This window comes from Pandoraea pnomenusa (assembly GCF_040391475.1).
In the GTDB taxonomy this organism is placed as follows: domain Bacteria; phylum Pseudomonadota; class Gammaproteobacteria; order Burkholderiales; family Burkholderiaceae; genus Pandoraea; species Pandoraea pnomenusa_C.
The window spans coordinates 1-57,671 of the sequence record NZ_JBEBXS010000025.1 but is presented as its reverse complement, the minus strand read 5'-3'; the positions used below and the strand labels follow the sequence as shown (position 1 = coordinate 57,671).

The window sequence follows — 57,671 nt, the reverse complement described above, 5'->3', positions numbered from 1 at the left end:
CCGCTGATGAGAATCATCGGGAAGCAGTTCGTCGTGGCGTTGGCGAGTGCCGTCAGGCCATTCAGGAAGCCCGGCGCGGACACGGTCAGGCAGATACCCGGCTTTTGCGTCATGTAGCCGGCGATGGCGGCCGCGTGGCCGGCATGCTGTTCGTGGCGGAAGCCGATGAAGCGCATGCCTTCGGCTTGCGCAAGGCGCGCCAGATCGGTGATGGGAATCCCCACCAGACCGAAGATGGTGTCGATGTCGTTCGCTTTGAGTGCGTCGATAACCAGATGGAAACCATCGGTCGTTTCCGCCTCGGACACGATGTTCGCGTGTCGGCTGCTGTCTTTGAGCGTGTCGCCCGCGGTGTCGTTTTCCGCTTTGCCGACTGGCACGGTCATCGCAATGGACATAATTCTCTCCTCCAATTTTTCCGGTTTCAGTGTTGCGTCGTCTTGTCTGACGATTAGTGGGTGTTCCTGTACTGCTTCTCTACTTGCTCATCCGGTCGTGCAACCGGGCCCGTGAGGACACGGATTGCACGCCGGTCAAACATTTCGCTAATCCCTTCAAACAGGCTGCTTCTTCATGTCTTGCTCAGGTGGTGCTGCGGCTCAGGTCCGCGGGCTTCACCATCGTTTCGCTGACTTCGCTCCGGTAGTCGCTGGCGTAACGCTGTGCCAGACGGGCACGCATCGGCTTGAGGACGAACAGGGCGAGGAAGGCAGCGAAGGCGTTCATGGCGCAGGCGATCATGAACACGGCCTGCCAGCTACCGGTCGACGAGGTGATGATGCTCGAGAAGGGCACCAGCAAAGCGGCGGTCCCCTTCGCGGTGTAAAGCATCCCCGCGTTGGTGGCGGCGTACTTCGAGCCGTACGTATCGGCGCACGTTGCCGGGAAGAGGCTGTAGATTTCACCCCAGGCAAAGAACACCAGACCGGTCAGGATCACGAAGGCCACCGGGTTCTGGCCGAACTTCGCCAGTGCGAAAATCCCTGCGGCTTCCATCGCGAAGGCGATGAACATCGTGTTCTCTCGACCGATCTTGTCCGAGATCCAGCCGAACACCGGACGCGTCACCCCGTTGAGCACCCGGTCGATGGCCAGTGCGAAGGTGAGTGCGGGCAGCGTGAGGCCGAGAATCGAGACGGGCGACTGATCGAGACCGTAGTCCTTGGCGATCGGGCCGAGCTGTGCCGTTGCCATCAGACCGCCGGCGGCCATCAGCACGAACATCAGATACATCAGCCAGAACACCGGCGAGCGCATGACTTCGGTCGGCTTGGCGTTGTAGCGCATGGCGCCCGGGGCAAGCTTCTTGAGCGCGTCGAACGATGCCGGCGGGTTGCAAAGTGCCAGACCCAGCACGAGCACGATGATCCCCTGGCCCAGACCGAAGGTCAGGAAGGTGTTCTCGTAGCCGCTCGACTTGATCATGTTGGCGATCGGCACCACGGTCAGTGCCGAACCGGCGCCGAAACCGGCAGCGGTCAGGCCCGCAGCGAGACCGCGGCGATCCGGGAACCACTTCAGCGCGTTACCCACGCAGGTGCCATACACCGCACCGGCACCGACACCGCCCACTGCCGCTGCGAAATACAGCATCGCGAGCGACGACGCGTGGGCGTTGAGCACCCATGCCAGACCGCACAGCAAACCGCCCCCGACCACGACCGGGCGCGGGCCGAACTTGTCGACCAGATACCCTTCGATCGGCACCAGCCAGGTCTCCGTCACGACGAAAATCGTGAATGCCACCTGAATGGCCGTGCGGCCCCAGTGATACTTCTCATCGATCGGGTTGACGAACAGCGTCCACCCGTACTGCAAGTTGGCGATCATCGCCATGCAAATCACGCCGAACACGAGCTGAACCCAAGGGCTCGCGAACACGGATTGCTTACCGTGTTGATTGGTCGTCTCCACTTGTACCTCCTCCATCGGTTTCCAGTTGTTTGGCAGCTTCACAACAACAACACCTTCCGGATGGGGTCTGTGCCCCCTGGGTATGCTTTACGAGGTCTTTGCCTCGTCGACTTGTCTCTGATGCTTACGGGCCACGTTGCCTTTCCCGTAAATATACCGAACGAAATATACGATATATCAGATATAAGTCAACACTAATTTATTGCTTTCCTCGTTTTTCCCCTCGCGTGCCGAAGTCGTTTTTGTCCATTGCAGCGAAAACAACTACGGCACGCGAGGCACTGTTCAAGGTGGCGGCTAGATACAGTAACGCCACTGTAGGCCGAAGCGCCGCAACAACGCAATGCGAAAACACTAAGGAGTTAACCCGATCCGGCAAGCTTGCCCGACAAGGCGCTCAGCCCTTTTACATCGGGCTCCTTGGTAATTTTTAAAACGAGCACAAGACGATATATCTGATAATTTTCCTCACAAGACGATCCGATTTCGTCATCCCCCACTCCGCTGTAACACACCGTAATAATTCACTCATCGAGGGACTCGGGCGATTCCGACGGCTTGTTTCTTTGCCGTCAGGCTCACACATCGAGACTCCGCATTTCACGGGCCTGCGGGGAAACCATGACGGGAAATGCCGCCGGAAGGCTTGGCGCTATTCTTCTTGTGATATACGATATACAACATTTAGTATTAGAAAAATAAACGGCCAGTACCAGGCCCAGGTTTCGATTGACCTTTGGAGGGAGAGACTTCATGAAGATTTGCATCTATGGCGCTGGAGCCATCGGCGGCTATCTCGGCGTGCAACTCGCACTCGCCGGCGCCGATGTCAGTCTGGTGGCGCGAGGCCCGCATCTGGCGGCCATGCGCGAGAACGGACTCAAGCTGCTGATCGATGGCGAAGAACGCGTGGCCCGCCTGCGCTGCACGGACGACCCGCGCGAACTCGGTCCGCAAGACTACGTGATCATTGCCCTCAAGGCGCATTCGGTGCCGTCGGTCCTCGACGCGATGCAACCGTTGATCGGACCGGACACGGCTGTCGTGACCGCCGTCAACGGCATTCCCTACTGGTACTTCTACAAGCACGGCGGCGCGCTCGAAGGCACGACGCTCGAAAGCATCGATCCGGGCGGTCGCCAATGGCGCGAGCTCGGCCCCGAGCGCGCGATCGGTTGTGTCGTTTATCCGGCAACCGAAGTGGTCGCGCCCGGCGTGATCCAGCACGTATATGGCAACAAATTCCCGCTGGGCGAAGCCAGCGCCGAACGTACCGAGCGCGTGGAGAAGCTTTCGCAGTTGATGATCGCCGGCGGTCTGGACGCGCCGATCCGTGAGAACATCCGCGACGAGATCTGGCTCAAGCTCTGGGGCAACCTCTGCTTCAATCCGATCTCGGCACTCACGCACGGCACGCTGGACATCATTGCGAGCGATCCGGGCACACGTGCCATCGCGCGCGCCATGATGCTCGAGGCGAAAGCCATCGGCGACAAGTTCGGCGTGCATTTCCGCGTTGACGTGGAGCGTCGGATCAACGGTGCGGGCGCTGTGGGCGCACACAAGACGTCGATGCTTCAGGATCTGGAGCGCAGCCGTGCGATGGAAATCGACCCGCTGGTCTCCGTCGTCCAGGAGATGGGCCGCCTCGCAGACGTGCCGACGCCGACGCTCGACGTAGTACTTGCGTTGATCAAGCAACGCGAGTTCATGACCCAGCCCGACGCCGTGGCAGCCGCGCAGGAACGGCTGGCCGCCAAGTCCGCCAAAGCAGCCTGAATTCGACCGGACGCACCGAGCGTGGCCGGGCGTCCGACTCGCCACACTGTCCGGTGTTGCATCAACGTAACAGCCAGCGCGGGGCACGACGTCGTGCCTCGCCAGTTTCACGCCTATATATATAGGCAGCCTGGCCGGCGAATCTTCCGGCTGGGTTCACTAGACTGCCCTGCCCTGTGCCGCCGCCGGCTCTCCGGTCGCGGCCGATTTTTTGCCCGGCAGATGCCGGCTGGCCGCCACACCGAACAAACACGGCCAGCCTGTACGGATGTCTTTTCGCGGCAACGCAATATTGCACGTTTTGCACCAATCTGAAGGCGTCACCTAATGCAGCCGAATCAGCACGCGCCGGTCGCGTCCCGAATTCAGCACAAACGCAAGCCAGACGGACATCCGAGGAGGTTCCCTGCCATCATCGACTGACTGATCACTATCGGAAAAAGAGACAAACTTGGACAGTAGACGAGGTGTGTGACCGAAAAAACGTCCCGAAAAACGATGAATTTTGATATTCGGTATGTGGTATATCTTGAGACTTGTTGCGGCGCGACATACAATGCAAAGCAAGTTCTCCCCCACCGTAATCATCGTTCAACGTCTATAAGGAGTTTCATCATGTTGGTCACTGCCCTTACCCTGCTCGCCCTGGCTTCCGCCCTTGCTGCTGGTGTCGCGATGGTTCATCTGTTCGTCGCACTGCCGGCTTCGTTGCTCGAAAAGGCCGAAACCAATGGTCGTTTCGCGTATCTGGCGGAAACCACGCAGGCAAACGAATCGGGTAAACTCGTCACGAAGCCGGCAACCATCGTGGGGCAGCAAGCATTGCGCACCTGAAGGGGGCCGTAATACCTAGGAGACTATTGCATGTCCCTGATCACCCCAACTCCGACACGAGTGACTCCGCTCGTGTTGGAGCCGATCGACACGACCACGAGTTTTCGCAATCAGGCGTATGCGCTGCTGAAAAAAGCCATCGCCGATGCCGATATCTATAACCAGAAGGAAGAAATTCGCCTGGACGAGCGTCAGCTCATCCAGGTGCTCGGCGTTTCGCGCACTCCGATTCGCGAGGCCATGACGCTGCTGGAGCAGGAAGGCTTCCTGCGTACCGTGCCGCGCCGGGGCATTTTCATCATCCGCAAGACCAAGCGGGAAATCGTCGAAATGATTCAGATGTGGGCGGCCCTCGAAGGGATGTCCGCGCGCCTGGCCACGCTGCATGCGAGCGACGAAGAGATTGCCAAGCTGCGCCATCTGTTCGACGAGTTCGTCAATGCGCCGCCGACGGATCACATCGAAGAGTATTCCGACGCGAACATCGACTTCCATCAGGCGCTGATCAATCTCGGCGGATCGCAGGCCATCGCCAATACGATCAGGAATCTGTTCATTCACGTGCGCGCCATCCGGAAGGTGACGATTGCACAGAATGACCGGGCCGCACGCTCGATCGTCGACCACCTGAAGATCATCACCGCGCTGGAGAAGCGCGACACGGAACTCGCCGAGAAGCTCGCGCGCGACCACACGCTGGGTCTGGCCGCGTTCGTCGAAGAGCACTGCGACTTCCTGGAGTAATACCGCTCGCGCGCGCCGCCGTTCATTCGGCGGCTTGCCACAGCGAAAAGCCAGCGACATTAACGTGTCGCTGGCTTTTTTGTTTGCTCGCCGCCGGACTCTCACGCCCCACCACGCTCGGCGCCGGAATCACACGAGCGCCCCCTCGAATCGAGCCGGGCGCCGTGCGATGCCGTGCAGCTCGCGTCCATGCCGTTGCCGCTCGCGCCCCGCCCAGCCCACATATGCAAGCCACCACCAAATTGGGGTAAACGAGCCTGCAAAACCGGGGCTCAAGCTATTGCACGTATACCGTATATCATATATCGTGTTTCACATACTGACGCTTCGGCACCGGTACTTAGAGTTGACGAAGTAAGCAACGGGCGAGAGACCGAGCCCGTGCGGCATATGGTGGGGGCTATGTGTCGCACGCTCTTTCGGCGCCGCGCTGATCGCTAGACCCGAGCAGCGTCGCCGACTGTGACCGATGGGTCTCTCGCCCCTGGGGCAGGACAAAAACAGATAACCCATACCCTCAGGCGCACCGTTCCCCGCGGCGTGCCAAACCGGAGACAACAGCCATGCGCGAGGCTTTTTCCATCGCGACGGTGCAAGCGATTCTGGACGCCCATGCAGCTCAGGAAGGCCCCCTTCTGCCGATCCTCCATGACGTTCAGGAAGCTTTCGGCTTCGTTCCCCCCGATGCCGTGCCCGTCATTGCCACTGCCCTCAACCTGTCTCGCGCCGAAGTGCATGGCGTGATCACCTTCTATCACCACTTCCGCACCACACCGCCGCCGCGTCACGTCGTGCAGATCTGCCGCGCCGAGGCCTGCCAGAGCATGGGCGCCGACGCCCTGGTCGCGCACGCCGAACGCGTGCTGGGCTGCGCGATGCACAGCCATAGCGGCGATGTCGCGCTCGAGCCGGTGTTCTGCCTGGGCCAGTGCGCCACCTCGCCGGCCATCACGATCGACGACAAGCTGCATGCGCGCGTCACTCCCGAGAAATTCGACCGTCTGGTCGCCCGCGCCAAGGACACGGTATGAGCCAAACCACGACGCCCACCACGACGCCCAAGGCGCCGGTGCGCCTCTATCTGCCGCGTGACTCCGCCGCGCTGGCGCTCGGGGCCGACGAGGTCGCCGACGCCATTCGCGCACAGGCGGCCCAACGCGGCATCGAGATCGAACTCGTACGCAACGGCACGCGCGGCATGCTCTGGCTCGAACCGCTGCTCGAAGTCGCGACCCCGGCGGGTCGCGTGGCCTACGGCCCGGTCGACGTCGACGACGTCGCCAGCCTGTTCGACGCCAATGTCACCGCCGGAGGCGACCACGCGCTCGCCCTCGGCCTGACCGAAGAGATTCCGTATTTCAAGAAGCAGGAACGCCTGACGTTCGCCCGCGTGGGCATTACCGATCCGGTCTCGGTCGACGACTACGTCGCGCACGATGGCTATCGCGGCCTGCGCAACGCGCTCGCCATGGACGGTGCCGCCATCGTCACGCAGGTGACCGATTCGGGCCTGCGTGGCCGGGGCGGCGCGGCGTTCCCGACCGGTATCAAATGGAAGACGGTGTTGAACACGCCGGCGGCGCAGAAGTACATCGTGTGCAATGCCGACGAAGGCGACTCGGGCACGTTTGCCGACCGCATGCTGATGGAAGGCGATCCGCTCGTGCTCGTCGAAGGCATGACGATCGCCGGCATCGCCGTGGGTGCCACGCGCGGTTACATCTACGTGCGAAGCGAGTATCCGCACTCCATCGACGTGCTCAACGAAGCCATTGCAAACGCAGTGCGTGCCGGCTATCTCGGCGAGAGCATCCTCGGCTCGGACAAGACCTTCCACCTCGAAGTCCGCAAGGCGGCAGGCGCTTACGTGTGCGGCGAAGAAACCGCGCTGCTCGAAAGCCTCGAAGGCAAGCGCGGCGTCGTGCGCGCCAAGCCGCCGCTGCCCGCCATCGAAGGCCTGTTCGGGCTGCCGACGGTCATCAACAACGTGATCTCTCTGGCGTCGGTGCCGATCATCATGGACCGTGGCGCCGAGTTCTATAAGAACTTCGGCATGGGACGCTCGCGCGGCACTCTGCCGATCCAGCTCGCAGGCAACATCAAGTACGGCGGTCTCATCGAGAAGGCCTTCGGCGTGACGCTGCGCGAAATCCTGTACGACTACGGCGGCGGCGCCATCACCGGCCGGCCATTGCGCGCCGTGCAGGTCGGTGGCCCGCTCGGCTCCTACTTGCCCGAATCGCAATGGGATACGCCGCTCGACTACGAAGCGTTTGCCGCCCTGTGGGCCGTGCTGGGTCACGGCGGCATCGTGGCGCACGACGACACGGTCGATCTGGCCAAGCTCGCGCGCTATGCGATGGAGTTCTGCACCATCGAGTCGTGCGGCAAGTGCACGCCGTGCCGCATCGGTTCGACGCGCGGCGTCGAAGTGATGGACCGGATCATCGACGGACGCGATCGTCCGAAGCAAATCAAGCTGCTGCGCGACCTGTGCGACACCATGCTCGCCGGCTCGCTGTGCGCGATGGGCGGCATGACGCCCTACCCCGTGCTCTCAGCGCTGAACCATTTCCCCGAAGACTTCGGCGCGGCCGAACCGTCGAACCTGCCGACCAAGGCCGCCTAGGAGACCGCCCATCATGATGGACCCGATGTTTGAGAAGGATTACGGCACCCCGCGTCGCGAATCGACGAAGGAAGTCACGCTGGAGATCGACGGCGAACAGGTCACCGTGCCCGCCGGCACCTCGATCATGCGTGCCGCCTCCGAAGGCGGCGTGAACGTGCCCAAGCTGTGCGCCACCGATTCGCTCGAGCCCTTCGGCTCGTGCCGTCTGTGCCTCGTCGAGATCGAAGGCCGACGCGGCTTTCCGGCGTCGTGCACCACGCCCGTCGAACCGGGCATGAAAGTGCGCACGCAATCGCCCAAGCTCCAGGAACTGCGCAAGGGCGTGATGGAGCTCTACATCTCCGATCACCCGCTCGACTGCCTGACCTGCGCGGCCAACGGCGACTGCGAACTCCAGGACATGGCCGGTGTGACGGGCCTGCGCGAAGTACGTTACGGCTTTGACGGCGCAAATCACTTCGACAGCGAAAAAGACGAGTCGAACCCGTACTTCACCTACGACGCCTCGAAGTGCATCGTCTGTAACCGTTGCGTGCGCGCCTGCGAGGAAACGCAAGGCACGTTCGCGCTGACGATTTCCGGCCGCGGCTTCGAAGCCCGCGTCTCGCCGGGGCAGGATCAGCCGTTCATGGATTCGGAATGCGTGTCGTGCGGCGCCTGCGTGGCCGCGTGCCCGACCGCAACGCTGCAAGAGAAGTCCGTGATCCATCTCGGCCAGGCCGAGCACGCCAAGATCACCACCTGCGCGTACTGCGGCGTGGGCTGCTCGTTCAAGGCGGAGATGAAGGGTAACGAAGTCGTGCGCATGGTGCCGCACAAGGACGGTCAGGCCAACGAAGGCCACGCCTGCGTGAAGGGCCGCTTCGCCTGGGGCTACGCCACGCACAAGGACCGTATCCTCACGCCGAAGATCCGCAAGAAGATCACCGATCCGTGGCAGGAAGTGTCTTGGGACGAGGCGCTCGATTACGCCGCGTCAGAGTTCAAGCGCATTCAGGCCAAGTACGGCCGCGACTCGATCGGCGGCCTGGTGTCGTCGCGCTGCACGAACGAGGAAGACTACCTCGTGCAGAAGCTGGTGCGCGCTGCGTTCGGCAACAACAACGTCGATACCTGCGCCCGTGTGTGCCACTCGCCGACCGGCTACGGCCTGAAGGCGACGCTCGGCGAATCGGCCGGCACGCAGACCTTCAAGTCGGTCGAGCATTCGGACGTGATTCTCGTGATGGGCGCCAACCCGACCGACGGGCACCCGGTGTTCGGTTCGCGCATGAAGAAGCGTCTGCGCCAAGGCGCGAAGCTGATCGTCATCGACCCGCGCCGTATCGACCTGGTGCAAAGCGCGCACATCAAGGCGGACTTCCACCTGCAACTGCGCCCGGGCACGAACGTGGCCATGATCAATGCGCTGGCGCACGTGATCGTCACCGAAGGGCTGATGGCCGACGAATTCATCGCCGAACGCTGCGAAGACCGTGCCTTCGGCCAGTGGCGCGACTTCATCGCCCGTGCGGAAAACTCGCCGGAAGCGACCGAAGTGCACACCGGCGTGCCCGCGCATCTCGTGCGCGGTGCCGCGCGCCTGTACGCCAAGGGCGGCAACGCCGCGATCTACTACGGCCTGGGCGTGACCGAGCATGCGCAAGGGTCCACGACCGTGATCGGTATCGCCAACCTCGCCATGGCGACCGGCAACATCGGCCGTGAAGGCGTGGGCGTGAACCCGCTGCGCGGCCAGAACAACGTGCAGGGTTCGTGCGACATGGGGGCGTTCCCGCACGAACTGCCGGGTTACCGTCACGTATCGGATTCGAGCGCCCGCGCACTGTTCGAAGCCGAATGGGGCGTCGAGCTGCAATCCGAGCCGGGTCTGCGTATTCCGAACATGTTCGACGCTGCGCTCGCAGGCACCTTCATGGGCCTGTACTGCCAGGGCGAAGACATCGTGCAGTCCGACCCGAACACGCAGCACGTGACCCACGCGCTGGAGCAAATGGAATGCATCGTCGTACAGGACATCTTCCTGAACGAGACGGCGAAGTATGCGCACGTGTTGCTGCCGGGTTCGTCGTTCCTCGAGAAGGACGGCACCTTCACCAACGCCGAGCGTCGTATCTCGCGGGTGCGTCAGGTCATGCCGCCGCGCGCCGGTTACGCCGACTGGGAAGTGACGATTCAGCTGGCCAAGCGCCTGGGCTACGAGATGAACTACTCGCACCCGTCGGAAATCATGGACGAGATCGCGCGCCTCACGCCGACGTTCACCGGCGTGAGCTACGAGAAGCTCGACCGCTTGGGCAGCGTGCAGTGGCCGTGTAACGAAGACGCGCCGGAAGGCACGCCCGTCATGCACATCGACGAATTCGTGCGCGGCAAGGGCAAGTTCCTCATCACGCAGTACGTGGCGACGGACGAAAAGGTCACGAAGCGCTTCCCGCTGATCCTCACGACCGGACGGATTCTGTCGCAGTACAACGTGGGCGCGCAGACCCGTCGTACGGACAACAACTACTGGCACGCCGAGGATCGGCTCGAGGTGCATCCGCACGACGCCGAAGAACGTGGCATCAAGGACGGCGACTGGGTCGGCATCCAGAGCCGCGCTGGTGAGACGGTGTTGCGCGCCGTGGTGAGCGATCGCATGCAGCCGGGTGTGGTGTACACGACGTTCCACTTCCCGGAGTCGGGCGCAAACGTGATCACCACCGACAACTCCGACTGGGCGACGAACTGCCCCGAGTACAAGGTCACGGCGGTGCAGGTCACGCCGGTAGCGCAGCCGTCGGAATGGCAGCGTCAGTACTCGGACTTCAATCGCCAGCAGGAGGCCTTCCTCGGTCACGCCCACGGCGAGGCAGAGGCAAGTGCGAGCTGAACCGCATAAATAACAAATTCAGGGGACGACACCCATCATGGACACCGACAACCTGGTCAAGATGGCCAATCAGATCGGCGATTTCTTCGAGACGATGCCGGATCGCGGCGAAGCGCTCGAGAGCATTGCCGGTCACCTGCGGCGCTTCTGGGCACCGCGCATGCGCATGACGATTCTCGAGCATCTGGAATCCACCGACGGCCACGGCATGCGCGAAATCGTCGTGGCGGCCATCAACGCGCATCGCGCCGAACTCTGGCCACGCGGTTAGCCCCGGGCGTTGTCACATTCGCGCAGGGCGAGCGGAGATTCCTTCGCTCGCCCTTTCTTCATTTCCCTCGTCTTGTCTCGCGTGGACGCTCAGGCACCGAGCTTGATGAGTATCGCGCCACCGACCACGAGGCTGCACGCCACAAGACGGCGCGCGTTGAGCTTTTCGCGCAGGAACAGCCACCCGAGCAGCACCGCAAAGATCGCGCTCGATTCGCGCAGCGCCGACACCACGCCCATCGGCAGGTATTGCAGGGCGAAGACCACCATGCCGTACGCGCACTGGGCAACGATCCCGGCACCCAGCGCTTCGGTCACGCGACGTCGCGGTGCGAGGAACATGCCGCGCCATCCGCCGCGTAATTTCCATACGGCACCGACGAGCGGCACGCTCGCGAACAGATACGCCCAGGCGATGTAGCCGAAGCCGTTGCCGTTCGACAGCCGCACGCCGAAGCCGTCGATGATCGTATAGGTCGCGATGAACACGCCCGTGAGCAACGCGGCCGGCACGCTGTCCCCCGACAGACAGCGTCCGCGCAGGGCCAGTGTGAGAATGCCCGTGCAGATGCATGCGATACCGGCCACAGCCATCCACGTCGGCCATTCCCCCGCGAGTAACAGCGCCGCCCCCGAAATCAGCAGTGGCGAGATGCCGCGCGCGATCGGATAAATCTGTCCGAACTCGCCGACCCGATATGCGCGAATCAGCGCCGCCGTGTAAGCCACCTGCGCACACGCCGAGAGCACGATGAGCGGCCAGACCTGCATCGGTGGCATCGGCAACCACCAGATGCCGACGATTGCCGCGAGCAACTGCGGCACCGCCATCATGCCGACTTGCCAGAGGCGATCGGGACTTGCGTGGAGAAAGGCGTTCCAGGTGGCGTGCATCAGTGCCGAGATCAGCACCAACAGCACGATGGGTGTAGTGGTCATGTCGATCGAAGTCGTGGCGGCCATCGGAAAAGGACTGACAAGGTCCGCTTCCGGCGCGGGGCAAAGGCGCTATTGTGGCAGGCGAGCCCGCCGCAATGTAGAGCCAGTGCCACCGATTCCCACAGAGCCAGACGATCTTGCACCGAGGCTTTCCGGCTACGCGGTCGATGCTTGATGTCCACGCATCGCATCGACGGTATCGCTGGCGAAACGAGCGGCGTACGTCTCGGGCAACGAAAGGCCGGCAAACCCCTCGATTTCCCGGATGTCAGCGGCGCTCGCGAAAGTTGTCCACAGCCTTTGTGGATAACCCACTGGATAACCCGCAACCGCCATCTCGAACGCCCCGTGAACAGGGGCTGTCAAGAGCCTTGCTCAAAAAACGGTCAGCCCCGGAACAAATATTCGGCTTGACGGTCTGCCCCCTCCCTGCTCCAGCCCCCGCCCCCTCGATTGCCGACGCATCGGCCTCCTGCTCAACCCGGCTTGCCGGTTTTTCCCTCGCTTGCGGGCGACTGCGGCGTAGTGCGCAGCGCCGCCACGACCTGACTCTGTCCGAGCACGGCGTCCGGTGCCTGCTGCATCGCCAGACGATAGCGCTCGCCGAATTCCGCGTCGGCGTTGCGGAACAGCTTGGCGGCTTCGTCCGCCAGTGCGATTCCAGCATCGGCCAACGGGGGCGTCTGCTCCTGCCACTCGTCGAGTGCGACGATCAAACGCGAGAGCGGATCGAGCCAGCGGAACCACGGGTCTTCGGTCAGCAACTGGACAAAGCGTCCCGTCGGCACCGGGCCGAAAACTGCTTCGTATTGCTGACGATCGTTCGCGATCAGCACTTTGTGCTGTGCGAGCAGCGCAGTGCGCAGCGTCTTCATGGCGGCGATCTGGTCGCTGCCTGCGGGGGTGGTGTCAGTCGGTTCGGTCATCTCTTGCCCCTGGAGCGTCAGAAAGGTTAGGAAACGGAATTAGAAAGCGTCTTACACGCGGTTTAGGACTTAGCCCATAGCCAACAGGCCTGGGGATCACGATACTACACGGGTCTCGCAAACACCTCGCGAGATCAGGCTTTCACTTCCCCGTGGGAGGCCTGCTTCCTCACCCGCCCACCCGGCGGGTTTTTTTTGGGCGCTCGATTCGTTTATCATCGGCGGCACCCCTGCCCGGCCATCGGGCGACACGCCGAAAACCTCTCGAGATGACCACTTCCCTGCGTCCCAAAACCGTTGGTGTCATGGGTTCCGGCAAACAGCCGTGGACCGAACTTGCGGCCCCGCTAGGCCGCGCCATCGCGACAGCCGGCTACCATTTGCTGACCGGCGGCGGTCAAGGTGTGATGACGAGTGTCAGCGAGGCCTTCTGTGCCGTACCGCAACGCGCAGGCCGCAGCATCGGTGTCGTGCCCACGGAAGCGACTGGCGACGACGCCACGTTCCGTCCCCTGCCCGGCTATCCGAACCGGTTCGTGGAAATCCCCATCGTGAGCCCGTTGCCGCGCCATTTGCCTGACGCGCCGCCGGGCACGCTGTCGCGCAATCACATCAACGTGCTTTCGAGTGATGTGATCGTGGCACTGCCCGGCAATCACGGTACGCGCGACGAAGTCGGGCTCGCCGTGCGTTACGGCAAGCCCGTGATTCTGTTCGGGGAGAGCGAGCACTTCGTGCAAATGCCCGAGACGCTGGTGCGCACGGTATCGCTCGACGCCGTGATGGATTTCGTCAGAACGGCACGGTGAGCTTCGCGTCGATCGACTGGAAGCGATAGGACCAGCCCGGCGTGCTGCCTGTCGAGGGCATCCAGGGCGCGTTCAGGCGTTGCATGACCGACAGGTCCAGCTTCGACGTGCCCAGATAGTGCGTGTGACTGAGCCCCACCTCGGCATAACTGTCGTAGGTGTGCAGCGCATTGGGGTCTTCGGTACGGCTGCGGTTGTAGCGCAGCTCCACGCCCGTGGTGCCATTGGACGTCACGTCGAACGCCCGTCGCACGCGCCACTGCAAGGTCTGCGTCTGGGTGGTGCCTGTTGCGATCTGATCGGTGGCGGCATTGGTCGTGCCCATGACACCGACAGTCCAGTCGGCGTCGATCGGAACCGAGTAATTGGCTGCCAGATTGCGGTTCATGGCGTCGCGCCGTGCATTCTGCAGGTCCTGGCTCACGGTCGTGTTGAACTTGCCGTACATCCCGAGCGGGTTGTTCATCAGCAGATTGGCCGTGCCCTGCATCTTGCCCGTGGTCATCATGCCGCTGTTGTTCATGCCCAGGTTGAACTGATACGGCTGCTCGTTGAGCACCTGGAACCCCACGGCGCCCTCGCCGGTGGTACGGCTGCGCGTCGCCACGAGCGGCAGTTGGTCGTCGCGCACCGCGAGTCCGTGACGCATGAGCATGCGGATATTGCGATCGGCAAGACTCTCTCGGCGCGGCAGTCCGCGCAAGCACGATGCGCGTGCGAGAAAGGCGTTGGGCGGTGCCACATCGACGGCCGGTGGCGGCGCGACTGCAGCCGTGGCCGCCGACGCCGCCGCGTCGATATCGACGGCGGAGATCGCCGTGCCGTCGGCACTGAGTTCGGGTGCGACGGCGAAATCGGCAGCCGGTAGCGGGGGGGACGGTGGCGCAGGGGGCGGCGCGTCTGCCGTTGGAGCCCCTTGTGCATCGACGGCTGGCGCTGCTGCATCGACATTCGCGGCCTGTGCGTCGGATGCCGCCTGAGGCGCCTGAGCTGCGGCCGCCGCGGCAGCACGCTCCGCCGACTCGCGTTCCAGTGTTGCCGCGACCGCGTCCGGATCGGCCCCCGCGAACAGGGCGATCGGATCAGCGGCACTGCCGGGGTCCTGCGCGACCGGCGACTCCGCGGGCGCGGGGGGCGGTGGAGGCGGAACGAAATATTGAGGCGAGAGCCCGCGGTCCCACAATCCGTAGGACACGGCATTCTGCTCCGTGAAACACGGCGGATTGGGATCCGAGAACAAGGCTTGTGCGTGCGCGCCTGCCGACATTCCGGCACTGAGACACGCGGCGAGCGGGAGAAGACCCCGCACGACCGGCTTTACCGACATTCGACACCTGAAATTCCCACCCCACGCGGCCATCTGGCGGCGTCGTGCACCGCTTCCGGCATGAGGGGGTGACGTAGCGACAAGGCTGTATTTTACTGCGGGCGGTACGGTCACTGCCAGTCAGAACGTCCCCAAAATAGCGGGAACTCTTTCGCACGCTTGCCACTCCTACCGCGTGACTTCCCCTGTAGTGATTTTTGCCCGCCTCGCGCGGGCATTTTTATTTCACATGACAAAAAAAGCCCGGGAAGTGGATTCCCGGGCAATGGTCGATCGCCATGTAGGAAGCGATCGAGGGGGGGCCAACCGGTGCCGCTGCGCCGCGAGGGTCGCCGCAGCACCGAAATCGTCGGGACGTCGCCCGGCAGCACTTATTTCTTCTTGCCGCCCTTGCTGCCGCCAGCGAGATAGCGCTCGTTGTACTCGTCCATGAGCTTGCGTACCGTCGCACCGATCTGGATGTAGTCCGGCTCGTTCAGGTTCGCGAGCGACACGCGCCCCGACGGGTGCAGCGTGCCGAAGCCACGGCCCGGCAGCAGCACCACGCCGCTTTCCTTGGCCAGACGGAACAGCACCTCCGTCGGATCGACCGTCTTCATGAACCAGTCCACGAAACCCTTTCCGTAGATCTTGGTGCCCAATACCTCGAGATCGAGAATATTGTAGTAATCGACGGCCGTCGGTCCGGTCTCCTCGGTAATCCCTGCCGCGCGATACATCACGGCCTTGCGGCGGCGGATGATGCGCTTGACCGCATGCTTGTACGCGTCCGGCTCGTCCATCAGGCAGAACAGCGAGAAGAGTGCCATCTGCACCTGCTGCGGCGTGGACAGGCCCGCCGTGTGGTTCAACGCCACCGCGCGGCTATCCGCCACCAGGCGATCGATGAACTTGAGCTTCTCCGGTTCCGTCGTGATCGACGAATAGCGTGCGTTGAGCCCTTCGCGCTGCGCCTTGGGCAGCTTCGCGAGCTTGTCGTCGAAAAGGTTCTTCTCGTGCGTGGCAATCGCCCCGAGGCGCCAGCCCGTCGCACCGAAGTACTTCGAATACGAATAGACGAGGATGGTGTTGTACGGCGCGATGGCAAACAGCGAACGGAAGTCGTCGGCAAACGTGCCGTACACGTCGTCGGTCAGGATGATCAGGTCCGGACGCTTCTTGACGATCTCGGCCAGATGCTCGAGCGACGCGTCGTCGAGCTTCACCGACGGCGGATTGCTCGGGTTCACGAGGAAGAACGCCTTGATCTTCGGGTCGAGCAGTTTGTCGAGTTCCTTCTTCGAATACTGCCAGCCGAGCGCCGGATCGGCATTCAGGTTGACCTCGTGCAACTGATAATCGGCCAGCTCCGGAATCTCGATGTACGGCGTGAAGATCGGCATGCCCAGTGCGATGGAATCTCCCGCCTGCAGCAGATGGTTCGTCTTGAGCGTGTTGAAGAGGTACGTCATGGCCGCCGTGCCGCCTTCGACTGCGAACACGTCGAAATTGCCAACGAACGGATGCTTGCCGACCATTTCGCGACGCAGATACTTCGCCACGATCTTCTCGGTGTTGCGCAGCACGCGATCCGGCACCGGATAATTACAGCCCAGAATGCCGTGCACCATCTCCGTGAGGAAGTCCTCGACGACCAACCCCATCTGATCGCGAACATACGAGATCGATTTCTCGAGGAACTTCACCCCGGGCGCGTGCTGGTTCTCACGCGCGAAATCCTGCCACCGCGCTTCAACACCCTTGCCCGGCGGAATGCCGCCGACACCTTCCGGCATGTACGTGAACTGCCGCTCCGCTTCCGAGAGCGCGAACAGCCCCAACTGGAAGAAGCCGTGACGCGGCTCCAGCGCGAGAAAGTTCGGATTCCCGCGCCCGGCGTTGAGCATCGAGCGCTGCGCGCCGTTTTCCTGTGCAAGTTCGATCAGCGTGTCCTTGAATTCGAACGGGCTGAGTTTGGCGAGTGCGTCGAGTTCCTTCGATTTCATAACGATTTCTCCATGAACAACCAGTAACGATGCCGTCGTGCGGGGGCAATGACGGTCAATCGGGTCAATGCATCGATCGCGCGCCTAGGTCAGCGACACGACCAGCGGTCCGAGCAGCGTGAGCAACACGTTGGCGATGGCGTAGGTGATGGCGAACGGCACCGTCGGCACATTGCTCTCGGCCTTGTCGAGAATTTCGCCGAACGCCGGGTTTGCACTGCGCGAGCCCGAGAGCGCCCCGGCCAGAATGGCCACGTTGTCGTAGCGAAGCACGTAGCGGCCGAACAGGTACGTGAGCAACAGCGGCACGATCGTGACGATCACGCCCGCCACGAAGATCGAGATGCCGCTTTGTTGCAGCGTCTGCCACGCCTGTGCGCCGGCCGACAGACCCACACAGGTCACGAAGGTGGCGAGCCCCAATTCCTTGAGCAGAGAACTGGCCGCCAGCGGCATGGCGCCGAACGTCGGATGCTTGCCGCGCAGCCAGCCGAAGACCAGACCGGCGAGCAGCGCGCCGCCGCCGCTGCCCAGCGTGAGCGGAATGCCACCGACCTTGACCACGATGTAGCCGATGAGCAGGCCGACGACGATGCCGATGCCCATGTACACGTAGTCGGTCTTCACCGAATAGGCGACCGGATAGCCGGCTTCCTTGGCGGCGCGTTGCACGTCGCTGTCGGCGCCATACAGCGTGACGACGTCGCCGTGGTAGACGACCGTGTCGTCGAGCACCGGCACCGGCTGCCCCATACGCGTGATCTTCGCGATGTACACGCCGTGCTTCACATCGCGCTCCACACCGGCCTTCAACTCGCCGAGCGTCTTGCCGTTGCCGCCCTTGCGCGCGAACACGACTTCCTGCATGCGCAGCGCAATGTCGAGGTCCGCCGACGGACGTTGCTCATCGCCCAGCAGACGCCATGCGTCGGTTGCCGCCTCGCGGCGACCGATCAGCATCACGTCGTCGCCCGCTTCGAGCACCAGGTCGTCCGTGGCGATGATGATCTTGCCCTTGCGGCGCAGGCGCTCGATGGTCACGCCGTCGGTCAGTTGCTTCTCGACCTCGATCACACGCTTGCCCGCACCGGTCGTCACGCGATAGACACGCCCGACGAGTGCCGGCAGCGAATCGACCTGATCGGCCGACAACACGGTGTGCCCGCCGGCCATGGCGAGTTCGGCTTTTTTCGCATCGTCCTTGAGCGTGCGGCCCATGAGCTTCGGCACCAGCGACGCGCACACGATGATCGCGCCCAGGCTACCGAAGATGTACGTCACCGCGTAGCCGATGGCCACTTCCGATTGCAGGCGCTTGACCTCGTCGGCAGGCAATCCGAGCCGCGAGATCGCATCGCCGGCCGTGCCGATGATCGCCGACTGCGTGAGCCCCCCACCGGCGACACCGGCCGCCAGCCCCTTGTCGAAGCCGAAGATCTTCGCGCAGATCAGCACGGTAACCAGTCCGGACGCCGCGAGAAACAGCGCCATGCCGATTTCGCGCAGTGTCTTGCGCGAGAGCGAGCTGAAGAACTGCGGACCGCTTTCGTAGCCCACGGCATAGATGAACAGCGCGAACATGATGCTCTTCACGCCGGCGTCGACCGAGATTCCGATCTGGGAGACGACCACGGCCACCAGCAATGAACCGCCAACGCCGCCCAGCTGGAACGATCCGAACTTGATCGCTCCGATGGCGTACCCGATCGCCAGCGACAGAAAGATCGCGACCTCCGGTACATGGTTGAGAATCGTACGTACTAGTTCCACGGCAGAACCTCCATCAAGATTGGCGAGCAAAGCGCGGGGGCCGGGACCGCACCCCGACAGGGTCGGATGCGCCCCGGTGCGCTACGCCTTCGCAAACATGCAACGTCAACGTGAAAACTGATGGGCGACGAACACCACCGCCGGCCCCATGAGCGGCAGCAGCACGTTGGACAGGGCGTAGGTCACCGTGTACCCCACGACCGGCAACGCGCTGTCTGCCGTTTGCACCACCGCACTGATCGCAGGGGTGCTTGCCTGCTGCCCGGCGATGGCGCCGATCAGAATCGGTCCGTCGATGCGCAGCAACTTATGTCCGACCCAGAGCGACACCAGCGCCGGAATGAACGACACGCAGATCCCCACGACCGGCAACGCCAGTCCGTGCTCACGCAGCAGCACGGCTGCCTGCGGCCCCGCCGAGAGGCCAACGCAAACGACGAATACCGCCAGCCCGAGATCCTTGAGCAACTCGTACGCGGCCGGCGGGAACGTGCCCCAGGTGGGACGCCGCGACAGCAGCCAGCCGCTGGCCAGACCGGCGAGCAGCGCGCCACCGCCCGAGCCGAGCGTCATCGGCACCCCGCCAATGCGCGCCGACAGGTGACCGATACACAGCCCCACGATCAGTGCCAGGCCGACGAACACCAGGCTCGTCTTGTTGCCATGGGGCACTGCCGTGCCGAGCACGGCACCCGCGCGATCGACGTCGGCTTGCAAGCCCTGCAACGTCACTACGTCACCCCGTTGCAGCGGAATCTTGTTCAGCGACGGCAATTGCATGCCCATGCGCTTGACGGACTTGACGAACACGCCGTGACGCAAATCGATGGGCGCCTCGCGGCGCAGATCGGCCACCGTGCGCCCCTCCGCTTCCTTGTTCGTCATGACGAAGTCGCGCTCCACGAGCACGATCTCGCTCGTTTCGGTACCCGCCACTTCGGGACCGACGAGCGCATGCGCGTCGAGCATCGCGTCGCGACGCCCGACCAGGAGTAACTCGTCGTTGACATCCAGCGTGAGCGTCTGGGCGACAGCCACCGACGCCGAGGCGCGCCGCACGCGCTCGACCGCTACGCGTCCGTCGAGCGCCGCTTCCAATGCGGCCACGTTCAGTCCCGGATGCGCCACGCGATAGCTGCGTCCGACCAGATCGGGGGCCGCCGGCGCGCCGAGCGCGTCGCCGTTTTCTTCTTCCATTTCGCGCGCCAGACGTGCGCTGTCCTGCTTGAGGTCAATGCCGAGCAGCTTCGGGGCGAGCAGATTGGTGAACAGCACGATGGTGATGAGACCGAACACGTAGGTCAGCGTGTAAGCGGTAACCACATTGGCCTGCAAGGCCTTGAATTCTTCCGGGGAGAAGCCAAGCCGGTTGAGTGCTTCGATGGCCGTGCCCACCATCGCGGATTCGGTCGCCGCACCTGCGGCCAACCCGCCTGCGGTGCCGGGATCGAGACCCAGCAGCTTCACCGCGATCATCACGATGGCGAACACGAAAACCACTTCGATGATGGAGAGCACGCCGAAGCGCAGCCCGCGCAGGTTCAGGTTCTCGACGAACTGCGGTCCGGCGGAGAACCCCATGGCGAAGATGAACAGTGCGAACGCGAAGTCCTTGAGCGAGCCTTCGACCATGCAGCCGGTTTGTCCGACCAGCAGCGCCACGAGCAACGCACCGCACACGCCGCCGAGCTGAATCGGGCCGAGCCTGATGCGCCCGAGCAACTGGCCCAGCACGACGCACACGAACACGGTGATCAAAGGCACAGCATCGAACAACGGAATCGAACACTGCATACAGGCTCCTGCCTAATTTCGCACGATCGGTCACACGACAGGACCACGGACACCACGCGTCAGGGTGTCGGTCCGGCTAACGAGACTTCAGGAAACGGCAGATCGCATACCGCGTGGCACGCGATTCGGATATTCGAATGGACAGCGGACCGGCCGCGAGGCAGGTCGGGCCTTACGTGAAGCACCTCGGCGTGAGTCCGCCAGGCGTTTGAGTGGGAACGAAGCGATGCTGGGTAAGGAGCGGTGCCCCCGGAGGGACACTCTGGCCAAAGCGCACGGTGTTCATAGCGGATCCCAAAACGATGAGACAACCCGATAATCAATTACGCCCGCCTCCTCCCAGAAGCCTCAGGCGATACACCATAAGTCGCATGCCAACGTATTTCGGACCTGCGCAACGCGCGCGATCCTCGCGCATCGGAACACACAAGTAATTTAAATTACGTTATCTGCGACCGTTCCGCGCTTCGTGGTGACGCGGTGTGGGCATAGTGTTGTTCAACGTTCCGGACGTGTCAACATGTTTCGCGCAACACGCGCGCCCTGCGTGCGTCAAGTGCGAAAATTTTCCATTTACATTGGATTGCTGACTAATTATTCGACGTGTGACACGATGTCGCAACGTAGTGCCGTGCGCAAATGCGCGCGACTTCGGCGCACCATCTGAGCACACGTCCACGGCACATTACTTCGGTGCGCGAATTTCGTGGATCGTCCCAGGTCCCCAGCCACTGCGATCCCATTTGCCGTCACGCAGCGTCCATTGGTGATTGCCGGTCTCTTCCCAATGCGGCGCGGTGTAGCGCATGCCGGCGCGCTTGGGCGCCATGTGGCCGTCCACCCAGTCGTAGCGGCCCTCCTTCCATTGCCAGTAGCCGGGCACCCAGAACTGCCCTTGCGGCGCGGCCGGCGGATCTTCGAAGCGCGGCGGCGGCGGCCCGCGCTGCAACGTCACATCGGCAACCACCGGCAGGCTGAACAGACACAGCGCGGCGGCAAGCGCGTGCCGTCGGCGAGCGCGAAGCTGCGCGACGAGCATGGCAAGCGGCGATGGGTTCGACGGTGACGAAGACGAGGGCGATGAAGACGATGGACGGGACGACATACGCGGACGTTCACGGGCGGTGGGAGGTAGGGGTGCATTGTACCGTCCGCTACCTGCACACGCCGACCGGCATCCCATTCACCGGGTCAATCTGGTCAATCTGGTCAATCTGGTCAGCCGGGTAATCGGCGCGGCCAGACTTTATAATCGGCGCACTCCTAACCTGCCGCCACGCGCGGATTCCGACGGGGCCGCCATGAACGGTCACCGCACCGACAACCCATGAACCCTGCCCCTGCGGCCGCCGGTCACCGGCAACTGCTTCGCCTGGCGGTGCCTATCGTGCTCGCCAATCTCACCCAGCCCATGCTGTCGGCCGTCGATACGGCCGTGGCCGGCCATCTGCCGGGCCCTGCGTATCTCGGCGGTGTGGCGCTCGGCGGCCTGCTGCTGAACCTCATTTTCTGGGGCTTCTCGTTCCTTCGCATGGGCACCACCGGTCTCGCCGCACAGGCGTTCGGTGCGCGCAATGCCGAACAACTGCGCGACACGCTGGCTCGCGCGCTCGCCCTGGCATTCGCCATCGGCGCCGTGCTCCTGCTCTTTCGCCACCCGCTCGTCTCGCTCGGCGTGTCGTGGCTGGGCGGCAGCGAACAGGTGCAATCGCTCGGACGCCAGTACGCCAGCATCCGCATCCTCGCCGCCCCGCTGGCACTCGGCAACTACGTGGTGCTTGGGTATTTGCTGGCCTGTCAGCGCGTGCGTCAGGGGCTGGCCGTGCAGGTGTTCATCAACGTGGTGAACATCGTGGCGGTACTCGTCTTCGTGCGCGGTTTCGACTGGGGCGTCGAGGGCATCGCGGCCGCGACGGCACTGGCCGATAGCCTCGGCTTTGCCCTCGGCGCCTGGCTTCTGTGGCTGGCACGCACACCGGGCCTGCCGTCGCTGCGACTGACCACGCTCGTGGAACGCAGTGCCTTGTGGCGGTTGCTGCGGCTCAATCTCGACATCTTCCTGCGCACGCTATTCCTGCAACTCGCCTTCGCGTGGTTCGCGCGTGTGGGCGCCCGGTTGGGCGACACAACGCTGGCAGCCAATGCCCTGTTGCTGAATTTCCAGACGTTCATGGCGTACGGACTCGACGGCTTCGCTCACGCGGCCGAAGCGTTGGTCGGGGCGTATGTGGGCGCCCGTCAGCGGCAGGCGCTACTGCATGCGATACGCCTCTCGCTTGGCTGGGCACTGGCCTGCGCCGTGGGGTTCGCGCTCGTCTATGCGGTCGCGGGCGGCGCGATCATCGATGCCCTCACCGATCAACCGGTGCTGCGCGAGACCGCGCGCGAGTTCCTGCCGTGGGCCGTGCTCTCGCCGATCGTCGCGGTGTGGTGTTTCCAGTTGGACGGGGTGTTCATCGGCGCGACGCGCACGCGTGAGCTGCTCACGTCGTCGTTGATCGGCCTGCTGGTGTTTGCGGCCGTCATGCCCTTCACGCTGGAGGCGTGGGGCAATCACGGTCTGTGGGTCGCATTGATGGCGTTTCTTGCCACGCGCGGCGTGGTGCTGGGGGTGTTGCTGCCGCGCATCTGGCGCGGCATGCCGCGCCAGAATGCCTGAACGCGCCGGACCGCGCCGGACCGCGCCTGGCGCGATGCGCTCGGCGAGCGCGCCGTTCAGTCGCCGCGAATGCAGGCCAGCGCCGCAGCGTGAAGCTCGGCGTTGGCGGCCGCCAGCACGCGTCCCTGCGAGGTCAGCGTGAGCGGCCGGCCTTCCCAGTCGGTAATCACGCCGCCCGCCGCTTCGATAACCGGCGCCACGGCCAGATAATCATACGTCTGCAAGCCGGCTTCCATCACCAGTTCGATATGCCCGCTCGCCAGCAGGCCGTAGGCATAGCAATCGCCACCGAAACGGCGACGGCTCACGGCCTTCGTCAACCGCTCGAATTGCGCATACTCGGCAGCGTCGAAGATATCGGGTGACGTGGCATAGACGGTTGCCTCGGCCAGCGCGGTGACCGGGCTGGTGGCACAGACTTCCCCGCCGAAGCGGGCCTCGCGCACACCGCCTGCAAGGTCGTTCACGCCAACCCAGCGCTCACCCGTTGCCGGAATGTCGATCACACCGACGACCGGCTTGCCGTGGTGCAGCAGCGCCAGCAGCGTACCCCAAAGCGGATGACCGGTAATGAAGCTGCGGGTGCCGTCGATCGGATCGACGGACCAGACGTACTCGGCGTCCACCCCCACCTTGCCGAATTCCTCCCCCCAGATGCCGTGCGACGGATAGCGCGCGGCGATTCGCTCGCGCAGGGCGGTCTCGACCTCGCGGTCGGCAATCGTCACCGGGCTTTCATCGGCCTTGTCGTCAACCGCCAAACGACGGCGGAACCAACCCAGCGACAGCGGCCGGACGGCGTCGGCCAGGGCGCCGGCGAAAGCCGCATATTCAGCGATGGCAGGCGTGGCGGGAACAGACGACATGCACAAATCTCCAGCAGGGAAGCCACACACGGGCGGCAGTTGGGGGAAAACGCTCGACGCACGGCGATCATACGCGTTCCCGCGCGTCGGGAGACATTCTGCGTGGCCTCTGTGACAAACGCCCGAATCTGGTGCAAATTTGCTATGCTCGCGGCCTGATTTCGGGGCTTCTGGCCCCAGTACCCTTGGCATCACCTCACAGGACACCCATGCTTTCCGGTCGCGGCGTTACCCTCTCCGTCTCGGCGTCGGTCATGTTTTCCATCATGCCCGCGCTCGTTGCGCAGTTGGCGCCGCTGTCCGGTCTGGACGTCTTCGCGTGGCGCATCCTGCTCACGTTGCCCGGCACGCTGGTGATCGTTGCAGGACTGCGGCGCTGGAACGTGCTCGGCAGCACCTTCTCCCACGTGCTGCACCGCCCCGCGCTGCTCGGCGCGGTGCTGCTCTGCGCCGCCATGCTGAGTATCCAGTTGTGGCTGTTCGTCTGGGCCCCCTTGCAGCAACGCATGCTCGACGCGTCGCTCGGCTACTTCCTGTTGCCCCTCACGATGGTGCTGGCCGGGCGCACCGTGTACAAGGAACGCCTCTCCCCGTTGCAGACCGCCGCCGTCATCGCCGCCGCGCTGGGCGTGGCGCACGAGCTGTGGGCGACGCGCGCGTTGTCGTGGGTCACGGCGGTCATCATGTTCGGCTACCCGCCTTACTTCATGTTGCGCCGCCGCTTGCGGCTCGACGCCCTGAGCGCCTTCATCATGGAACTGCTGGCGATGACGCCGGTAGCCGCCATCGTGCTGTGGCAGGCCTGGCCGGAAAACGCGCCGATCGTGGCCGAGCCCCGCTACTGGTTCTGGCTGCCAGCGCTCGGGCTGCTCAGCGCCAGTGCGCTGGCCAGCACGCTGGCGGCCGCGCGTATTTTGCCGATCGGCGTGTACGGCATTCTCAGCTACGTGGAGCCGGTGCTGCTGTTTGCCGTCTCCGTGTTCCTGCTCGGCGAGCCGTTCACTGCCAATGGCCTGTGGACCTATGTGCCGATCTGGATCGGCGTCGCGCTGATCGTTTTCGACAGCGTGCGCACGCTGCGCCGGCAGCGGCTGGCGGGCGAGTTGCCCGCGGCCTGACGGGGGTGCCACAGGGGTGGGACACCCGGCGTGCACGGTCACTGCGCCGCGCTATACTCGCGGGAGCTAGTAAGACGACCATTATGAAAAATCTCGCCAAGATCGCCATTCTGCTGTCCTCGGGGCTTCTCACTGTCACGCTGTCCGCCTGCGGGTCGTCCGCCCCGCTGTTCACCTCGGACGGACGTCCCACCCAACAGATCCAGTGCTCGGCCACCATTGCGGGCGACTGCGATCAGCGCGCGCGCACCCAGTGCCAGCAAAAGGGCTACGAAGTGCTCACGCGCGACGTGAGCGGCGGCGTCGCCAACATCGTGATCGCCTGCCAGGCGAACTGAAGGCCGGCGCCCTGCACCTTTGTCGTGCACGCGAGCGCGGTTGGCATTACGATGCGTTATTGCGTGCGGTCAATGTCCCGTCGACGCACGGGATGACTTTGCCCCGTCGCAATGCGAGAATGAAAATATCCTGACCGCGCCTGACGACCCGCTGCGGCCTTTGCCCCCAAGGCCGGCGCCTCGTCAGACAGGCATTTGACGCATTCCCAGCCCATAGAGGACACCATCATGTACGAACGCATTCTGGTTTCGATCGACGGCAGCACCCCCTCGAACCGCGCCATCGACGAAGCCGTCAAGCTCGTCGCGCTCAGCCAGGGCAAGATTCGCCTGGTGTCGGTCGTCCCCTCGCTCGCCAACGCGTACGCCGCCGGCGCCTACAGTGGTTTCGTGCCGCTGGAGAGCCAGGAGTCGTTCGAGAAGGAAACCAGCGAGATTCTCGCCACGGCACAGGGCGATCTGAAGAAGCGCGGCGTGGATGCCGAGACGAAGATGATCACGCTCGACGCCGGCACCGACGAAATCGCCGACGCCGTGCTGCGCGAAGCGCAGGAGTGGAACGCCGACGTGATCGTGCTCGGCACTCACGGCCGTCGCGGCCTGAACCGCCTGCTGCTGGGCAGCGTTGCCGAAACGCTGCTGCGCATCACCACCATCCCGGTGTTGCTCGTGAAGGCGGCGGACAAATAACTTTGCAGCACCGGCCCCCGCCGCAACGCCGGCAGGACAGGCAAACGCGGTATCGGCCGGTACGTCCGGCGCAAATGACAACGGCACGCTTCCAGGCGTGCCGTTGTCGTTTCGGACGGCCCGGCGTCACCTTCGCCACCTTTGCCGCCTTTGCCACCTGCACCGCCAAATCCGTCAGCGAATCCCTGCGCGCATGAACGACTGCACGAACTGGCGCTGGAACAGCAGAAACGCGACGAACAGCGGCGCGGCGGTCATCAGCGTGGCCGCCGTAATCAGCGACCAGTCAATCCCCTGATCGGTGGACGAAAACACCTGCAGGCCAACGGTCAGCGGCCGCGTCTCCACTGAGTTCGTCACGATCAGCGGCCACAGGAAGTTGTTCCAGTGATGGCTGATCGACACCAACGCATACGCCACATACACCGGACGCGCGAGCGGCACATACACGCGCCACAGCACCTGCCATGCATTCGCGCCTTCCACGCGCGCGGCGTCGTCAAGCTCGCGCGGCACGGTCTTGAACGCCTGACGCAGCAGGAAAATGCCGAACGCCGACGCGAAGTACGGCAACGCAATGCCGAAGATCGTGTCGCGCAACCCCATCCACGCAATGGTGCGATAGTTCTCGACGATGAGCACATCGGGCATCACCATCAGTTGCAGCAGCACGATCATGAACGCGACTTCACTGCCTCGGAACGTGAAGCGCGCGAACGCGTAAGCCGCCAGCGTCGCCAGCACGAGCTGCGCGACGAGAATCACTGTCACGAGCACGAACGTGTTCACGAGATAGCGCCCGAACGGCGCGGCCTGCCACGCATGCACGAAGTTCTCGAGCGTAAGCGGTGCATTCAGCGAGAACCGCGTCGCGTAGGCTGACGGATGAAAGGCGCTCCACAACGCATAGAGCAGCGGCAGCAGCCAGAGCAGGCCGAGCAGCCAGGCCCCGGCCACGTCGAGCGCGCTGGTGTGACCGGTCGCGGAGAATGCGGGCAGCGCGGCACGCGTCTTGCCGGTCGAGTCCGAGGTCTGCGTCGTGCGCGAGGCCGGTGTCGGATTGGCAGAGGTCGTCATTGGTAGTGCGTGCGTGAGTCGAGCAGACGGAATTTCACGAAGGCGACGATGGCGAGCAGCGCAAGCAACACCACCGTCAGCGCCGCCGCATAGGACGTATCCCAAAAACTGAACGCCACCTGATAGATGTAGTACAGCAGCAGTTGCGTGGCGTTATCCGGCCCGCCGCGCGTCATCACCACAATGTGGTCGACGAGGCGGAATGCGTTGATGAGCGCATTGATCACGACGAACACGGTCGTCGGCATGAGCAGCGGCCACTGCACGCGACGAAAGAACTGCCAGCGCGACGCCCCTTCGAGCGCGGCGGCCTCGGCTAACGTCGGCGAGATCTGTTGCAGCGCGGCCAGGTAGAAGATCATGAAGAACCCGGCTTCCTTCCAGATCGTCACGATCATGAGCGCGGGCAGCGCGGTACCCGGCTGGCCGAGCCAGTTGTGATCCCCCCAGCCGAACGCCTGCGAAATCTGTGCGATCAGCCCGTACTGCGGCGTATAGAAAAAGAGCCAGATGTTCGCCACGGCGATCATCGGCAGGATGGCGGGCGTGAAGTACGCCAGCCGCAGCAACGCGCGCCCCGGCACCTGACGATGCACCCACAGCGCCATGACGATCGCCAGCGCAATCGCGACAGGCACGGTCACGAGGGCGAACAGCGTGTTGTTGCGCAACGCCTGCCAGAAGACGGGATCGTCGATCAGCAGTTGATAGTTCTCGGCGCCCACATAGACGGCCGGCGCACCGGCACGGGCCGTCGAGAAAAAGCTGTGCCACAGCGTGGCCACGGCCGGGTAATGCGTGAAGGCGACGAGCAGCGCCAGCGCCGGCAACAGCAGCAGCCAGGGCACCCACGACGGGGAAACGGTAGTGGAACGGTTCATCGAGCGTATTCGATGCGGTACGGATGATGGATTGGCGCCCCCATCGAATCATCGATCGATGGATGTTGCGGGACCACAGTGCTCACGGTGCGCAGCAAGTGCCGCGAGCCACCGGGCCCCGCCTTTCAACAAGGCAATCGCCGACGATCAGCGCGCGTAGGCGCGCAGAATGCGATCGGCTTCACGTTGTGCGTCGTCGAGTGCCTGCTTCGGCGACTTGGTGCCCGTGAGCGCGGCTTGCAGCGCATCGTTGAGCGCCTTGGTCACGCGCTGGTTGTCGTGCGTCGAGAACTCGGCGACGCTGCTGCCGAGTTGATCGCGCGCCACGGCAGCGGCTGGCACCTTCTGCACGTACTGCTTCATCACCGGGGTTTCCCACGCGGCCGGCGTCACGGCGACATAGCCCGTGTCGATGCCGAATTGCGCAGCACGTTCCGGCGTGGTGGCCCACTTGATGAACGTCATCGCAGCCTGCTTCTCTTCCGGCGTGCTCTTCTTGAAGACGTAGAAGTTGCCGCCGCCGGTCGGGCTGCCGCCGCGCACCTTGGCCGGCATCTTGCCCACGCCGAACGGGAACGTCGCGTTGGTGCGAATGTTCGTCAGGTTACCCGTGGTCGTGTAGATGATGGCCGCCTTCTTCTCGAGGAAGTCCTTCGGCGTGGTGCCCCATTCGATCGAGCCCGTCGGCATGGCCTTGTCCTTGGCGGCGAGGTCGACCCAGAACTGCAGCGATTCGACCGCCTGCGGGGCATTGAGGAACGTCTTGTTGCCCGACGGGTTCATCAGCTCGATGCCGGCCGGGGTGGTGAACGCCTGGAACAGCCAGTAGCCGAAGCCGGTCGACGGGACCTTGATGCCCCATTGCGTCACGTTGCCCGAGGCGTCGCGCTTGGTGAGCTTCTGCGCGTAGCTCGCGAGCTCTGTCCAGTTCGCGGGTGCACGCTCCGGGTCGAGACCGGCTTCGCGGAACAGGTCCTTGTTCCAGTACATCACGATGGTCGAGCGCTGGAACGGCACCCCCCAAGTGTGACCGTTGATACGCGAGTTCATCATCAGCGCCGGATAGAAGCCGTCGAGCCACTGCTTGTCGGCGGGTGTATTGGCGATGCTGTCGATGGGAACCACGGCGTCTTCGTCGATCAGCGTGAAGACGTCGGCGGCGGCAAGCACGGCCACCTGCGGCGGCGTACCGGCCTTCGCGGCGGTCAGCGCTTTCACGACCGAATCCTGATAGGTACCGGCGTACACCGGCTTGACCTTGATCGTGGGGTGATCCTTCTCGAAGTCGGCCACCAGATCGTTGATGATCTTCGTGACCGGGCCGCCGACGGCAACCGGGTAGTAGAACGTGAGCTCGACAGGCTTCTGTTGCGCCATGGCCGAGCCCGTCAGGCCGCCCAATGCCAGCGTGGCCACGCCGGCTGCAAACGTTTTCAGAATCGTGCGTCGCATATCGCTTGGTTCCCCATGTAAGCGTTTTGGTGGTGTAACTGAAAATCGATGCGGGAGCCTTCGCGCCCCGCGGTGCCGCGCTCAGGCGTGTTGTTGTGAGGTGAGTGCGGGTGTCGCCTGAACTGCTTTCGTTGCCGTCGACGGCAAGCCTTCGGCGTTGCCCGCGTTGTCCGCGTTCTCGGTCTTGTCGCTTGCGTTCGCCGCTCCGGCGCCCCGGGATGTCTCATCGCCAGACGTCGTGCGCCACGCCGCCCCGCCGATGCGATCGCCCGTCACGGCATCGAACAGATGCTGATCGGCCGCCTCCCATTGCAGGCCGATGGCGTCGCCCGGCAAGAACGGCCGGTGTCCCGGCACACGTGTCGCCACCTCGCCTGCTGCACCCAACGTGCAGGACACGAGTGTGTCCGCGCCCAGGTATTCGACCGCGCTCACCGTCGCCAGCACGGCGCCCACGGTGGTCGGCGCCACCGCGCGCACATGTTCCGGACGCAGACCTAGCAACACGGCGTCTTGCGTCCCCGACAGCACGTTGGCCGACGCCAGCGCCGGGCCGGTCTGTCCCGCAGGAACGAGCACATCGCCATGACGCACGAGCGAGAGCAGTTGCATCGGCGGCGTGCCGATGAAGCTCGCGGCAAAACGGGTCGCAGGCGTGGCGTACAACGTATGCGGCGCACCGCACTGCTCGATGCGCCCGTCGCGAAGCAGCACGACCTGATCGGCCATGCTCATCGCTTCGGTCTGATCGTGCGTGACGTAGACGAGCGTCATGCCGAGTTGTTGTTGCAGCGCGCGGATCTCGCGGCGCATTTCCTGACGCAGTTGCGCGTCGAGGTTCGAGAGCGGTTCGTCCATCAGGCACACGGACGTCTCGGCAATCACTGCACGCCCAAGGGCTACACGCTGTTGCTGCCCGCCCGAGAGTTGCGACGGCTTGCGATCGAGATAAGGGGCAAGCCCCAGCAGAGACGCCACTCGCGCGAGACGTTGCGGATAGTCGCTCGCCGGCTCGCCACGTACGCGAAGACCGAACAGCAGGTTCTCGCGCACCGACAGATGCGGAAACAGCGCGTAAGACTGGAAGACCATCGAGAGCTTGCGGCGCGCCGGCGGCAGGACGGTCACGTCGTTGCCCCCCAGCAGGATGCGTCCGGCGCTCGGCGTCTCAAGCCCGGCGATCATGCGCAGCAGTGTCGATTTTCCGCAGCCCGACGGGCCGAGCAAAACGACCAGCGAGCCGGCATCGGCGGCAAAACTCACGTCCTGAAGCGCGTGTGTATTGCCCCACTGCTTGCTGACGGATTCGATGACGAGCGATGACATGGGCGAGTGTGCACAGCCGCCCGGAGACGGCAGGATCGGAAAACCCAGACCTTAACCGGCCATCGATGGCAGTTTGATGACATCACGTATTCCTAACATTGGCGCGGGTTACGGACGTACCGATGTCAGGTAGCCGATCAGGAGACCGGACGCCCCGGAGGTGTCGCAGCAGGTGAGAAACCGACGAACTGCCGATAGGAAGTGGACACACCGACGCAGCGGAACCGGCACGCGACGCGCGCCGCAAAAGCGTGCGCGCGTCGTTCGCGATTCGCTGGAAGTGTCAGGCGGCGGCCTGACGACGTTTGGCGCGCAGCAGCGCCTTGGAGATGATTCGCGTCTCGGAGTTGGCAGCCCCGGTGCGACGTGCCACGGCCTCGCGGAAGAACCGGCGCGTCTCGTCAGCCACCGTTTCGCGCTCGTTGTCCATCGTCAAAATGTGATAGCTCTCGCCGAGCAGGCACTTCTGCTTCACTTCGGACGACACGCCTTCGAAAACGATCCGAGCGTTATGCGGGCTGGCAGTGTCGTCATCCACCGCGTGAATCACGAGGCAATCGGCATTCACGCGGTTGAGTCGCTCCCGCACATGGGCAGCGAGACGTCGCGCGTTGTACAAGTGGGCGAGCGGCAGAGACGCGGCCCCGATTTCGGAGGCGTCGTTGAGCGACATCGACTTGGCCACCCGAGCGCGCATGGCTTCGTTCTTCAGGCCGTACGGGGCCTTTTCCTGATAACGATAGCGATTGCGTAACGGCGTGTGGAAGACGAGATCGATGAGCGGGTAGTACCAGGGAATCGTCCAGCCGTCGTACACGAGCGTGGTCGCCAGCAGCGAGAGGGCCGCCACTTCCGGCTCCTCCTCGGCGACGGCCAGACTCAGCGTCGCGCCCATGCTCAGCCCGCAGATCGACACCGTCTCATGCGTGTCGCGCAGTTCGCGGAACTTCGCCCGCGCGGCGGCGACCCAGGCGCGCCAGTCGGAGCACGGCGCCCCCAGGCCGTAGCCTTCGATGTGAGGCACCGAGACGGTGTAACCGTCGCGATGCAATGCCTTGGCGACCGGACGCATTTCGAGCGGTGTGCTCGACAGGCCCGGCAGCAGCAGCACCGCATGCTCTCCGCCTTTGTAAAAGATATCTTCCTGGAACATCGTCAAACCCCACCCGAGACGACCGGCGCCTCGGTGACATCACGCGCATTGGCCGCCGGCGTGAGCGTGTGCAGCGGCGTGACCGGACGCACCGCCGGCCCCGCATGCAGACGCAGAATCACGTAAGTCCCGACATGTGCGCGGAAATACTGCAACTCGCAATGAAACATTTCGAAACCGCCCTCGCGCGTGCGCATGCGCAGATTGTGCGCACCGTACTGCGGGCGTTCACCGTCGACCGAGAACAGTCCGGCCATTCGTGCCACATCTTCCGGATGCAGCATCGCTCGCAAACCGTCGCGTTTGGCGACGTCCGGCGCGACGCCGGTCGCACGGCGAAAATGCTCGTCGATGAATTCGTAGTGCGTCGCCGGATTGGCCAGATAGAAGATCGTGTCGAGGTGCTTGGTGAGATACGTCATCAACGCATTGCCCAACTGCACGGAGTCCGACAACACCATGCGCTCGTTTTCGGCGCGCAGCAGCATTTCATAGCGTGTCTGCGAGACTTCGGCAATCAGCTCGGCACGATACTGGGCGCGGCGCAGGCGCTCGATCAGCACGACGGCGAGCGGCGTGATCAGCAGGAAGCCCGTGACGATCATCACGTCGCGACGATCGAGCTGCGCCACGTCGCGAAACGGCGGCACGAAGAAGAAATCGAAAATGGGAATGCTGATGATCATCGCCATGATCGCGGGCCCCAGGCCCCAGATGAACTCCACGATGATGACCGCACACACAAAGAAGATGCCCGGCATCGAGTGATCGAGTACCGGATGCAGCAGGCTGCGAACAAGAAACGCAGCAAGTACCACCATTAACGCACCGACGTATCGCTTTGCGCCGGGCTCCGCCCAACGACGGGCGTTTCTGATATCCATGATTCCTCGCCAAGACAATCCGGCGTTCAACAATCCAACAATTGGCACCTATTGTATGGCGCACCTGTTACAAAATATTACGGATTATCGCATGTGCTCCCGCGCGGCCCGGGGTGGCGAACCCTAATTCAGTGGCGGTTGAACAACACGGGGCGGCTGATTCAGTCGTGGCGCGGCTGCGCACCGAACGCCGAATCGGTTGACAGGGAATACGACGGTCGCCGGGGACCGAAATTCCGACAGAAACCCTACAAATCAAAAGGTTACTGGCGCGGGACCGCGCATGCCGCGCGCGATCAGCGCAGCATGAACGACATGGCCGAGAGGCAGTTGAGCATTCGCACGGCCGCCTCGACGCTCGGTGCGGTGAATTGCATCGTCACCCCGTCAACGCGCTCGAGCGTCGGCCACTGGCAGAACAGATCGGCCAGCGCCGTCGTTTGCGCTTGCAAGCGCACTTCGACCGGCGTCTCCACGCGATAGGCATGCCACTTGCGCGGGTCGGCCAGCGCTTCCTTCGCCGCTTCGCGGATCAGGTCGCACGACTGGCTCGGACTGAGCGTCATGCCGCTGCCCTGCCCCCACGCGGCCTTCGTCTGCACGAAACGGGCGTGCGGGAAGATCAGTTGCGTCTCCTCGCAGAAGACGTCGTCGCCGCTAGCCATGACCATCGGCACGCCACGCTCACCCGCGAGCGCGCCGTACAACATGGCCTCGCTCGCCTCCACGCCGGCCAGCCAGACGCGCGCGAACGCGAAGCTGTTGATGGTGTGCGCCAGAATCCCGGCGCTCTGCGCCTTGCCGTGGTAGCCGATCATGAACAAGGCGTCGCACCCTGCCTCCACGCCGCCCACCATGCCGAGATAGCGCGGCTTGCCCAGCACGACGCGCGCCCGCGGGTCGAGTTCGTCGGGCAGCAGATTCCGGAAGCCGCCATGCGAGTCGTTCACCATGACTTCGGTGGCCCCGCCCGCGAATGCGCCTTCGACGGCGGCGTTTGCTTCGCGCGTCATCCAGCGACGTGCACGTTCGTACTCGCCGTTTCCGGCGCGCGTTTGCTCGACGTGGAACACGCCCGCAACGCCTTCGATGTCGGTAGAGATCAGAATTCGCATGATGTCAGCAATGTCGTGAGGGGCTCACAGCGTTGCCCAGTCGGGCAACACGTCGGCCAGCGCGCGACGCACGTGACCGTCGCGCCCCAGTACCGACTCGGCGGCAAAGAGCGCGTGCAGGATCGCCTGCTCGGTGGCGTCGGCCGTGGCCTGGAAAATCGGATCGAGGAGTGCGTCGGGGACGAGCGCCGCCGGCGCGACGCGGCCCGTCGCGTCATGGGGCATGGTGTAGCCAGTGGTGAAAGCGAGCGCCACGTCGCCGCTGCCGTGGCCGTACACCGAGCCCGTGCGGGCGAGTCCGGCGCCGGTGCGCGTTGCAACGCGGCGCAACTGCCGGGCGTCGAGCGGTGCGTCGGTCGCCACCAGCATGATGATGGAGCCACGCTCGGGCGCTGCACTTTGCTCGGGCTGTGCGAGACGCTCGTCGAGCACCGGACCGACATGCCGCCCGGCAATCGTCAATTGCGAGGCACGACCGAAGTTGGACAGGACGAGTACCCCTACCGTGAACGTCGCCCCCGCGGTCTCAACAACGCGCGACGCGGAACCGATGCCGCCCTTCAGGCCGAAGCTCGACATTCCGCGCCCCGCCCCGACGGCACCCTGCGCGAACTCGACGCGCGCGTCGGCCATCGCCTGCGCGTAGTGCGCTTCGCTCACGACAAACGCCTGCATGTCGTTGAGATAGCCGTCGTTGCACTCGAGCACGGTCGGGTTGAGCGACGGGCCGCCGCGCCCGATGGACGGATTGGCGGCAACGGCGGCACGCAACTGGCCGAGCACCACATGGCTTACGGAGAACGTATTCGTCAGCGCGACGGGCGCTTCGATGACGCCCAGTTCGTCGATCTGCATCAGGCCGACGCTCTTGCCGAAGCCGTTGATCACGGCGGCTGCGGCGGGAATCTTGGCGCGGAACGGGTCCCAACCGGCGTCGGGCGCGAGCTTCGGCTGCGAAGCGTTCACGCGCTCGGCAGGCGTCGGGCAAACCACCGTGACGCCGGTCTGCACCGGGCCGTCGGCCAGCGTGGCATGACCGACGAAGACACCCGGGACATCCGAAATCGCGTGGTGCGGCCCGGCGGGCAAAAGCCCCACGTAGGGCGCACCGTACAAGGCTTCGCGAGTGTCGGACATCGGTGGCATGCCGGGCTCCTGAAAATACGTCAGTGCCGGTCGAGTTTCGGATCGAGCGCGTCGCGCAGGCCGTCGCCCAGCAGGTTGAAAGCGAGCACCGTCAGGAAGATGGCGAGGCTCGGGAAAATGGCGATGTGCGGTGCGTTGACCATGTCGGCGCGTGCTTCGTTGAGCATGGCCCCCCATTCCGGCGTAGGCGGCTGCGCTCCCAGACCGAGGAACGACAGACTCGCGGCCGTGATGATCGACGTGCCGATACGCATGGAGAAGTACACCACAATCGACGACACCGTGCCCGGCAGGATGTGCCGCATGATGATCGTCCAGTCCGAGGCGCCGATGGAGCGGGCCGCCTCGATGTACGTCAGGTGCTTGAGCACCAGCGTATTGCCGCGGACGAGCCGCGCGAATGCGGGGATCGAGAAGATCGCCACCGCAACGATCACGTTGATCATGCCGTTACCCAGCACGGCCACCACGCCGATCGCCAGCAAGATGCCCGGGAACGCGAACAGCACGTCGGAGATGCGCATCACGATACGGTCCCACCAGCCTTCGTAATAGCCGGCGAGCAGGCCGAGTACCGTGCCGATCACCGCACCAAGGGCCACCGAGCCGAAGCCGGCGGCCAGCGAAATGCGCGTGCCCGCGAGAACGCGGCTGAAGATATCCCGGCCCAGCGAGTCGACGCCGAACCAGTGCTTCGCCGACGGGCCGGCATTCAGGGCGTCGTAGTCGAAGAAGTTCTCCGGATCGAACGGCACCAGATGCGGCGCGAGGATCGCGATGATGACCAGCAGCAGCACGAACGCACCGGCCACCAGCGCGATGTGCTGCTTCTTGAATTTGCGCCAGAATTCGCGCCACGGCGTGCGCACGCGGCCTTCCTTGGCGGTTGCCGCCGTATTGGCGGTAGTCGTTTGACCCGCGTTCATGATGCGTGCCTCACTTGTAGCGAATGGTCGGGTTGATGACGGCATAAAGCACGTCGACCACGAGGTTGATCAGAATGAACTCGAGCGAGAACAGCAGCACCAGCGCCTGAATCACGGGGTAGTCGCGCATCTCGACCGAGTCGATCAGCAATCGCCCCAGACCGGGCCAGTTGAACACCACCTCGACGACGATCGAGCCGCCGAGCAGAAAACCGAACTGCAACCCCATCATCGTGACGACCGGGATCATGGCGTTGCGCAGCGCGTGCTTGAACACCACGCGCATTTCGTTGAGCCCCTTCGCACGCGCCGTGCGCACGAAGTCTTCGTGCAGCACCTCGACGAAGGCCGAGCGCGTGAAGCGCGCCATCACGGCGGCCACGGCCGCGCCGAGCGTGATCGACGGCAGGATGTAGCTCTTCCAGGAATCGGCGCCCATCGTGGGCAGCCAGCCGAGCTGCACCGAGAACACCTGCATGAGCAGCATGCCCAGCGCGAAGGCCGGGAACGAAATCCCCGAGACGGCAAACGTCATGCCGAGTCGGTCGGGCCAGCGATTGCGCCACACGGCCGACGCGACGCCCAGCGCCATACCGATGACCACCGACCAGATCATGCTCACCAGCGTGAGCCAGAGGGTCGGGAAGAAACGGCTGCCGATTTCGGTCGAGACCGGTTGCTTGCTGCGCATCGACAGGCCGAAGTCAAAACGCACGGCGTGCGTGATGAAGTTCGTGAATTGGGTAAGCAGCGGCTTGTCGAGGCCCAGGTCCTGACGCACCAGCGCCACGGTCGACTCGTCCGCTTGCGGACCGGCAGCCAGACGCGCCGGATCGCCCGGCAGCATGTGCACGAAGGCGAACACCAGCACCGCCACGATCAACAGCGTGGGGATCAGGCCGAGCAGGCGTTTGAGAAAGTAGTTGAGCATCGCAGTCTTGCCGAACGTCTTGCCAATCTATGTCTTGCGGTTGGCCGCGCCGCCGGGTGAGCGGCGGCGCGGGCACTTCAGGTCAGCGCGAGGCGCTTACTTCATCGAGATGTCGGTGAAGTTGAACGAACCGTCAGGCATCGTGTACACGCCCGTCAGGTTCTTGTTGCGCGCGTACAGCAGCTTTTCCGTCACGAGGAACGCCCACGGCGCATCGTTCCAGATCTTCTGTTGAGCGTCGGTGTAGAGCTTGGTCTTCTCGGCGCGGTCGGTGGTGAGCAGCGCCTTGTTGAAGTCCGCGTCGACCGCTTCGTTCTTGTAGTACGCCGTGTTGAAGAGCTTCGGCGGGAACGATTCGGACGACAGCAGCGGGCGCAGCGCCCAGTCGGCTTCGCCCGTCGACGACGACCAGCCCACGTAGTACATGCGCACCGGCGCCTTCTCCGGATCCGGTGCAGACTCCACCAGCTCGACACGCTGACCGGCTTCGAGCGCGCGTACCTGCGCCTTGATGCCGACCTGCGCCAATTGCTGCTGCACGAACTGGATCACCTTCTGCGCGGTCGTGTACGTGTACGCCGACCACAGCGTGGTCTCGAAACCGTTCGGATACCCAGCTTCCTTGAGCAGTTCCTTGGCCTTGGCCGGGTTGTACGGCCACGGGCCGGTCTTGGCCGCGTAGTCGACACCCTTCGGCACCACGCCGTCGGCCGGCATGGCGTAGCCCGCGAAGGCCACCTTCACCAGCGCGTCCTTGTTGATGGCGTAGTTGATGGCCTGACGCACGCGCACGTCATCGAACGGCTTTTGCTTCGTGTTGAAGCTGATGTAGCGCTGGATGATCGAGGGACCGGCGATCACGTCGACCTTGCCGCTCGACTTCAGGCCTTCGGCCTGTTCATACGGCACCGGGAATGCGAAGCCCGCTTCGCCGGTCTGCATGACGGCGGCACGCGTGTTGTTGTCCACCACCGGCTTGAAGGTGATCGTGTCGACCTTCGGGTAGCCCTTCTTCCAGTAGCCGTCGAACTTCTTCACCTTCACGTAATCGGTGCGGTTCCATTCGACGAACTCGAACGGACCGGTGCCGACCGGGTGCGACGCGATGTCCTTGCCATACTTCTTGAGCGCTTCGGGCGAGATGATGACGGCCGACGGGTGTGCCAGCGTGTTGATGAACGGCGAGAACGGCTCCTTGAGCGTGAACTTCACCGTGTGCGGATCGACCACTTCCGTCTTGGCGATTTCCTTGTACAGGTTGTAACGCTTGAGCTTGTTGTCCGGGTTCGTCACACGGTCGAAGTTCGCCTTGACGGCGGCGGCGTCGAACGTCGTGCCGTCCTGGAACTTCACGCCCGACTTGAGCTTGATCGTGTAGACGAGGCCGTCCGGCGACACCGTGTAGCTGTCGGCCAACACGTTGATGAGCTTCATGTCCTTGTCGAAGCCGAACATGCCCTCGTAGAACGACTTGGCGACGGCTTGCGACAGCGTATCGTTCGCGTCGTACGGATCCATCGTCGTGAACGTGGACTGCACGGCCATCACGACATCCTTGGCGGCGAACGCCGGGGCGGCGCCGAGCACGGCGGATGCCACGGCCACGGACGCGAGCGCGGTTTTCCAGCGAGCGCCCAACAAAGCGTTTTTCGACATCTGTCTTTCTCCTTCTGGTCTGACGGGGTCGCCGCGAGCGAGTCTCATGACTGCGCACCTTGGCGGGCATTGTGACTACAACGAAAACTGCAACCAGGGACTGCCTGAACTACCGGAGCTACGCACGCCCGGAAACCTCGTGTCCGGGCAACACTTCAAACCGGCACCGGCGCATGCGCCGGACACTTCATCGAACCTTACGAACCCTCCGAACCCTCAATACGCACCGGCCACACGATGACGCGCCACGAAGTGTCCGGCCCCGACCTCCACGAGCGGCTGCACCTGCGGCTCGTCGCCGATCGCGCGGATCGGGCTCGGAATCTCTTCGGTCAACAACTCGCGCTTGGCGTGGCGACGCGCCGGATCGGCAATCGGCACCGCCGACATCAGCTTCTTCGTGTACGGGTGCTGCGGGTTTTCAAAGATGGCGCGACGCGGGCCGATCTCGACGATCTGCCCCAGGTACATCACGGCCACCCGATGGCTGATGCGCTCGACCACGGCCATGTCGTGCGAGATGAACAGGAACGCAATGCCGAATTCCTTCTGCAGGTCCAGCATCAGGTTGATGATCTGCGCCTGCACCGAAACGTCGAGCGCCGAGACGGATTCGTCCGCGATCACGACCTTCGGCTTGAGGGCGAGCGCCCGCGCGATGGCAATGCGCTGACGCTGGCCGCCGGAAAACTCGTGGGGATAGCGTTGCGCGTAGTCGGTGGGCAACCCCACGCGTTCGAGCAGGTCGGCAACGCGCTTCTCGGCTTCGGCACCGCTCGCCACACCGTGCACGAGCAGCGGCTCCATGATCGAGAACCCCACGGTGAGGCGCGGATCGAGCGAGGCGAACGGATCCTGGAAGATGAACTGAATGTCGCGGCGCAGCGTTTGCAGCGCACGTCCGGCGAGATCGTGAATCGGCTTGCCGGCGAATTCGATCGAACCGCCCTGGCTCGCCACCAGTCGCAACAAGGCGCGGCCGGTGGTGGACTTGCCGCAGCCGGACTCGCCCACGAGGCCGAGCGTCTCGCCCGGGTACAGATCGAAGCTCACACGCTCCACGGCATGCACGCGCTGCTTCACACGACCGAAAAAGCCCGACGGCACGTCGAAGCGCGCCACGAGATCCTTCACGCGCAGAATCGGACCGGCGTCGGTACGCACCGTCGGTTGCGGGGTTTCAGCGGCAGGTTTGGCGTCTGCCGGGGCGTCGTAGCGCAGCAACGGGAAACGCGCCGGGAGATCGGTCCCCTGCATCGAACCCAGCCGCGGCACGGCAGACAGCAACGCTTGCGTATAGCGCTCACGCGGCGCGGCGAAGATTTCGTCCGACGGCCCCGCTTCCACCTTGTCGCCACGATGCATCACCAGCACACGGTCGGCGACTTCGGCCACCACCCCCATGTCGTGCGTGATGAACACCACGCCCATGTGCATCTCGTCCTGCAGCGCGCGAATCAGTTGCAGGATCTGCGCCTGAATGGTCACGTCCAGCGCGGTCGTCGGCTCATCGGCGATCAACAGGCCCGGCTTGCACGAGAGCGCCATCGCGATCATGACGCGCTGGCGCATCCCACCCGAGAGCTGATGCGGGAAGCGGCCCAGCACGCGGCGCGCTTCGGGAATGCGCACGAGTTCGAGCATGCGCAGCGCTTCGGCACGCGCGGCGGCGGCGTCCTTGCCCTGGTGCAGACGGATCGACTCCGCGATCTGCTCACCGACCGGAAACACCGGGTTGAGCGAGGTCATCGGCTCCTGGAAGATCATCGCCATGTCGGCGCCACGAATGCCGCGCATCGTGTGACCGCTCGCACGCGTGAGGTCGACGAGCTTGCCGTTGCGACGGCGCATGATCATCGTGCCTTGCGTAATGCGGCCGCCACCGTTTTCCACGAGCCGCATGGCGGCCAGCGACGTCACCGATTTGCCCGACCCCGATTCGCCGACGATCGCGAGTGTCTCGCCACGGTCGACGTGAAAGGACAGGTCGCGCACGGCAGTGACCACGCGCTCGGACGTCGCGAACTGCACGGTGAGTCCGCTCACGTCGAGCACGCGCTCGTCGGGCAACGAAATCGTAGGGGTTGTCTTGCGCTCTGCCACGCCTGTCCTCGCTAATCTACGCTGGGTGAATCTACTGCTCGGGGGGCCCCGGTGCTTACTCGTGGATCGCCGTCACGGGCGTCTCGCCCACGCGTGCCACGCCGCGATACATCCCTTCGGTGTTGAACGGGAGTGCCACATTGCCTTGTGCGTCCACGGCGATCAGGCCGCCACGACCCTGTACGCGCGGCAGGCGCTCGCGAATCACCCGTTCGGCGGCATCGGCCAGCGACAGGCTCGCGTAGGCCATCAGCGCACCCACTTCGTAACAGGCGACGGCGCGAATGAAAGCCTCGCCAGTCCCCGTCGCCGAGACGGCTGCGGTGGCGTCGTTCGCGTAGCAGCCTGCACCGATGAGCGGCGAGTCGCCGACGCGACCCACCGCTTTGTTCGTCATGCCGCCGGTAGAGGTAGCGGCGGCCACGTGCCCGTGGGCGTCGCAGGCCACGGCGCCCACGGTGCCGAACTTGGTGTCCGGATCGATGGGTTCGTGCTTGAGGGGGAAATCGTGGTCGAGCGCGATGGCCGCGTCGGCCAATGCGCGCTGCCATTGCGCGTAACGGGCTTCGGTGTAGAAGTAGCCGGACTCGACGAGTTCGGCGCCGTTGGCCGCCGCGAAGGCTTCGGCGCCCTCGCCCACGAGCAGCACGTGCGGGCTGTGTTCGAGTACCGAACGCGCGGCAAGAATCGGATTGCGCAGACGGTGCACGCAGGCGATGGCGCCTGCGTCGAGCGTTGCGCCGTCCATGATGGCGGCGTCGAGCTCGTGCGTGCCTTCGTGCGTGAAGACCGCGCCACGCCCGGCGTTGAAACGCGGGCAATCCTCCAGGTGACGCACGGCTTCCGTCACGGCGTCGAGCGCGGAGCCGCCAGCGGCGAGCACGGCCTGACCGGCGCGCAGCACGTCGGCCAGTGCCTCGTGATAGGCCTTGAGTTCTTCCGGCGACGTATCGCGGCTAATGGTGCCGGCGCCGCCGTGAATGGCGATGACCGCGCGTTGGGCGTGACTCATGATGCTTTGTCCTTTCTTTCCTGCACTGCGGGTGCAGGCCGGGGCGTGGTCGGTTCGGTCGGTTCGGTCGGTTCGGCCGGTTTAGCCGTCTTGGCCGGTCTGGCCGACATTGACGGATTGACCACCGAAGTCGGTGCGCCTTGCGTGACCACACCGGGCAAGGCGGCAGTGTTCATCGATGCCGTGGCAGCCACATTGGCGGCAGCGGCCCGTTGCGGAGTGACGACCCGCCTCACGCTCGCCATCGTCGGCGCGCTGGCCGCGTTGGCCGGTGCGTTGGCCGGTGCGTTAGCTGGGGCATTCGCTGGAGAATTGGCCGAACCGACGCCGGGCACGCCGTTGGGCAGCGACGCCGAGTCGAGCCACGGCAACAGGAAATCGGTCAGTTCGGTCGCGCGATCGACGGCGTGTTTGGCACGCTGGGCAACGGCATCGCACAGCGCATCGATCATCGCCAGCACGCTCGCCTCGGAGTTGCTCGACAGACGCGGCTTGCTACGCACGAAGATCACGATGTCGCCCAACGGCGCGAGCGGCGATGTCGGGCTGTCGGTGAGCACCATCACGGGCACGCCGCGGCCGCGCAGGCGCCGGCACAGGGTGATGGTGTCCGACACGTATCGCGGGAATGCCAGCGCGATCACGAGGTCGCCCTCGCGCAATTTGAAGAGCTGCCGCGCCGCGTGCGTCGAGCCACCAACGCCGACCACGGCCTGCACGTTCTCGCAATACGGGTCGAGGCCGTGATGCAGCAGGCCGGCGAGGTAGCCGCTGGCGCCAAGACCCAACACGTAGATGCGCCGCGCCTGAAGAATCGATTCGACCGCACGCTCGCACGTGGCCGCGTCGAGCGCCCGGCGCGTCCAGTCGAGATTCTCGATGGCCTGCGCCAACGATGCCGCCATGACGTCGGCACTCGCGCTTGCCTGCGCCTTGCTCGTGCGCAGACTTTCGATCGGCGCGAGCGTTGCCTCGAATCCGCGCACCATCGCGGCGCGGCATTGCGGATAGCCGTCGAAGCCCAGCGCGCGCGCGAAGCGATTCACCGTGGCCAGCGATACGCCAACGGCATCGGCAAATTCGTCGATACGCATGGTTGCCGCACGAAACGTGTTGTCGAGCACGAACGCCGCCATGCGCTGTTGCGCTGGCGTCAAATCGGGCATGGCGCGCACGATCCGCTCGGTGAGCGGCAGATCGGCGGGCAACGAATCGGCGTCAATCATGAGTGAAGGCATTCCATCGGAGTGAAGGAAAGTATATTTTCATCGGACCCCCGTCAAAAGAAAAAAAATAGATCAAATGGATGTCGAATGTCGGCGCATCGCCCCGAAAGCCTTGCAAACCCTGTCAAAACAAGGGGGCCACATGACTTCTATACGTAAAATGCGGGCATACTAGGGGAAACCCGAATGCACGAACTTGCCGGACGCTTTTCGATCCGATATCTCACGTCACTTGAAGTACGCATCACGCCGAAACGGCGTCAGACGATGCGTCGCACATCTCGCTGTGGGTTCTTCATGAACTGACCGTGCGGTCCTGGTGACACGCTGGGCAGCACATCACAGGACAGTCGCAGGACCGCCTGGGGAGGCTTGGTCGGAGGCGATTCGTAACGTGCAGTAAACATTGCGTAGCCGTGGGCTTACATCTGCCCGGTACGCTGACGAGAATTCGCCTCAAGGAGTATGACCATGCTGAGTCCGCATGAAATCGCCACACTGTTGCTGGCGGCTGCATCCCTTGGCCCCATCGATGCCGATGCACTCGAACCGCCCGATCTCGCCGCGCTTGAACAGGCGCGTCTCGTGCATGTGGCGGTGGATGAGGGACAAGCGAAAGTGATCGTGACCGAGGACGGTCATCGTGTATTGCGTCGCCTGGGGCTGGAACGTTCGGTGGCCGAACGCGCGGACGCGCCACGGATGGTCATGGCCAACGCGGCGCGTGCAAGCCAATCGACTGAGACTCGCGACGCGAGCCAGATGAATGGCAGGTCCGCATCGGTGGCACCGATTGCGGTGGCACCGGCGTCTGGCGACGCGGTGCCATCGTCCCCGGGCGTACCACAGCCGAATGCGTTGAGCGCGACGGCCGAGAGGGGAACTGCGAGTGAGTCGCAGCAGGCAGCCGCGCTGCCTGCCGAAGCCTCAGAGGGTCGCGAAGAACAGGCTTAACCGCGCCAGCACGATCAGCAGAATCTGCATCAGCAGGAAGAGTCCGAGCGGCGACAGGTCGAAACCGCCCATCATCGGAATGACGCGGCGGATCGGACGCAGCAGCGGGTCGAGCAGATGCTGGAGAATCGGCATTGCGGCCGCGCGCGGATTGACCCAGGACAGCACGGCCATCAGCAGCGTCAGCCACATCACGAGGTTGGCGCCCCACTTCGCCACCAGCACCACCGCCACGAGCAAGCCTCGCGGGAACACCGACACCGGCGACACCCCCACGACCGCCGTAATCAGCACCAGATAGGCAATGGCGCACAGCCAGGCGCCGACCACGCACGCCCAGTCAATGCCGCCGATGCCGGGCAATACACGCCGCAGCGGCAGCACGATCCAGTTCGTGAACTGGAACACTCCTTGCGAGAGCGGGTTGCGCGGCGGCAGACGGGAAGCCTGCATCCACACGCGCAACAGCAGCAAAGCGCCGAATAGCGAGAAAACTAGGTCTAGTAACAGACGGGCGATTTCGACGAGCATCTGGACTCCAACGGATTGTGCGGTCTTCCGCAAAACCGGCATTGTCGCACGCGTTTGCCCGACTTCAATCGTCTCCCAACGCTTTGAGTGGATGCGCCCCGTCCGGCCAGGGGGAGACGAAGAATGCCTCGACCACCGACGCCGGCACATCGGCCAACGTGGCATAGCGCCAGCGCGGTTGCTTGTCCTTGTCGATCAACAGCGCGCGTACCCCTTCGACAAAGTCCCCGGTAGCAAACGCGTGGTAGCCCAGCACCAGTTCCATACGGAACGCGTCCGCGAGATCGAGGCGACGACCCTTCTGCAATTGCCGGTCGGTCACGCACAGACTCAATGGCGAGCGTTGCGCGAGCATCGCCAGTGTCTCGACGGACCACGGTGTCTGCGGGTCTGCTTCGAGCGACGCCACGATACCCGGCACGTCGAGCGCGCTGAAGTGCCGGTCCAGCGTTGAGCGGACTTGCGCGAGCGGCGCGGCGTCGGCCCAGGTGCGACCGATCGACACGATCGCCGAGCGCACCTGCTGCAAGTCGGCGCTCGCATCCGCAGACCAGTCGAAGTCCGGCAGCATGTCCCGCAACCGTTGCGGGGCGTCGCCTTCGAGCCAGACGTCGGCCAGCCCGCAATAGAGCGCGTCGGCCGCCGTGATGGTCACCCCCGAGAGGCCGAGATATCGGGCCAGCGTCGGTGCCAGATGGCCCAGGAACCAACTGGCCCCGACATCGGGAAACAGGCCGATGCCCGTCTCCGGCATCGCCAGCCTCGTGCGGTCGGTCACGACGCGCAATGCGGCCCCTTGCGCCACCCCCATGCCCCCACCCATGACGATGCCGTCGAGCAAGGCGATATAGGGCTTCGGATAACGGTGGATCAGATAGTCGAGACGATATTCGTCAACGAAGAATGCCTGATGCGCGTCGCCATGATTCACCCGGCTGTCGTATAGCGCGCGAACGTCGCCCCCCGCGCAAAAGGCCTTCTCGCCCATGCCCTCGATCAACACCGCCCGTACCGCCGGGTCATGGGCCCACGCGTTGAGTTGCGTCCACATGGCACGCACCATGCCGTGCGTAATCGCGTTCAGCGCACGCGGCCGGTTCAGCGTCACGATGCCGAACCCGTTGATCACGCTGAACACGACTTCGTCTTTTGCCTCGACGGCGCCGTCATGCAAATTCACTCGCCCTCCTCACGGTCGTTTCCCGTAGCAAGTCCGCGCCCTTGCGGGAAGCGGCCACCTCGCCGTAGCGTTCGTTACCCAAGCCGAAAGCGCTCAGCCCAAGGCCCGAGCGATGACCTGACGCTGGATTTCGCTGGTGCCCTCATAGATCTGCGTGATGCGCGCATCGCGATAGTGGCGCTCCACCGGATAGTCCTCGAGGTAGCCGTACCCACCGTGAATCTGAATGGCGTGCGAGCACACCCACTCGGCCAGCTCGGAGGCGTAGAGCTTTGCCTGCGACGCCTCGGACAGACACGGGAGCCCCTGCGTGCGAAGCGCGGCAGCGTGGAGAATCAGGAAGCGCGCAGCATTGATGCGCGTCGTCATGTCGGCCAGCATGTTGGCGATGCTCTGGTGTTCCCTGATCGGTTTGCCGAACTGCTGACGCTCGTTCGCGTATTGCAGCGCCGCCTCGAACGCCGCGCGCGCCACACCCAGCGCGAGTGCCGCAATGCCGATGCGGCCGCCTTCGAGATTGGACAACGCGATTTTCAGCCCCTGCCCCGGCTCGCCGAGCATTGCCTCGTCGCCGACCTCACAGTCGATCAAGGTGATCGGGCACGTGTCGGACGCGCGAATCCCAAGCTTGTGCTCGGGATGCCCCACCTCGAAGCCCGGCGTATCCGTCGGCACGATGAATGCCGAGATGCCACGCTTGCCGGCCGCAGGATCGGTCACCGCGAATACGATGGCAACGGCTGCGCGCTTGCCGTTCGTCACGAACTGCTTGTTGCCGTTGAGCACCCATTTGTCGCCACGCCGCTCGGCACGCGTTCGCAGGTTGTTGGCCTCGGAACCGGCTTGCGGCTCGGTCAGGCAGAACGCGCCGATCTTGCGACCCGCCGCCAGATCGGGCAGCCATCGTTCACGTTGGGCGTTGGCACCGAACTTCAGGATCGGGGCGCAACCCACGGAGTTATGCACCGACATCATCGTCGCCGTGGACGCGCAACCGGCGGCAATCTCTTCCATCGCCAGCGCATAGGCCGTGTAGTCCGTGTATGACCCGCCGTACTCTTCCGGCACCATCATGCCCAGCAGGCCGAGTTCGCCCATTTGCGCCACCATCGCGTCGGGCAGCGCGCATTCGCGATCCCATTGGGCGGCGTTCGGCGCGAGTTGTTCGCTGGCGAACGCGCGCGCCATATCGCGAATCATGCGTTGGTCTTCGGTATAGAAATCCATCTTCTGTCTCCTGCACCCTGACGTTGTCCGAATGGATCGCCGGCGCTTTTTCCATGTCGATAGATCCAGTGTAGGGATCCCGCCGTCTTGGCACCATAGCCAAAAACGGCAAATTGCATGAGCGGAATTGCCATCGGAATTGCCCGATACCGGCCTCGGACAAACCCTTACCGCAAGCGGCTCGACCGTCCCGCAAGGCTCGCCGGCGGGCCGCGCCCATGGCCTAAACCCTGTTTGCGGAGTGGATAAATCCCTCACCAACTCTGACCCGTTTGGACATTGCCTGCCGCGTACGCCCCGCATTACGATGAATTTCGACATTGCCCAGTGAGCGTCGCGCCCCCACCAAGACGGCGCCACGGGGGCCAGTGGCATGCGCCCGGTCTTCCCGATGACAGGCGCGCGGCCGCCGGCCGGCATCCGACTACAGGAGACAACCCATGATTGCGGATTACGCCGACGCCTACCAGGCGTTCGATCTCGACGCGACGGTACGCGCCACCCTTGCCGGCAACCTCGATGCCATGAACGCCTGCGTCGAGTGTTGCGACCGGCACGCCCTGCCCGGTCGCATCGCCTTGTTCTGGGAAGGCAAGGACGGCACGAGCCAGACATGGACGTTCCGGCAATTGCAAACCCTGTCCGCACGCTTCGCCAACTTCCTGCGCGAACAAGGCGTACAGCCGGGTGACCGCGTGAGCGGCCTGCTGCCGCGCACCCCAGAATTGCTCGTGACGATTCTCGGTACCTGGCGCGCGGGCGCGGTGTATCAGCCGCTTTTCACCGCATTCGGCCCGAAAGCCATCGAGCATCGGTTGAGCAGTGCGCAAAGCAAGCTCGTGATCACCGACGGCGCGAACCGGACCAAGCTCGACGAAGTCGCCAACTGTCCGTCAGTGGTCACCGTGGGCGGGCCGCGCGGTCAGGGCATCCGGCGCGGCGACTTCAGCTTCTGGCACGAAGTCGAACAGCACTCGCAGGACTTCGAGCCGGTGCTGCGCCGCGGCGACGATCCGTTCCTCATGATGTTCACGTCCGGCACGACGGGCGCGGCCAAGCCGGTCATGGTGCCGTTGCGCGCGATCATGGCGTTTGCCGGTTATATGCGTGACGCGGTCGACCTGCGTCCGACCGACACGTTCTGGAACATCGCCGATCCGGGCTGGGCGTATGGCCTGTATTACGCGGTGACCGGCCCGCTGGCACTGGGCATCCCCACCACGTTTTACGACGGCCCTTTCACGGTCGAAAGCACTTACCGGATCATCAACAAGCTGGGGATTACCAATCTGGCGGGCTCGCCAACGGCGTTCCGATTGTTGATCGCGGGCGGCGACAAAGCCGCTGCGCCGCTCAAAGGTCGACTCCGGGCGGTATCGAGTGCGGGCGAACCGTTAAACCCGGAGGTCATCCGCTGGTTTGCACAGCACCTCGGGGTAACCATTCACGACCACTACGGACAGACGGAACTCGGCATGGTGGTGTGCAATCACCATGCGCTGACGCATCCGGTGCAGGCGGGTGCGGCCGGGTTTGCCTCACCGGGGCATCGCGTGGTCGTACTCGACGACGACGGCCGCGAGTGTCCGGTGGGACAACCGGGGGTACTCGCGCTCGATCGCAAGCAATCGCCACTGATGTGGTTCAGCGGCTATTGGGAGCGTGAGACGCCCGCCTTCGTCGGCGATTACTACCTCTCGGGCGATACCGTCGAGCGCAACGACGATGGCAGCATCAGCTTTGTCGGACGCAACGACGACGTGATCACCTCGGCCGGCTACCGGATCGGGCCGTTCGATGTGGAAAGCGCATTGATCGAACACCCGGCCGTGGTCGAGACGGCCGTGGTGGGCAAGCCGGATCCCGAGCGCACCGAACTGGTCAAGGCATTCGTGGTACTGCACCCGCAATTCGCACCGACCGAGGCCCTCGCCAGCGAGTTGCAGGCGCATGTCAGGCACCGGCTGTCCACACACGCCTATCCGCGCGAAGTCGAATTCGTCTCCGAGCTCCCCAAGACGCCTAGCGGCAAGCTCCAGCGCTTCATTCTGCGCAATCAGGAAATCGCCAAGGCCGCGCAAGCGTCGGCCAATGGGGCCTGAGCGCCCTACTCACAGGAATCGCAGCTCATGCAAATCAAGGATCGTGTTTTTCTCGTTACCGGGGCCTCGTCGGGGCTGGGCGCCGCCACGGCGCGCATGTTCGTCGACGCCGGCGCGAAAGTCGTGCTCGGTGACATCAATGCGCAAGCCGGTGCAAAGCAAGCCGACGCCCTGGGCGATGCGGCCCGCTTCGTCGCCACCGACATCACGCGCGAAGACGACGTGCAGCGACTGGTCGATACGGCGAAGTCGGCCTTTGGCCACCTGAACGGTGTGGTCAACTGCGCCGGGCTTGTCACCGGCGAGCGGATTCTGGGCAAGCAAGGGCCGCATCGGCTGGAGAGCTTCGCGCGGATCATCAATGTGAACCTGATCGGCACCTTCAACGTACTGCGTATCGCCGCGGCGGCAATGGCCGATGGCGAAGCCGATGCGGAAGGCGAGCGCGGCGTGGTCGTCAACACGGCATCGGTGGCGGCGTTCGACGGACAGATCGGCCAGGCCGCGTACGCAGCGTCGAAAGGTGGCGTGGCAGCGCTCACCTTGCCGGCGGCACGCGAACTCGCGCGCTCGGGGATCCGTGTCGTGACCATTGCGCCGGGCATTTTCGAAACGCCGATGATGGCGGGCATGACACCGGAAGTTCAGGCCGCGCTGGGGGCGTCAGTCCCCTTCCCGCCGCGACTCGGCCGTCCGTCGGAGTATGCGGCGCTGGTACGTCACATCGTCGAGAACACCATGATCAACGGCGAGGTCATCCGCCTGGACGGCGCGTTGCGCATGGCACCGAAGTAAGCCGCATCGCGCCTGAGCTTCCCGCGTCGTTTGTGATCCGCGTCAAGAAACAGGGGAAATAGGACGGTGCCGATCCCGCTTTCGGACGGCACCGGATTCGTCAGCGGGAGCCGCACTGCTAGAATCCTTGCGTCCCCCTGCTACGGCATCCCGTTTCGCGACGCATGGAAAAAGGCAGCATCTCGGTACATTTCGTCATCAACGCGTTGGCCCACGTCGAGCGTCTTGGCGGCGACCCCGCAGCGTTACTACGCGCCGCTGACATCGCGCCGTCGCTGCTCGCGCATCCTCAGGGACGCGTTTCGGCGGACCGCTACGCACACCTGTGGCGGTTGATCAGTCTCGCCCTCGACGACGAATTCTTCGGACAGGACGCACGTCGCATGAAGGTCGGCAGTTTCGCGATGCTCTGCTACAGCGTGGTGACCTGCCATACGTTGGAGCAGGCATTGCAGCGCGCGTCGCGCTTCATGGGACTGCTGCTCGACGATTTCGAAATGCATCTCGTGCGGGACGGCTCGCTCGCAAGGCTAGAAGTGCACGAAAGGCAGGATGCGCAGGCACCCCGCGTCTTTGGGCACGAAACGCTGCTGATCCTGTTCTATGCGCTGACGTGCTGGTTGATTTCGCGTCGTGTGCCGTTGAGCACGGCGTATTTTGCCTATCCCGAGACCGCCTACAGCGATGAATACCGGACGATGTATTCGCCGCGTCTGGTGTTCCATGCGCCGCATACGGCCATCGAATTCGATGCCGCTTGCCTGGCATTGCCTGTCACTCAGAACGAAGTGACCGTGAAGGATTTCCTGCGGGCGGCGCCGGGCAACATCATTCTCAAATACAAGAACACCAAGGGCATGGTGGCACGCGTGCGGCGGCGTCTGAAGACCATGCCGACCGACAGTTGGCCCGCGTTCGAAGCGCTGGCGGGGGAATTCCACACCACGCCGTCGACGCTGCGCAGGCGCCTGGAAGAAGAAGGCCAGTCCTACCAGTCGATCAAGGACCAGTTACGGCGCGATCTGGCGATTCACGCGTTATGTCACACGTCGAAGCCGATGCTTGAGATTGCGCTGTCGCTGGGCTTTGCCGATCCGAGCGCTTTTTTTCGTGCGTTCCGGAAGTGGACCGGGGCCCGTCCTGGCGATTACCGGCGTCAGGCCGTGGAGGCCTGACGCGGCATTGACGGCGAGAGTTCGTCTGACGACGGTCCGACACCCAGCGATGGCTCGTGTATCGAACGTCCGGCGACGGTGGTGCGTTCCGGATTCAGACGGTACGCGCCTTGGCAGTAGACGGCGAGTCTTCTTCGTCGTCATCCAGTTCGATGCGCTTCACCTCGCCGAGCAACAGCAGGTAGCACAGCACCCCGGCGATGGCGAACAGACTGATCAGCCCGAGCGCCCAGCCGAACGAACCGGTCGCCTTGACGATGAAGCCAATCGCGATCGGCGTGACAATACCCGACAGGTTCCCGGCGAAGTTCACCGCCCCCCCCGTGATGCCGACCATGCCCTTGGGCGCGATGTCTGCCACGAGCGACCACGACGCCGACGCCACGCCTTGTGCAAAGAACGCGAACGACATGATCGCGATCACCAGCCAGTTGGCGTCCGTGAGAACCGCGAGCGACATCGTTGGCACCAGCAGCAGACCGGTCACGATCGGCGTCTTGCGCGCCGTGCCAACCGCCACACCCCGGCGCAGCAGCCAGTCTGAAAGCAAACCGCCGCAGACCACACCGATCGACGCCGCGACGAACGGCACCGACGTCACACCTCCTGCCTTGAGCACCGTCATGTGGCGCTCGGTAATCAGGTACGTCGGGAACCACGTCAGGAAGAAATACAGTGACGAGAGCGACGCGAACTTGCCGACGCAAATCGCAATGATCTGACGATTACGGAAGAGCGCGAGCAACTTTCGCCACGGGAATTTCTGCGGCGTGGCACGCTCAGTGGACTTCGCCTCGACCAATGCCCCGCCGTTGCGGATATGTGCGAGTTCGGCGGCATTCACCCACGAGCACTTGTCCGGATCGCGATAGCCGACAAACCAGACGCCCGCCCAGACAATCCCCAGCAGACCGGTTGCATAGAAAATCTCGCGCCAGCCCCACGTATGGGCGATCCAGAACAGCAACGGCGTAAGCGCTGCCATGCCAATGTACTGACCCACAAGGTAAACGCTCGTGGCCACGCCGCGTTCGCGCTGCGCGAACCAGATCGAGACCACACGATTGTTCACCGGGAACGTCGGGGCTTCCGCGATGCCCACGCCGAGACGCATGCCGAACAGCGTGGCGAAGCGCGACGTGAAGCCTTGCATGAACGTCAGAATCGACCAGCTAAGAATCGCGACCCCGTAGATCGCGCGCGTGCCGAAGCGATCGATGACCCAGCCGCCGGGAATGTTTGCGATCACATACGTCCAGGCGTACGCCGAGAAGATGAAGCCCAGCTCGACCGGACCCAGCCCGAACTCCTGCTTGAGCATTGGCGCGGCGACCGACAGATTGGCCCGGTCGACATAATTGATGACCGTGCCGACAAAGACCAGAAACAGCATCCAGTAGCGCACACGCGAGGGGCGCTGACCGGACGAAGGGGACAGAGAAACTGACATGGTGCGTCTCGTTGACTCTCATAGTGCGCGGCAGGTGCAAAGACCTGCCGCCGGGATTTCTGTCGCCACCGGATCGGGCACCTGACAGCTCGCACCGGCCCGATGGCGTCGCGACTTAGAAGCTGTGATACATGCCCAGACGCAGCAGCACCTGATCGTGATTGCTCGAAGCCCCGATCGGATACGACGCTGCGTTGTTCTTGCCATTCGCGGCGATATACGTCACCTGCGCCTGCAACTGCGTACGCTTCGAGAACGAATACAGGTTGCCCGCTTCAATCTGGTTGTAATGCGTGTGATTGAACGACGAATACGAATAGCCCAGCGTGAGCGCGTTTGCATCCGTCACGCGGTATTCCGTGCCCACGTCATAGTTGAACATGTTGCCCGAGCCGCCCGGCGCGCGGACCTCGCTACGCGTGTAAAGCGCATGCACATTCCAGCGTGACGAGATTCGATAGGAGGCGCCGATGCCGGTATTGTTCACGGCATCCGACTTGAAGAGATTCGTCGACGACAGGCCCGACTGACCGAAGATCGACGAGATGCCCAGACGCGAATAGAAGTCGAACGTGCGCTTGTTGATACTCACGTACGTTGCCGCGACCGACAGTGGGCCGTTGTCGTACTTCAGGTAGCCGCCCATCGTGCGGCCGAGCGCGTTGCCGCCTGCGAAGCCGTACATCAGACCACCGGTCAGCCCGTGAAAGCTCGCGCTGTTCCACTTCACTGCATTGTCGACCTGCGACGAGTTCGCCAGATTGTCGAGGTTGCCCGGGTGATAGGCATACAGGTTGTGCTGCCAGAAGCCGTTTGAGTAGCGGATCGAGACGTCTTGCATGAAGTCCGTCTGATGGCCGATCGACACCGTGCCGAAGCGATCGCTGGCCAAACCTACCCAGGCCTGGCGATTCCACTGCACACCGCTGTTGATCAGCGCGCCGGTGCTGGTGTTGAAGCCCTGCTCCAGTTGGAATACAGCGGCAAGGCCACCGCCGAGATCCTCGCGCCCTTTCAGGCCGAAGCGATCGGGTTGTCCGATACCGGCGTCCATCTTGAACAAACGACCGCCGCCTTGATTGCTCACGTAAGTGAGACCGTCGTCGATCGTCCCGTAAATCTGCAACGAGCTACTTGCGGCGTGTGCCGCGCCAGCGCATGCCAAAAGGCAGGCCACGCCGATACTGCGTCTCTTCACCATCCACTCCTGTTTTGCTTCCTGATGCTCCGGGGCTGTTCAACGCCCAGTGCCGACAGGCAAATGTCGTGAAAGACATCCTGATCGGCGCATCGTTGTTGTCTTACCTATGAAACATTGATTAATAGGTGAGACAATTATGGCGAAGTGGGTACAGCGAGACAAGCAGAAATTGACTCAACGCTTATTGATGTTGCGCAAATGCTAATGACAAAGCCCTCGCTCGTCTGCGAGAAAAAATTCGAGGAGGCGTGGGTACGCGCTAAGGAAACGGGGCAAATGATGGGCGTCAATACCCGGTCCCCCGACGTAGCGACTTAACCGGCATTGGAGCGGAGTCGGGGGATCGGGTGTTGGCGCTGCCCGGATGCGGGAAAGCGAGCCGAGGCGAACGAACCGATGGGTAAACAGGGCAAATGATGGGCGCTACTACCCGGTCCCCCGACGTAGCGACTTAACCGGCATTGGAGCGGAGTCGGGGGATCGGGTAGTAGCGCTGCCCGGACGCGAGAAAGCAAGCCGAGGCAAACGAACCGAGCGGAGCAAAAACGCGCGAACTATCGCTCCGCGACCGGCACGGCGGCCCCGCGTTCGGCACGGTAATTGAGTTTGTGTGAGAGTTCATCAGCTGCCGAGACCACTTTCTCGACGATGCCGCTCTCGAGCAGATCGGCTTCGACGCGAGCTTGGGGAATCGTCACGCTGATGACGGCGGCGATTTGTCCGCGATGATTGCGCACGGGCGCCGCAATGGTCGAAATGTTCTGCTCGAAGAAGGCCTGGCTCATGCTGTACCCACGGGTGATGTCTTCCTGCACCACGCGGAACAGTGCGTCCACCGTCGTTGGCGTATGCGCCGTATAGGCTTCGAGCTTGCGCTCCGGATAGAGCTGTTTGAGCGATGGCAGCGAATAATCGCCAAGGAGGATATGTCCGACCGCCGTAGCGTGCGCGGGCAGACGCGTACCGACGCGCACCGTGCCGAAAACCAGCTCGCGGCTCGCGGCCTTCGCGACAAACACGGCATCGCGCTGATCCAGAATCAGAATGTGACTCGAGAACCCTGTCGCATCGCGCAGCTTCTCGATCACCGGCGTTCCCAGATCCGTCAGTTCGAGCGAATTCAGATACTCGAAGCCCAGACGCAGCACCGCGACGCCCAGCCGGTAATGACGATCGTCACCCGCCTTCTCGATGAAGCCCTCGGCTTCCAGCGTCTGCAAAAGGCGGAACACCGTCGAGCGCGGGATATCCAGACGGCGCGCCAGATCCGCCCCGGCCAGCACCGGCTCACGCGCGGAAAACGTCATCAAGATGCGCAGACCGCGTTCGAGGCCCGGGACGGAGTATTTGTTATCGCTGTCGTTGCTCATGCCGTGTACGCACTGGCGCCGACCGGATTGCGGGCGAGTCCGCAGCCGATAGACGATATTTATAGGAGGCGCACATTATAGGCCACCGTTTCCTCGCCCGGCCATGACGGAAGGCCGCGTGATAACCAAGCCACCATTCTCACCAGGCGATAACCGGTTGCGCCTGCCGTGCGCCGGGTTGCGCCCATTCTCGCGACACCGTGCCCAATCGGGGCGCAGGCCGGCACCCATCTTGGGCGATTTGCCGTCCGGCGGGGACATGCACCGCAATGGGGGTAATTCCGAAGCGCGTCGACTCCCGCTTTTTGTCATCATTGCGGCTGCAAGCTTGACAAGCTGGCGCAAGTGGAGCGAGACATCATGGCCGGAGCCGAGAACAACAAACGATCCGGGCTGGCCAAACCGCCGTATCCCTTTTCTCCTGACGCTTTTGCGATTGCCTATCCCAATTGCCACTCAGGAGCTGCGCCCACCTGCCAAGTGGGCGTTTTTTTGCTGGTCAAACGCTCCCTTCGCAGTGTGGTTCGACCCGCCCTCGGTGTTCTTCACGAGAGAACCCGACGCCCTGGCATGCTTGTTGCTTGTATTTCCAGCATCGGGGAACGACGCCGCCTTGGCCGAGGTTTCATAGATAAGCACGCACCAGACTGCACCGGTGCCGCAAGATCGTGAAGCCCGGACTCGCCCCCTGCGGCGCCTCCGTTTGTTTTGGGTCGAGGTGTTATGTTTACTGAACTGAGCGACGTTGAATGGCACGCCCTGCGTGATCTGATTTGCGACCGACCGGTCCGTACGGAACGACGCGGGCGCCCTCAAGTCGAGCAGCGCACGCTGACCAATGCTGTCTTGTGGGTGCTGTTCACCGGCGAAAGCTGGTCCAAACTGCCGATGCAGTATCCCTCCGTGCCGACTTGCCGCCGCAAGCTCAACGAATGGCGCGAATCGGGCATGCTCGATACGATTCTGAAACGCTTGCAGCAATCGGGCCGCGATATCAGCGCCTGTGCAGGCCAAATCAGCAAACCGGCACGCAGCACGCCGTGTGGCGACACCGATCGCCTGCGCGGTGTGTTCTGGACGAACCCGGCTTCCTGGAAGCCCCCGGTCGCCGTACGCTGAGCGGCGCGTGAGGTTGCGGCTTCGCCAACGAAGCCGGCAGCACGCACCGTCACACGATCACCCGACGTCAGTCATGCACAGGCATGCCGCGCCATGTTCGCGGCACCGTGCTTCGGGAATCACGGGGTTAGCCAGATAGCAAGTCCATGCGCGGAGCGCGAGCGGGCAACCCTGTCCGCCGCCTCCCGCGCCAAAGTGCGGTCACAGCGGCGTCAGAGTGCCGCGCGCACCGCTTCGGCAATCGCCAGCGACGCCGTCAGGCCCGGCGACTCGATACCGAACAAGTTCACGAGTCCCGCTACCCCATGCACTGCAGGTCCGTCGATACGGAAGTCCGCCGCCGGTTGCCCCGGTCCGCTGATCTTCGGTCGAATGCCGGCATAGCCCGGCTGCAGTACGCCGTCGGCCAACGCCGGCCAGTAGCGACGCACCGCCGCATAGAACCCGTCGCCATCGGCCGGATTGACCGAGTAGTCGATCTCGTCGGCCCATTCCACGTTCGGCCCGAAACGCGCTTGCCCGCCGAGATCGAGCGTGAGGTGCACGCCCAGCCCGCCCGGTTCCGGCACCGGATAAATCAGATGCGTGAACGGCGCGCGTTGTGCGCAGGAGAAGTAACTCCCCTTCGCGTAGTAGCGCTGCGGAATATGGTCAGGCGACAGTCCGTCGAACGTGCGTGCGATATCGACCGCATACAGCCCTGCACTGTTGATGACCGTGGCAGCCAGTAACGTGGACGTCTCACCTTCGGTCTGCACATCGAGTTCGATGCCCTGGGCCCCGCCAACTCGCGCGCCGACCACCCGCGCATCGAACGCCAGCATCGCCCCTGCATTCTCCGCATCGCCCTGCAAGGCGAGCATCAGACCGTGACTGTCGACGATGCCCGTCGACGGTGACAACAACGCACCATACGTGTGCAAGGCCGGCTCTCGTTGCGCAACCTCCGCGGCACTCAGCCACTGCAGATCGTCGACGCCACTGGCGCGCGCGTTCGCGGCGATCGCCTCGAGTTCGTCGACCTGATGGTCCGTGGTCGCCACGATCAGCTTGCCGCAGCGGCGATGCTCCACCCCATGCGACGCACAAAACTCATACAGTCGATGCTTCCCGTCGACGCACAGCTTCGCCTTGAGCGAGCCCGGCGGATAGTAAATGCCGCCGTGGATTACCTCGCTGTTCCGCGAACTCGTGCCTGTGCCGATGGCGCGTTCGGCTTCGAGGATGACGACCTCGCGGCCCGCCGTGGCCATCGCCCGCGCGACGGCCAATCCCACTACGCCCGCGCCGATCACGACGCAATCGACCTTGTCCATTGCTGTTCCTTGATTACTTCCCGAGACTTCTCATGCGTGCGATTCGCATGAAGACGCCCCGCCATCGCTGGCCTGCCTCCGCATGCGGATCGGC

General features: G+C 63.8%; 48 protein-coding genes (1 of these 48 running past the window's edge). 17 read left to right on the top strand and 31 right to left on the bottom strand.

The window, feature by feature from the left end; genetic code table 11:
• Both oxc and oxlT read right to left on the bottom strand, forming a co-directional pair.
• A protein-coding gene (gene oxc, locus ABWO90_RS21010; RefSeq protein WP_353193171.1) for an oxalyl-CoA decarboxylase crosses the window boundary here: on the bottom strand, positions 1–398 show its 5' end (the start). It extends 1,393 nt beyond the left edge of the window; the window shows 398 of its 1,791 coding nt (coding positions 1–398); the start codon lies at positions 396–398; its stop codon lies beyond the left edge, outside the window.
• Positions 399–582: 184 nt separating this feature from the next.
• A complete protein-coding gene (oxlT, locus tag ABWO90_RS21005; protein WP_353193170.1) occupies positions 583–1,929 on the bottom strand; it encodes an oxalate/formate MFS antiporter in 1,347 nt (448 codons plus the stop codon).
• 738 nt (positions 1,930–2,667) lie between these two features.
• On the opposite strand from oxlT, the gene ABWO90_RS21000 reads away from it, so the two are divergent.
• From ABWO90_RS21000 to ABWO90_RS20970, 7 genes are all read left to right on the top strand, one after another.
• Positions 2,668–3,693 carry a 2-dehydropantoate 2-reductase gene (locus ABWO90_RS21000; RefSeq protein WP_353193169.1) on the top strand — a complete coding sequence of 342 codons (1,026 nt, stop codon included), beginning with the start codon at positions 2,668–2,670 and terminating at the stop codon, positions 3,691–3,693.
• Between the two features lie 615 nt (positions 3,694–4,308).
• Positions 4,309–4,527, top strand: coding sequence for a hypothetical protein (locus ABWO90_RS20995; RefSeq protein ID WP_353193168.1), 219 nt, complete (start codon positions 4,309–4,311; stop codon positions 4,525–4,527).
• 30 nt (positions 4,528–4,557) lie between these two features.
• Entirely contained in the window at positions 4,558–5,271 is a 714-nt protein-coding gene (locus ABWO90_RS20990) for a GntR family transcriptional regulator (protein WP_353193167.1), read from the top strand.
• A 563-nt stretch (positions 5,272–5,834) separates the two neighbouring features.
• Positions 5,835–6,302 carry a formate dehydrogenase subunit gamma gene (locus ABWO90_RS20985; protein WP_353193166.1) on the top strand — a complete coding sequence of 156 codons (468 nt, stop codon included), beginning with the start codon at positions 5,835–5,837 and terminating at the stop codon, positions 6,300–6,302.
• Positions 6,299–7,900 carry a formate dehydrogenase beta subunit gene (locus tag ABWO90_RS20980; protein ID WP_353193165.1) on the top strand — a complete coding sequence of 534 codons (1,602 nt, stop codon included), beginning with the start codon at positions 6,299–6,301 and terminating at the stop codon, positions 7,898–7,900. Before ABWO90_RS20985 ends, ABWO90_RS20980 begins: the two co-directional genes overlap by 4 nt.
• Before the next feature lie 13 nt (positions 7,901–7,913).
• Positions 7,914–10,778, top strand: a complete 2,865-nt coding sequence (gene fdhF / locus ABWO90_RS20975) for a formate dehydrogenase subunit alpha (protein ID WP_353193164.1) — start codon at positions 7,914–7,916, stop codon at positions 10,776–10,778.
• A gap of 37 nt (positions 10,779–10,815) precedes the next feature.
• Positions 10,816–11,049: a formate dehydrogenase subunit delta gene (locus tag ABWO90_RS20970; protein WP_353193163.1), complete on the top strand. Its 234-nt coding sequence runs from the start codon at positions 10,816–10,818 to the stop codon at positions 11,047–11,049.
• 89 nt (positions 11,050–11,138) lie between these two features.
• Here the strand turns inward: ABWO90_RS20970 and ABWO90_RS20965 are convergent, their stop codons facing one another.
• On the bottom strand, positions 11,139–11,987 hold the full coding sequence (locus ABWO90_RS20965) for an EamA family transporter (protein WP_353193162.1): 849 nt from the start codon (positions 11,985–11,987) through the stop codon (positions 11,139–11,141).
• A gap of 476 nt (positions 11,988–12,463) precedes the next feature.
• Positions 12,464–12,913 (bottom strand): hypothetical protein, encoded by a 450-nt coding sequence (locus tag ABWO90_RS20960; protein ID WP_353193161.1) that lies wholly within the window; start codon positions 12,911–12,913, stop codon positions 12,464–12,466.
• Positions 12,914–13,182: 269 nt separating this feature from the next.
• Here ABWO90_RS20960 and ABWO90_RS20955 point away from each other — a divergent pair, with 269 nt between their 5' ends.
• Positions 13,183–13,722, top strand: coding sequence for an SLOG cluster 4 domain-containing protein (locus ABWO90_RS20955; protein WP_353193160.1), 540 nt, complete (start codon positions 13,183–13,185; stop codon positions 13,720–13,722).
• Here the strand turns inward: ABWO90_RS20955 and ABWO90_RS20950 are convergent.
• The 5 genes from ABWO90_RS20950 to ABWO90_RS20930 all read right to left on the bottom strand — a co-directional run bounded on the left by ABWO90_RS20950 (position 13,706) and on the right by ABWO90_RS20930 (position 21,703).
• The gene (locus ABWO90_RS20950) at positions 13,706–14,917 is read right to left on the bottom strand and encodes a ShlB/FhaC/HecB family hemolysin secretion/activation protein (RefSeq protein WP_353193159.1); all 1,212 of its coding nucleotides are present in this window, start codon (positions 14,915–14,917) and stop codon (positions 13,706–13,708) included. The genes ABWO90_RS20955 and ABWO90_RS20950 overlap by 17 nt on opposite strands.
• A gap of 503 nt (positions 14,918–15,420) precedes the next feature.
• On the bottom strand, positions 15,421–17,034 hold the full coding sequence (locus ABWO90_RS20945) for a bifunctional aspartate transaminase/aspartate 4-decarboxylase (RefSeq protein WP_353193158.1): 1,614 nt from the start codon (positions 17,032–17,034) through the stop codon (positions 15,421–15,423).
• 84 nt (positions 17,035–17,118) lie between these two features.
• Positions 17,119–18,804 carry an aspartate-alanine antiporter gene (gene aspT / locus ABWO90_RS20940; protein WP_353193157.1) on the bottom strand — a complete coding sequence of 562 codons (1,686 nt, stop codon included), beginning with the start codon at positions 18,802–18,804 and terminating at the stop codon, positions 17,119–17,121.
• A 105-nt stretch (positions 18,805–18,909) separates the two neighbouring features.
• Positions 18,910–20,598, bottom strand: coding sequence for an aspartate-alanine antiporter (gene aspT / locus ABWO90_RS20935; RefSeq protein ID WP_353193156.1), 1,689 nt, complete (start codon positions 20,596–20,598; stop codon positions 18,910–18,912).
• Positions 20,599–21,283: 685 nt separating this feature from the next.
• On the bottom strand, positions 21,284–21,703 hold the full coding sequence (locus ABWO90_RS20930) for a hypothetical protein (protein ID WP_353193155.1): 420 nt from the start codon (positions 21,701–21,703) through the stop codon (positions 21,284–21,286).
• A gap of 222 nt (positions 21,704–21,925) precedes the next feature.
• Here ABWO90_RS20930 and ABWO90_RS20925 point away from each other — a divergent pair, with 222 nt between their 5' ends.
• A complete protein-coding gene (locus ABWO90_RS20925) occupies positions 21,926–23,257 on the top strand; it encodes an MATE family efflux transporter (protein WP_353193154.1) in 1,332 nt (443 codons plus the stop codon).
• A gap of 56 nt (positions 23,258–23,313) precedes the next feature.
• On the opposite strand, the gene hisN is transcribed toward ABWO90_RS20925, so the two are convergent.
• A complete protein-coding gene (hisN, locus tag ABWO90_RS20920; RefSeq protein ID WP_353193153.1) occupies positions 23,314–24,123 on the bottom strand; it encodes a histidinol-phosphatase in 810 nt (269 codons plus the stop codon).
• A 209-nt stretch (positions 24,124–24,332) separates the two neighbouring features.
• Here hisN and rarD point away from each other — a divergent pair, with 209 nt between their 5' ends.
• The 3 genes from rarD (at position 24,333) to ABWO90_RS20905 (ending at position 26,269) form a co-directional block, all read left to right on the top strand.
• Positions 24,333–25,241, top strand: a complete 909-nt coding sequence (rarD, locus tag ABWO90_RS20915) for an EamA family transporter RarD (protein ID WP_353193152.1) — start codon at positions 24,333–24,335, stop codon at positions 25,239–25,241.
• A gap of 83 nt (positions 25,242–25,324) precedes the next feature.
• Entirely contained in the window at positions 25,325–25,579 is a 255-nt protein-coding gene (locus tag ABWO90_RS20910) for a hypothetical protein (protein WP_353193151.1), read from the top strand.
• Between the two features lie 228 nt (positions 25,580–25,807).
• A complete protein-coding gene (locus ABWO90_RS20905; RefSeq protein WP_353193150.1) occupies positions 25,808–26,269 on the top strand; it encodes a universal stress protein in 462 nt (153 codons plus the stop codon).
• Between the two features lie 174 nt (positions 26,270–26,443).
• Here ABWO90_RS20905 and ABWO90_RS20900 read toward each other — a convergent pair whose 3' ends face one another.
• The 14 genes from ABWO90_RS20900 to ABWO90_RS20835 all read right to left on the bottom strand — a co-directional run bounded on the left by ABWO90_RS20900 (position 26,444) and on the right by ABWO90_RS20835 (position 43,157).
• Positions 26,444–27,346 carry a carbohydrate ABC transporter permease gene (locus ABWO90_RS20900; RefSeq protein WP_353193149.1) on the bottom strand — a complete coding sequence of 301 codons (903 nt, stop codon included), beginning with the start codon at positions 27,344–27,346 and terminating at the stop codon, positions 26,444–26,446.
• On the bottom strand, positions 27,343–28,227 hold the full coding sequence (locus tag ABWO90_RS20895; protein WP_353193148.1) for a carbohydrate ABC transporter permease: 885 nt from the start codon (positions 28,225–28,227) through the stop codon (positions 27,343–27,345). Before ABWO90_RS20895 ends, ABWO90_RS20900 begins: the two co-directional genes overlap by 4 nt.
• Positions 28,228–28,374: 147 nt before the next feature.
• Entirely contained in the window at positions 28,375–29,679 is a 1,305-nt protein-coding gene (locus tag ABWO90_RS20890) for an ABC transporter substrate-binding protein (RefSeq protein WP_353193147.1), read from the bottom strand.
• An 81-nt stretch (positions 29,680–29,760) separates the two neighbouring features.
• Positions 29,761–31,005, bottom strand: a complete 1,245-nt coding sequence (locus ABWO90_RS20885) for an ABC transporter ATP-binding protein (protein WP_353193146.1) — start codon at positions 31,003–31,005, stop codon at positions 29,761–29,763.
• A 283-nt stretch (positions 31,006–31,288) separates the two neighbouring features.
• Complete coding sequence (locus ABWO90_RS20880; protein WP_353193145.1) at positions 31,289–32,158, bottom strand: alpha/beta hydrolase; 870 nt, start codon at positions 32,156–32,158, stop codon at positions 31,289–31,291.
• Between the two features lie 2 nt (positions 32,159–32,160).
• Positions 32,161–33,042, bottom strand: coding sequence for a DUF4118 domain-containing protein (locus ABWO90_RS20875; protein ID WP_353193144.1), 882 nt, complete (start codon positions 33,040–33,042; stop codon positions 32,161–32,163).
• A gap of 296 nt (positions 33,043–33,338) precedes the next feature.
• Positions 33,339–34,157 (bottom strand): M55 family metallopeptidase, encoded by an 819-nt coding sequence (locus ABWO90_RS20870; RefSeq protein ID WP_353193143.1) that lies wholly within the window; start codon positions 34,155–34,157, stop codon positions 33,339–33,341.
• A 24-nt stretch (positions 34,158–34,181) separates the two neighbouring features.
• A complete protein-coding gene (locus tag ABWO90_RS20865) occupies positions 34,182–35,303 on the bottom strand; it encodes a DmpA family aminopeptidase (protein ID WP_353193142.1) in 1,122 nt (373 codons plus the stop codon).
• Positions 35,304–35,323: 20 nt separating this feature from the next.
• Positions 35,324–36,229, bottom strand: a complete 906-nt coding sequence (gene gsiD / locus ABWO90_RS20860) for a glutathione ABC transporter permease GsiD (protein ID WP_353193141.1) — start codon at positions 36,227–36,229, stop codon at positions 35,324–35,326.
• A 10-nt stretch (positions 36,230–36,239) separates the two neighbouring features.
• Positions 36,240–37,160, bottom strand: coding sequence for a glutathione ABC transporter permease GsiC (gene gsiC, locus ABWO90_RS20855; RefSeq protein WP_353193140.1), 921 nt, complete (start codon positions 37,158–37,160; stop codon positions 36,240–36,242).
• Positions 37,161–37,256: 96 nt separating this feature from the next.
• Positions 37,257–38,816 (bottom strand): glutathione ABC transporter substrate-binding protein GsiB, encoded by a 1,560-nt coding sequence (gsiB, locus tag ABWO90_RS20850; protein WP_353193139.1) that lies wholly within the window; start codon positions 38,814–38,816, stop codon positions 37,257–37,259.
• Positions 38,817–39,032: 216 nt separating this feature from the next.
• Positions 39,033–40,919 (bottom strand): dipeptide ABC transporter ATP-binding protein, encoded by a 1,887-nt coding sequence (locus tag ABWO90_RS20845; protein ID WP_353193138.1) that lies wholly within the window; start codon positions 40,917–40,919, stop codon positions 39,033–39,035.
• Between the two features lie 55 nt (positions 40,920–40,974).
• A complete protein-coding gene (locus tag ABWO90_RS20840; RefSeq protein WP_353193137.1) occupies positions 40,975–41,931 on the bottom strand; it encodes an isoaspartyl peptidase/L-asparaginase family protein in 957 nt (318 codons plus the stop codon).
• Positions 41,928–43,157 (bottom strand): MurR/RpiR family transcriptional regulator, encoded by a 1,230-nt coding sequence (locus ABWO90_RS20835; protein ID WP_353193136.1) that lies wholly within the window; start codon positions 43,155–43,157, stop codon positions 41,928–41,930. The genes ABWO90_RS20840 and ABWO90_RS20835 overlap by 4 nt, the downstream gene beginning before the upstream one ends.
• Before the next feature lie 471 nt (positions 43,158–43,628).
• Here ABWO90_RS20835 and ABWO90_RS20830 point away from each other — a divergent pair, with 471 nt between their 5' ends.
• Positions 43,629–44,111, top strand: coding sequence for a hypothetical protein (locus ABWO90_RS20830; RefSeq protein WP_353193135.1), 483 nt, complete (start codon positions 43,629–43,631; stop codon positions 44,109–44,111).
• Here the strand turns inward: ABWO90_RS20830 and ABWO90_RS20825 are convergent.
• From ABWO90_RS20825 to ABWO90_RS20815, 3 genes are all read right to left on the bottom strand, one after another.
• Complete coding sequence (locus ABWO90_RS20825) at positions 44,085–44,642, bottom strand: YggT family protein (protein WP_353193134.1); 558 nt, start codon at positions 44,640–44,642, stop codon at positions 44,085–44,087. The two genes, ABWO90_RS20830 and ABWO90_RS20825, sit on opposite strands and share 27 nt — an antisense overlap.
• A gap of 64 nt (positions 44,643–44,706) precedes the next feature.
• Positions 44,707–45,822, bottom strand: coding sequence for an enoyl-CoA hydratase/isomerase family protein (locus ABWO90_RS20820; protein ID WP_353193133.1), 1,116 nt, complete (start codon positions 45,820–45,822; stop codon positions 44,707–44,709).
• A gap of 93 nt (positions 45,823–45,915) precedes the next feature.
• Positions 45,916–47,049, bottom strand: coding sequence for an acyl-CoA dehydrogenase family protein (locus tag ABWO90_RS20815; protein ID WP_353193132.1), 1,134 nt, complete (start codon positions 47,047–47,049; stop codon positions 45,916–45,918).
• 440 nt (positions 47,050–47,489) lie between these two features.
• On the opposite strand from ABWO90_RS20815, the gene ABWO90_RS20810 reads away from it, so the two are divergent.
• The 3 genes from ABWO90_RS20810 (at position 47,490) to ABWO90_RS20800 (ending at position 51,121) form a co-directional block, all read left to right on the top strand.
• Positions 47,490–49,151 carry an acyl-CoA synthetase gene (locus ABWO90_RS20810; RefSeq protein ID WP_353193131.1) on the top strand — a complete coding sequence of 554 codons (1,662 nt, stop codon included), beginning with the start codon at positions 47,490–47,492 and terminating at the stop codon, positions 49,149–49,151.
• Positions 49,152–49,178: 27 nt separating this feature from the next.
• Positions 49,179–49,946 carry an SDR family NAD(P)-dependent oxidoreductase gene (locus ABWO90_RS20805; RefSeq protein WP_353193130.1) on the top strand — a complete coding sequence of 256 codons (768 nt, stop codon included), beginning with the start codon at positions 49,179–49,181 and terminating at the stop codon, positions 49,944–49,946.
• A gap of 164 nt (positions 49,947–50,110) precedes the next feature.
• Positions 50,111–51,121 carry an AraC family transcriptional regulator gene (locus ABWO90_RS20800; RefSeq protein ID WP_353193129.1) on the top strand — a complete coding sequence of 337 codons (1,011 nt, stop codon included), beginning with the start codon at positions 50,111–50,113 and terminating at the stop codon, positions 51,119–51,121.
• A 94-nt stretch (positions 51,122–51,215) separates the two neighbouring features.
• Here the strand turns inward: ABWO90_RS20800 and ABWO90_RS20795 are convergent, their stop codons facing one another.
• From ABWO90_RS20795 to ABWO90_RS20785, 3 genes are all read right to left on the bottom strand, one after another.
• Positions 51,216–52,571 carry an MFS transporter gene (locus tag ABWO90_RS20795; RefSeq protein WP_353193128.1) on the bottom strand — a complete coding sequence of 452 codons (1,356 nt, stop codon included), beginning with the start codon at positions 52,569–52,571 and terminating at the stop codon, positions 51,216–51,218.
• Between the two features lie 115 nt (positions 52,572–52,686).
• The gene (locus tag ABWO90_RS20790; protein WP_353193127.1) at positions 52,687–53,772 is read right to left on the bottom strand and encodes a porin; all 1,086 of its coding nucleotides are present in this window, start codon (positions 53,770–53,772) and stop codon (positions 52,687–52,689) included.
• Positions 53,773–54,326: 554 nt separating this feature from the next.
• Positions 54,327–55,142 (bottom strand): IclR family transcriptional regulator, encoded by an 816-nt coding sequence (locus ABWO90_RS20785; protein ID WP_353193126.1) that lies wholly within the window; start codon positions 55,140–55,142, stop codon positions 54,327–54,329.
• Positions 55,143–55,865: 723 nt separating this feature from the next.
• Between ABWO90_RS20785 and ABWO90_RS20780 the strand changes: the two genes are divergently transcribed.
• Positions 55,866–56,261: a transposase gene (locus tag ABWO90_RS20780; RefSeq protein ID WP_024788698.1), complete on the top strand. Its 396-nt coding sequence runs from the start codon at positions 55,866–55,868 to the stop codon at positions 56,259–56,261.
• 212 nt (positions 56,262–56,473) lie between these two features.
• On the opposite strand, the gene ABWO90_RS20775 is transcribed toward ABWO90_RS20780, so the two are convergent.
• Positions 56,474–57,577, bottom strand: coding sequence for an NAD(P)/FAD-dependent oxidoreductase (locus tag ABWO90_RS20775; RefSeq protein WP_353193125.1), 1,104 nt, complete (start codon positions 57,575–57,577; stop codon positions 56,474–56,476).
• Positions 57,578–57,671: the final 94 nt, after the last annotated feature.

Excerpts from the sequence above, each read along its gene's own strand:
- oxlT (WP_353193170.1), bottom strand. The coding sequence starts at position 1,929 with ATGGAGGAGGTACAAGTGGAGACGACCAATCAACACGGTAAGCAATCC.
- ABWO90_RS21000 (WP_353193169.1), top strand. The coding sequence starts at position 2,668 with ATGAAGATTTGCATCTATGGCGCTGGAGCCATCGGCGGCTATCTCGGC.
- ABWO90_RS20995 (WP_353193168.1), top strand. The coding sequence starts at position 4,309 with ATGTTGGTCACTGCCCTTACCCTGCTCGCCCTGGCTTCCGCCCTTGCT.
- ABWO90_RS20990 (WP_353193167.1), top strand. The coding sequence starts at position 4,558 with ATGTCCCTGATCACCCCAACTCCGACACGAGTGACTCCGCTCGTGTTG.
- ABWO90_RS20985 (WP_353193166.1), top strand. The coding sequence starts at position 5,835 with ATGCGCGAGGCTTTTTCCATCGCGACGGTGCAAGCGATTCTGGACGCC.
- ABWO90_RS20980 (WP_353193165.1), top strand. The coding sequence starts at position 6,299 with ATGAGCCAAACCACGACGCCCACCACGACGCCCAAGGCGCCGGTGCGC.
- fdhF (WP_353193164.1), top strand. The coding sequence starts at position 7,914 with ATGATGGACCCGATGTTTGAGAAGGATTACGGCACCCCGCGTCGCGAA.
- ABWO90_RS20970 (WP_353193163.1), top strand. The coding sequence starts at position 10,816 with ATGGACACCGACAACCTGGTCAAGATGGCCAATCAGATCGGCGATTTC.
- ABWO90_RS20965 (WP_353193162.1), bottom strand. The coding sequence starts at position 11,987 with ATGACCACTACACCCATCGTGCTGTTGGTGCTGATCTCGGCACTGATG.
- ABWO90_RS20960 (WP_353193161.1), bottom strand. The coding sequence starts at position 12,913 with ATGACCGAACCGACTGACACCACCCCCGCAGGCAGCGACCAGATCGCC.
- ABWO90_RS20955 (WP_353193160.1), top strand. The coding sequence starts at position 13,183 with ATGACCACTTCCCTGCGTCCCAAAACCGTTGGTGTCATGGGTTCCGGC.
- ABWO90_RS20945 (WP_353193158.1), bottom strand. The coding sequence starts at position 17,034 with ATGAAATCGAAGGAACTCGACGCACTCGCCAAACTCAGCCCGTTCGAA.
- aspT (WP_353193156.1), bottom strand. The coding sequence starts at position 20,598 with ATGCAGTGTTCGATTCCGTTGTTCGATGCTGTGCCTTTGATCACCGTG.
- ABWO90_RS20930 (WP_353193155.1), bottom strand. The coding sequence starts at position 21,703 with ATGTCGTCCCGTCCATCGTCTTCATCGCCCTCGTCTTCGTCACCGTCG.
- ABWO90_RS20925 (WP_353193154.1), top strand. The coding sequence starts at position 21,926 with ATGAACCCTGCCCCTGCGGCCGCCGGTCACCGGCAACTGCTTCGCCTG.
- hisN (WP_353193153.1), bottom strand. The coding sequence starts at position 24,123 with ATGTCGTCTGTTCCCGCCACGCCTGCCATCGCTGAATATGCGGCTTTC.
- rarD (WP_353193152.1), top strand. The coding sequence starts at position 24,333 with ATGCTTTCCGGTCGCGGCGTTACCCTCTCCGTCTCGGCGTCGGTCATG.
- ABWO90_RS20910 (WP_353193151.1), top strand. The coding sequence starts at position 25,325 with ATGAAAAATCTCGCCAAGATCGCCATTCTGCTGTCCTCGGGGCTTCTC.
- ABWO90_RS20905 (WP_353193150.1), top strand. The coding sequence starts at position 25,808 with ATGTACGAACGCATTCTGGTTTCGATCGACGGCAGCACCCCCTCGAAC.
- ABWO90_RS20900 (WP_353193149.1), bottom strand. The coding sequence starts at position 27,346 with ATGACGACCTCTGCCAATCCGACACCGGCCTCGCGCACGACGCAGACC.
- ABWO90_RS20895 (WP_353193148.1), bottom strand. The coding sequence starts at position 28,227 with ATGAACCGTTCCACTACCGTTTCCCCGTCGTGGGTGCCCTGGCTGCTG.
- ABWO90_RS20890 (WP_353193147.1), bottom strand. The coding sequence starts at position 29,679 with ATGCGACGCACGATTCTGAAAACGTTTGCAGCCGGCGTGGCCACGCTG.
- ABWO90_RS20885 (WP_353193146.1), bottom strand. The coding sequence starts at position 31,005 with ATGTCATCGCTCGTCATCGAATCCGTCAGCAAGCAGTGGGGCAATACA.
- ABWO90_RS20880 (WP_353193145.1), bottom strand. The coding sequence starts at position 32,158 with ATGTTCCAGGAAGATATCTTTTACAAAGGCGGAGAGCATGCGGTGCTG.
- ABWO90_RS20875 (WP_353193144.1), bottom strand. The coding sequence starts at position 33,042 with ATGGATATCAGAAACGCCCGTCGTTGGGCGGAGCCCGGCGCAAAGCGA.
- ABWO90_RS20870 (WP_353193143.1), bottom strand. The coding sequence starts at position 34,157 with ATGCGAATTCTGATCTCTACCGACATCGAAGGCGTTGCGGGCGTGTTC.
- ABWO90_RS20865 (WP_353193142.1), bottom strand. The coding sequence starts at position 35,303 with ATGCCACCGATGTCCGACACTCGCGAAGCCTTGTACGGTGCGCCCTAC.
- gsiD (WP_353193141.1), bottom strand. The coding sequence starts at position 36,229 with ATGAACGCGGGTCAAACGACTACCGCCAATACGGCGGCAACCGCCAAG.
- gsiC (WP_353193140.1), bottom strand. The coding sequence starts at position 37,160 with ATGCTCAACTACTTTCTCAAACGCCTGCTCGGCCTGATCCCCACGCTG.
- gsiB (WP_353193139.1), bottom strand. The coding sequence starts at position 38,816 with ATGTCGAAAAACGCTTTGTTGGGCGCTCGCTGGAAAACCGCGCTCGCG.
- ABWO90_RS20840 (WP_353193137.1), bottom strand. The coding sequence starts at position 41,931 with ATGAGTCACGCCCAACGCGCGGTCATCGCCATTCACGGCGGCGCCGGC.
- ABWO90_RS20835 (WP_353193136.1), bottom strand. The coding sequence starts at position 43,157 with ATGATTGACGCCGATTCGTTGCCCGCCGATCTGCCGCTCACCGAGCGG.
- ABWO90_RS20830 (WP_353193135.1), top strand. The coding sequence starts at position 43,629 with ATGCTGAGTCCGCATGAAATCGCCACACTGTTGCTGGCGGCTGCATCC.
- ABWO90_RS20825 (WP_353193134.1), bottom strand. The coding sequence starts at position 44,642 with ATGCTCGTCGAAATCGCCCGTCTGTTACTAGACCTAGTTTTCTCGCTA.
- ABWO90_RS20815 (WP_353193132.1), bottom strand. The coding sequence starts at position 47,049 with ATGGATTTCTATACCGAAGACCAACGCATGATTCGCGATATGGCGCGC.
- ABWO90_RS20810 (WP_353193131.1), top strand. The coding sequence starts at position 47,490 with ATGATTGCGGATTACGCCGACGCCTACCAGGCGTTCGATCTCGACGCG.
- ABWO90_RS20805 (WP_353193130.1), top strand. The coding sequence starts at position 49,179 with ATGCAAATCAAGGATCGTGTTTTTCTCGTTACCGGGGCCTCGTCGGGG.
- ABWO90_RS20800 (WP_353193129.1), top strand. The coding sequence starts at position 50,111 with ATGGAAAAAGGCAGCATCTCGGTACATTTCGTCATCAACGCGTTGGCC.
- ABWO90_RS20795 (WP_353193128.1), bottom strand. The coding sequence starts at position 52,571 with ATGTCAGTTTCTCTGTCCCCTTCGTCCGGTCAGCGCCCCTCGCGTGTG.
- ABWO90_RS20790 (WP_353193127.1), bottom strand. The coding sequence starts at position 53,772 with ATGGTGAAGAGACGCAGTATCGGCGTGGCCTGCCTTTTGGCATGCGCT.
- ABWO90_RS20785 (WP_353193126.1), bottom strand. The coding sequence starts at position 55,142 with ATGAGCAACGACAGCGATAACAAATACTCCGTCCCGGGCCTCGAACGC.
- ABWO90_RS20780 (WP_024788698.1), top strand. The coding sequence starts at position 55,866 with ATGTTTACTGAACTGAGCGACGTTGAATGGCACGCCCTGCGTGATCTG.
- ABWO90_RS20775 (WP_353193125.1), bottom strand. The coding sequence starts at position 57,577 with ATGGACAAGGTCGATTGCGTCGTGATCGGCGCGGGCGTAGTGGGATTG.